At 63.7% G+C, this 57,671-nt stretch carries 53 protein-coding genes and 1 other RNA gene (2 of these 54 only partly in view); 29 read left to right on the top strand and 25 right to left on the bottom strand.

Features of this window, described 5'->3' with window-relative positions; translation table 11 throughout:
* From PCE31107_RS12475 to PCE31107_RS12420, 14 genes are all read left to right on the top strand, one after another.
* Positions 1-677, top strand: partial view of a restriction endonuclease gene (locus PCE31107_RS12475; protein WP_174966645.1) — the final stretch only. Its footprint begins 946 nt before the window's first position; the window shows 677 of its 1,623 coding nt (coding positions 947-1,623); the start codon falls outside the window, past its left edge; the stop codon is at positions 675-677.
* A 109-nt stretch (positions 678-786) separates the two neighbouring features.
* Positions 787-1,431, top strand: a complete 645-nt coding sequence (locus PCE31107_RS12470; RefSeq protein WP_150608745.1) for an FMN-binding negative transcriptional regulator — start codon at positions 787-789, stop codon at positions 1,429-1,431.
* 118 nt (positions 1,432-1,549) lie between these two features.
* On the top strand, positions 1,550-1,708 hold the full coding sequence (locus PCE31107_RS23365; protein ID WP_165385255.1) for a hypothetical protein: 159 nt from the start codon (positions 1,550-1,552) through the stop codon (positions 1,706-1,708).
* 51 nt (positions 1,709-1,759) lie between these two features.
* A complete protein-coding gene (locus tag PCE31107_RS12465; protein WP_246181815.1) occupies positions 1,760-2,692 on the top strand; it encodes a DNA/RNA non-specific endonuclease in 933 nt (310 codons plus the stop codon).
* A gap of 106 nt (positions 2,693-2,798) precedes the next feature.
* Positions 2,799-3,080, top strand: a complete 282-nt coding sequence (locus PCE31107_RS12460) for a hypothetical protein (protein ID WP_150608743.1) — start codon at positions 2,799-2,801, stop codon at positions 3,078-3,080.
* 1,221 nt (positions 3,081-4,301) lie between these two features.
* The gene (locus PCE31107_RS23360) at positions 4,302-4,469 is read left to right on the top strand and encodes a hypothetical protein (RefSeq protein ID WP_165385256.1); all 168 of its coding nucleotides are present in this window, start codon (positions 4,302-4,304) and stop codon (positions 4,467-4,469) included.
* Positions 4,454-4,834 (top strand): hypothetical protein, encoded by a 381-nt coding sequence (locus tag PCE31107_RS23355; RefSeq protein WP_165385257.1) that lies wholly within the window; start codon positions 4,454-4,456, stop codon positions 4,832-4,834. Before PCE31107_RS23360 ends, PCE31107_RS23355 begins: the two co-directional genes overlap by 16 nt.
* Positions 4,835-5,075: 241 nt before the next feature.
* On the top strand, positions 5,076-6,536 hold the full coding sequence (locus tag PCE31107_RS12450; protein WP_150608741.1) for a M20 family metallopeptidase: 1,461 nt from the start codon (positions 5,076-5,078) through the stop codon (positions 6,534-6,536).
* Positions 6,537-6,798: 262 nt separating this feature from the next.
* Positions 6,799-7,641, top strand: coding sequence for a helix-turn-helix domain-containing protein (locus PCE31107_RS12445; protein ID WP_246181814.1), 843 nt, complete (start codon positions 6,799-6,801; stop codon positions 7,639-7,641).
* Positions 7,642-7,819: 178 nt separating this feature from the next.
* On the top strand, positions 7,820-9,475 hold the full coding sequence (locus PCE31107_RS12440; protein ID WP_150608737.1) for a hypothetical protein: 1,656 nt from the start codon (positions 7,820-7,822) through the stop codon (positions 9,473-9,475).
* Between the two features lie 324 nt (positions 9,476-9,799).
* Positions 9,800-10,522 (top strand): gluconate 2-dehydrogenase subunit 3 family protein, encoded by a 723-nt coding sequence (locus PCE31107_RS12435; RefSeq protein WP_150608735.1) that lies wholly within the window; start codon positions 9,800-9,802, stop codon positions 10,520-10,522.
* Between the two features lie 3 nt (positions 10,523-10,525).
* Positions 10,526-12,301, top strand: a complete 1,776-nt coding sequence (locus tag PCE31107_RS12430) for a GMC family oxidoreductase (protein WP_130025477.1) — start codon at positions 10,526-10,528, stop codon at positions 12,299-12,301.
* A gap of 11 nt (positions 12,302-12,312) precedes the next feature.
* Positions 12,313-13,716: a c-type cytochrome gene (locus PCE31107_RS12425; RefSeq protein WP_425494726.1), complete on the top strand. Its 1,404-nt coding sequence runs from the start codon at positions 12,313-12,315 to the stop codon at positions 13,714-13,716.
* 177 nt (positions 13,717-13,893) lie between these two features.
* Positions 13,894-14,997, top strand: a complete 1,104-nt coding sequence (locus tag PCE31107_RS12420) for a linear amide C-N hydrolase (protein ID WP_150608806.1) — start codon at positions 13,894-13,896, stop codon at positions 14,995-14,997.
* A gap of 127 nt (positions 14,998-15,124) precedes the next feature.
* Here PCE31107_RS12420 and PCE31107_RS12415 read toward each other — a convergent pair whose 3' ends face one another.
* From PCE31107_RS12415 to PCE31107_RS12385, 7 genes are all read right to left on the bottom strand, one after another.
* Positions 15,125-16,153 (bottom strand): transketolase family protein, encoded by a 1,029-nt coding sequence (locus PCE31107_RS12415; RefSeq protein ID WP_425494725.1) that lies wholly within the window; start codon positions 16,151-16,153, stop codon positions 15,125-15,127.
* Positions 16,150-17,007 (bottom strand): transketolase, encoded by an 858-nt coding sequence (locus PCE31107_RS12410; protein ID WP_150608733.1) that lies wholly within the window; start codon positions 17,005-17,007, stop codon positions 16,150-16,152. The genes PCE31107_RS12415 and PCE31107_RS12410 overlap by 4 nt, the downstream gene beginning before the upstream one ends.
* A gap of 117 nt (positions 17,008-17,124) precedes the next feature.
* The gene (locus PCE31107_RS12405; protein WP_150608731.1) at positions 17,125-18,987 is read right to left on the bottom strand and encodes a TRAP transporter large permease; all 1,863 of its coding nucleotides are present in this window, start codon (positions 18,985-18,987) and stop codon (positions 17,125-17,127) included.
* A 58-nt stretch (positions 18,988-19,045) separates the two neighbouring features.
* Positions 19,046-20,065, bottom strand: a complete 1,020-nt coding sequence (locus PCE31107_RS12400) for a TRAP transporter substrate-binding protein (protein ID WP_130025479.1) — start codon at positions 20,063-20,065, stop codon at positions 19,046-19,048.
* A 55-nt stretch (positions 20,066-20,120) separates the two neighbouring features.
* Positions 20,121-22,463 carry a molybdopterin-dependent oxidoreductase gene (locus PCE31107_RS12395; RefSeq protein WP_150608729.1) on the bottom strand — a complete coding sequence of 781 codons (2,343 nt, stop codon included), beginning with the start codon at positions 22,461-22,463 and terminating at the stop codon, positions 20,121-20,123.
* The gene (locus tag PCE31107_RS12390) at positions 22,460-23,362 is read right to left on the bottom strand and encodes a PCC domain-containing protein (RefSeq protein ID WP_150608727.1); all 903 of its coding nucleotides are present in this window, start codon (positions 23,360-23,362) and stop codon (positions 22,460-22,462) included. The genes PCE31107_RS12395 and PCE31107_RS12390 overlap by 4 nt, the downstream gene beginning before the upstream one ends.
* 71 nt (positions 23,363-23,433) lie before the next feature.
* Positions 23,434-24,327 (bottom strand): IclR family transcriptional regulator, encoded by an 894-nt coding sequence (locus PCE31107_RS12385; RefSeq protein WP_150608725.1) that lies wholly within the window; start codon positions 24,325-24,327, stop codon positions 23,434-23,436.
* Between the two features lie 253 nt (positions 24,328-24,580).
* On the opposite strand from PCE31107_RS12385, the gene PCE31107_RS12380 reads away from it, so the two are divergent.
* The 5 genes from PCE31107_RS12380 (at position 24,581) to PCE31107_RS12360 (ending at position 29,333) form a co-directional block, all read left to right on the top strand.
* Positions 24,581-25,402, top strand: a complete 822-nt coding sequence (locus PCE31107_RS12380; protein WP_246181813.1) for an SDR family NAD(P)-dependent oxidoreductase — start codon at positions 24,581-24,583, stop codon at positions 25,400-25,402.
* 114 nt (positions 25,403-25,516) lie between these two features.
* The gene (locus tag PCE31107_RS12375; RefSeq protein ID WP_174966644.1) at positions 25,517-26,275 is read left to right on the top strand and encodes an SDR family NAD(P)-dependent oxidoreductase; all 759 of its coding nucleotides are present in this window, start codon (positions 25,517-25,519) and stop codon (positions 26,273-26,275) included.
* 34 nt (positions 26,276-26,309) lie between these two features.
* Positions 26,310-27,479 carry an acetyl-CoA acetyltransferase gene (locus PCE31107_RS12370; RefSeq protein WP_150608721.1) on the top strand — a complete coding sequence of 390 codons (1,170 nt, stop codon included), beginning with the start codon at positions 26,310-26,312 and terminating at the stop codon, positions 27,477-27,479.
* Positions 27,476-29,098 carry an acyl-CoA synthetase gene (locus tag PCE31107_RS12365; protein ID WP_150608719.1) on the top strand — a complete coding sequence of 541 codons (1,623 nt, stop codon included), beginning with the start codon at positions 27,476-27,478 and terminating at the stop codon, positions 29,096-29,098. The genes PCE31107_RS12370 and PCE31107_RS12365 overlap by 4 nt, the downstream gene beginning before the upstream one ends.
* 4 nt (positions 29,099-29,102) lie before the next feature.
* Entirely contained in the window at positions 29,103-29,333 is a 231-nt protein-coding gene (locus tag PCE31107_RS12360) for a hypothetical protein (protein ID WP_150608717.1), read from the top strand.
* 390 nt (positions 29,334-29,723) lie between these two features.
* On the opposite strand, the gene PCE31107_RS12355 is transcribed toward PCE31107_RS12360, so the two are convergent.
* The 9 genes from PCE31107_RS12355 to PCE31107_RS12315 all read right to left on the bottom strand — a co-directional run bounded on the left by PCE31107_RS12355 (position 29,724) and on the right by PCE31107_RS12315 (position 40,430).
* Positions 29,724-30,065, bottom strand: a complete 342-nt coding sequence (locus PCE31107_RS12355; RefSeq protein ID WP_150608715.1) for a hypothetical protein — start codon at positions 30,063-30,065, stop codon at positions 29,724-29,726.
* Between the two features lie 99 nt (positions 30,066-30,164).
* On the bottom strand, positions 30,165-30,845 hold the full coding sequence (locus PCE31107_RS12350) for an AbiU2 domain-containing protein (protein WP_150608713.1): 681 nt from the start codon (positions 30,843-30,845) through the stop codon (positions 30,165-30,167).
* Between the two features lie 3 nt (positions 30,846-30,848).
* A complete protein-coding gene (locus PCE31107_RS12345; protein ID WP_217425199.1) occupies positions 30,849-31,376 on the bottom strand; it encodes a helix-turn-helix domain-containing protein in 528 nt (175 codons plus the stop codon).
* A 389-nt stretch (positions 31,377-31,765) separates the two neighbouring features.
* Positions 31,766-32,124: a transfer-messenger RNA gene (gene ssrA / locus PCE31107_RS12340) on the bottom strand.
* 30 nt (positions 32,125-32,154) lie between these two features.
* The gene (locus PCE31107_RS12335; protein WP_150608711.1) at positions 32,155-36,159 is read right to left on the bottom strand and encodes a DUF748 domain-containing protein; all 4,005 of its coding nucleotides are present in this window, start codon (positions 36,157-36,159) and stop codon (positions 32,155-32,157) included.
* Positions 36,160-36,270: 111 nt separating this feature from the next.
* Positions 36,271-36,966, bottom strand: a complete 696-nt coding sequence (locus tag PCE31107_RS12330; protein WP_174966643.1) for an HAD-IA family hydrolase — start codon at positions 36,964-36,966, stop codon at positions 36,271-36,273.
* A gap of 31 nt (positions 36,967-36,997) precedes the next feature.
* Positions 36,998-37,696 (bottom strand): bifunctional 2-polyprenyl-6-hydroxyphenol methylase/3-demethylubiquinol 3-O-methyltransferase UbiG, encoded by a 699-nt coding sequence (ubiG, locus tag PCE31107_RS12325; RefSeq protein ID WP_150608707.1) that lies wholly within the window; start codon positions 37,694-37,696, stop codon positions 36,998-37,000.
* A 205-nt stretch (positions 37,697-37,901) separates the two neighbouring features.
* Positions 37,902-39,038, bottom strand: a complete 1,137-nt coding sequence (gene ald / locus PCE31107_RS12320) for an alanine dehydrogenase (protein ID WP_150608705.1) — start codon at positions 39,036-39,038, stop codon at positions 37,902-37,904.
* Between the two features lie 105 nt (positions 39,039-39,143).
* Entirely contained in the window at positions 39,144-40,430 is a 1,287-nt protein-coding gene (locus tag PCE31107_RS12315; protein ID WP_150608703.1) for a D-amino acid dehydrogenase, read from the bottom strand.
* 104 nt (positions 40,431-40,534) lie between these two features.
* Here PCE31107_RS12315 and PCE31107_RS12310 point away from each other — a divergent pair, with 104 nt between their 5' ends.
* Positions 40,535-41,023: an Lrp/AsnC ligand binding domain-containing protein gene (locus tag PCE31107_RS12310; protein ID WP_017234859.1), complete on the top strand. Its 489-nt coding sequence runs from the start codon at positions 40,535-40,537 to the stop codon at positions 41,021-41,023.
* A 60-nt stretch (positions 41,024-41,083) separates the two neighbouring features.
* On the opposite strand, the gene PCE31107_RS12305 is transcribed toward PCE31107_RS12310, so the two are convergent.
* From PCE31107_RS12305 to PCE31107_RS12285, 5 genes are all read right to left on the bottom strand, one after another.
* Positions 41,084-42,238, bottom strand: coding sequence for a PA0069 family radical SAM protein (locus PCE31107_RS12305; RefSeq protein ID WP_130025496.1), 1,155 nt, complete (start codon positions 42,236-42,238; stop codon positions 41,084-41,086).
* A 187-nt stretch (positions 42,239-42,425) separates the two neighbouring features.
* Entirely contained in the window at positions 42,426-43,361 is a 936-nt protein-coding gene (locus PCE31107_RS12300) for a Rossmann-like and DUF2520 domain-containing protein (RefSeq protein WP_150608701.1), read from the bottom strand.
* 9 nt (positions 43,362-43,370) lie between these two features.
* Complete coding sequence (locus tag PCE31107_RS12295; protein ID WP_130025498.1) at positions 43,371-43,820, bottom strand: TM2 domain-containing protein; 450 nt, start codon at positions 43,818-43,820, stop codon at positions 43,371-43,373.
* A 9-nt stretch (positions 43,821-43,829) separates the two neighbouring features.
* Positions 43,830-44,630 (bottom strand): META and DUF4377 domain-containing protein, encoded by an 801-nt coding sequence (locus tag PCE31107_RS12290; protein WP_174966642.1) that lies wholly within the window; start codon positions 44,628-44,630, stop codon positions 43,830-43,832.
* Between the two features lie 196 nt (positions 44,631-44,826).
* Positions 44,827-46,032 carry a PQQ-dependent sugar dehydrogenase gene (locus tag PCE31107_RS12285; RefSeq protein WP_246181812.1) on the bottom strand — a complete coding sequence of 402 codons (1,206 nt, stop codon included), beginning with the start codon at positions 46,030-46,032 and terminating at the stop codon, positions 44,827-44,829.
* Between the two features lie 199 nt (positions 46,033-46,231).
* Here PCE31107_RS12285 and rpsP point away from each other — a divergent pair, with 199 nt between their 5' ends.
* The 6 genes from rpsP (at position 46,232) to PCE31107_RS12255 (ending at position 50,577) form a co-directional block, all read left to right on the top strand.
* Positions 46,232-46,483, top strand: a complete 252-nt coding sequence (gene rpsP, locus PCE31107_RS12280) for a 30S ribosomal protein S16 (RefSeq protein WP_017234865.1) — start codon at positions 46,232-46,234, stop codon at positions 46,481-46,483.
* Positions 46,484-46,612: 129 nt separating this feature from the next.
* Complete coding sequence (rimM, locus tag PCE31107_RS12275) at positions 46,613-47,263, top strand: ribosome maturation factor RimM (RefSeq protein WP_232424674.1); 651 nt, start codon at positions 46,613-46,615, stop codon at positions 47,261-47,263.
* Positions 47,264-47,323: 60 nt separating this feature from the next.
* Complete coding sequence (gene trmD / locus PCE31107_RS12270; protein WP_130025500.1) at positions 47,324-48,094, top strand: tRNA (guanosine(37)-N1)-methyltransferase TrmD; 771 nt, start codon at positions 47,324-47,326, stop codon at positions 48,092-48,094.
* A gap of 103 nt (positions 48,095-48,197) precedes the next feature.
* Positions 48,198-48,584 carry a 50S ribosomal protein L19 gene (gene rplS / locus PCE31107_RS12265; RefSeq protein WP_130025501.1) on the top strand — a complete coding sequence of 129 codons (387 nt, stop codon included), beginning with the start codon at positions 48,198-48,200 and terminating at the stop codon, positions 48,582-48,584.
* 232 nt (positions 48,585-48,816) lie between these two features.
* Positions 48,817-49,503: a CoA pyrophosphatase gene (locus tag PCE31107_RS12260; protein ID WP_026132134.1), complete on the top strand. Its 687-nt coding sequence runs from the start codon at positions 48,817-48,819 to the stop codon at positions 49,501-49,503.
* A gap of 135 nt (positions 49,504-49,638) precedes the next feature.
* On the top strand, positions 49,639-50,577 hold the full coding sequence (locus PCE31107_RS12255; RefSeq protein WP_130027782.1) for a CobD/CbiB family protein: 939 nt from the start codon (positions 49,639-49,641) through the stop codon (positions 50,575-50,577).
* Positions 50,578-50,668: 91 nt separating this feature from the next.
* Here the strand turns inward: PCE31107_RS12255 and rsgA are convergent, their stop codons facing one another.
* Together rsgA and PCE31107_RS12245 are read right to left on the bottom strand one after the other, a co-directional pair.
* Positions 50,669-51,610, bottom strand: coding sequence for a ribosome small subunit-dependent GTPase A (rsgA, locus tag PCE31107_RS12250; protein ID WP_150608697.1), 942 nt, complete (start codon positions 51,608-51,610; stop codon positions 50,669-50,671).
* On the bottom strand, positions 51,607-52,854 hold the full coding sequence (locus PCE31107_RS12245) for a M48 family metallopeptidase (protein WP_130025503.1): 1,248 nt from the start codon (positions 52,852-52,854) through the stop codon (positions 51,607-51,609). Before PCE31107_RS12245 ends, rsgA begins: the two co-directional genes overlap by 4 nt.
* A gap of 103 nt (positions 52,855-52,957) precedes the next feature.
* Between PCE31107_RS12245 and orn the strand changes: the two genes are divergently transcribed.
* Entirely contained in the window at positions 52,958-53,596 is a 639-nt protein-coding gene (gene orn, locus PCE31107_RS12240) for an oligoribonuclease (protein WP_150608695.1), read from the top strand.
* A gap of 96 nt (positions 53,597-53,692) precedes the next feature.
* On the opposite strand, the gene mog is transcribed toward orn, so the two are convergent.
* Together mog and yjgA are read right to left on the bottom strand one after the other, a co-directional pair.
* A complete protein-coding gene (gene mog, locus PCE31107_RS12235; RefSeq protein ID WP_130025504.1) occupies positions 53,693-54,313 on the bottom strand; it encodes a molybdopterin adenylyltransferase in 621 nt (206 codons plus the stop codon).
* Positions 54,313-54,918 carry a ribosome biogenesis factor YjgA gene (gene yjgA, locus PCE31107_RS12230; protein ID WP_130025505.1) on the bottom strand — a complete coding sequence of 202 codons (606 nt, stop codon included), beginning with the start codon at positions 54,916-54,918 and terminating at the stop codon, positions 54,313-54,315. Before yjgA ends, mog begins: the two co-directional genes overlap by 1 nt.
* A 115-nt stretch (positions 54,919-55,033) precedes the next feature.
* Between yjgA and pmbA the strand changes: the two genes are divergently transcribed.
* Positions 55,034-56,392 carry a metalloprotease PmbA gene (gene pmbA / locus PCE31107_RS12225; protein WP_150608693.1) on the top strand — a complete coding sequence of 453 codons (1,359 nt, stop codon included), beginning with the start codon at positions 55,034-55,036 and terminating at the stop codon, positions 56,390-56,392.
* 218 nt (positions 56,393-56,610) lie between these two features.
* A protein-coding gene (locus PCE31107_RS12220; protein WP_130025507.1) for an ABC transporter substrate-binding protein crosses the window boundary here: on the top strand, positions 56,611-57,671 show its 5' portion. Its footprint extends 91 nt past the window's final position; only the first 1,061 of its 1,152 coding nucleotides appear in the window; its start codon is at positions 56,611-56,613; its stop codon lies beyond the right edge, outside the window.

The following is a 57,671-nucleotide window of genomic DNA, read 5'->3' as shown; positions in this document are numbered from 1 at the left end:
TGAACGCCATCGTCTTCAATGCGTATGCCAGCGATGGCGATACGCGCGTGTGTCTGGCGAGCGTCCATGTGGCGCGCGCCGACTTCGCGGCGCTCACATTGGCCGAGGGCGATCCGGCGGAACATTTGGCGGCGCTGGGGGCGCGCGTATCAGCGAGCCCTGAGGTGCTGGAGGCGGTCGCACCGGTGGCCGGTGTCGACATGACGAAGGTCGTCACGGACGCCGACGTCGCCGTCGACCGCCGCTTCAATCTGATGACACTCACCGACAAGGACTTCACGCAGGTGATGTTCCACCTGCTGCGCTCGCACGGTTTCGAAGGGCCGCCGCTTCTGCCCGGCGAGCAGGCGGGCATGCTGACCTGCCGCGCGTGGGATCCGCATCCGATTTTCGGGGGCGACGTTGTCGTGCACGTCTATCGCGAAATGCACCACGGCGCACGTCTGGAGATCGCCGCCGCGCGCACCATGCTCGCCGAGATGCAGAAGATTGGCGCCGCCCGTGGCATGTTGATTACCACGGGGGCGTTCGACGATGGGGTGGAAGAGTTCGCACGCGATCGTCGCATCGAGCTGCTCGCCGGGCATCATCTGGTCTTCCTGCTCAAGGAGAACGCGGGCGTCGATGCCAGCGTTGGGGTGCCCGAGGCACTCGCCCCCGCCGCCGCGCCGCTCTGACCGTATAGTGGCACCAAAAAAATGATCGTTTTTGGGTCTTTGCCAAGGGCCATGGGAGGGCGTAGGCTCGGCGTCATTCCCTTCCCGCTGCTTTTGTCCGGAGTCGTCGATGTACCAGCCCGTCGCCTTTGCCGAGGATCGCCCTGAAATCCTGCACGACCTCATTCGCACCCATCCGCTTGGCCTGCTCGTTAGCGCCGGTTCGCAGGGGCTGATCGCCGATTCGATTCCGTTTCTGATGTATCCGGAAGAAGGCGAGTTCGGCCTCTTGCGTGGGCATCTGGCGCGGGCCAATCCGCATGCTGCCGCGCTGCGTGGTGTGGACGATTGCCTTGTGGCGTTTTCCGGCCCGCAAGGGTACATCACCCCCTCGTGGTATGCCGCCAAGGTGGAGCACGGCAAAGTCGTGCCGACCTGGAACTACGCGGCGGTGCATGTATGGGGCAAACCTCAAGTGATCGACGATGCCTCGTGGTTGCGTCGCCTCGTCGGCGATCTCACGCAGTCGCAGGAGCAGGGGCGTGCCGCGCCGTGGGCGGTGGAAGACGCGCCGGCCGATTACATCGACGGCATGCTGCGCGCCATCGTCGGCGTGGAAATTCCGATTCGCCGCATCGAAGGCAAATTCAAGATGTCGCAGAATCGCGCGATGCCCGACCGTGTTGGCGTGGTGGATGGCCTGCGCGCCGAAGGCGCATTGAGCGAGCCGTTGGCCGCGCTCGTCGCGCTGCGAGGCGAGGTGTCCGTGGGCTGATGGCGACGAACGTCCAGCCCGCGGCGCGGTAACGCTACGAAACAATTCTCGGGCGCGCCGGACCGGTTGTGTCGGGGCGTCCCCGCATACAATGCGGCAACCCAACTCGGATGCCGCAATGAAGACGCTGCTCCTCGTGCTCGCGCTGGTGCTCTGTGTGCTGTTCCTGGCACAGGCGTGGCTGCCGAGTGCGCGCGCGGACGAGTGCGACAACCTCGGCCCCGCCCAGACCCTGCAATGCGCCGCTTACGGTGTGGGCAGTGTCGTCCCTGAATAGCGGTTCATCCGCTACAATCGCACCCCCTCACGTCTTACCGTAAGCAGTGCGATGAAGCAGTTTCGATGGACGGTCACCGCGGTGCGCGCAAGCCGCTTGCGCGCGATGGCCGGGCAGTTGGCCGCCTCTCTGGCCACCCTTACCCGAGTCGGGGTCGTGACGTGCGTCATGACCTTTTCGGGCCATGCAATCGCCGCCGCTTCCGCTTGCGGGGAGCATTACTGGGCCGCTACCGCGCCCGACATTACCCAGTCCGCCATGAATCGCGACGCGCGCGAAGTGTGCTTCAGCGCGTTCGGTGTCATGCATTCGGGGGTGACACGTACCCCGCTCTGGTCGGCCGAGCACCTGAGCGCGGCGGGCTTGCGTGACGCGCGCCAGATTTCGCGCGTCAACAATTTCCATGCCGAATCTCGCCTTCCCGCCGATGAGCGGGCCGAGCTTCGCGATTACGTGCGTTCGGGATACGACCGGGGGCACATGGCGCCGTCGGCCGACATGCCGGATGCGCAAGCGCAGTCGGAAAGCTTTTCGCTGTCGAACATGGTGCCGCAGAACAGCGAGAACAATCGATATCTGTGGGCGGGCATCGAGTCGAGCGTGCGCAAGCTTGCGCAGGATCGCGGCGAGTTGTTCGTCATTACGGGCCCGCTGTTCAAGGGCAAGTCGATCACGCAGGTCGGCGATCGGGTGATGGTGCCCACGCAGCTCTACAAGATTGTCTACGACCCGAAACGCAAGCAGGCCGGTGCCTACCTGGTGGCGAACGAGGCCACGAGCGACTATTCGGTGGTGAGCGTGGCGGAACTCGAGACGCTCGCCGGCATCGACTTTTTCCCCGGCATGCCGTTGGACGTCAAGCGCACGGCCATGCGCCTGCCCGCACCCAAGGCGGCTGGCGGCAAGCGCAAGCGCGATCCGAGCGTGCCGTCGTATCGGGAGGTGCAGACGGTGCTCGATTTCTTGCGTACGATCATTCGCTAAGCACGACGCCGATCGCCACAGGCGTTGTCCTTGCCCCGCCACTGACGATGGCCACCCCGTCGGCCGATCTCAACTGACTGACTATCCCTCGATTCAGGAGTCCCGAATGTCCACTTCGTCTTCTGCCAATGCCGCGTTCGTCCCGTTCGCCAATGATGCCGACGCGCTCACGCTGGGTGAGCTGAACGTCGAAAACCATACGGACCACGTCGCGCTCTTCGGCAATCTGGAGATTCGCCGTGATGCCGAAGGGCTGCGTCAGGCGCAGACGCTCAAGGCGGTGCTCGACGCCGTGGTCGCGACGCTCTCCCGCGCCGATCTGCCGGCCCAGGCGGGCGCGCCGGGGGGCACGACGGCGCGACAGGTGAGAAATCCATTCGAATCGTGACCCTGGCGGGGAGGAGGCCCATTTCCTTCCCCCGGATTTACCCCAGCTTTGTCGCTTATTCGAACAATCGATGTTGCGCTGCACGATGTCGCGCGCCGGACACGCCTACGCCGCTTCGAACACCCGGGTCGTCCGGCCGGCCACCGCTGTCACACCTGCGACATGACTGGCCCCGTCGCACCGGTTGAAATCCATAATTCCAAGATCCATGCGGGTTGCGCGACAACTTGTCGCACCTGCGACATTCTGTCGCATTGACACCCTCTGTCATAAATCTCTCGTTGCGTCGGAGGGGCAGGATTCAACCTCACTCGCTCCTGTCTCGGAATCCATCGAAATCAAGGGGTTGGCTTGCGGCGACGCAGCACGGATGGGGGGTTTACGGCGACTCGGCGAAGCGCATACTAACCCTGCGTCTCGTCGATTCCGACAGTGTGAATCGATGACGGGCAAGGCTAAGAACACTAAACAACGCGAGGTAACTTATGCACATCCGTTGGAAAAAAGTGTATTCGAGTGGTTGGGGAACGATTCATCACGATGCACCCCGTTCCCATCGCAGCGCGAGCGAGCGCGAGCAGCTCTTTCAACGCCTTTTGACAATCGCGATCGCCTGTAGCGTCGGCGGATTCGTGCTCTTGTCGGTCGGTGCGGCCTTCCTGGGACGCTAAAGTCACCCATCTTCCTTTTCGTGCGCGGCACCGCCTCCGGCGGACGGCCGCGCCGCGTTGCTTCGGCTAACGCTTTTCCTCCACGACTTCCAAGCCAATGCCGCCTCCCGAGCTTATGCTACGGAGGTTTCGGCACGTTCGCCGCGCCGCTTCAATCACCCGATGCAACAGCACACCCGCGATGTTTTGAAACGTTTTGTTACATGAGCGCGGCGTTTCGGAAAGGCTGGCACGTCTGAATTACTACAAATCGCTGCCATTTCCCTTAAAGATTCGACGCCGCCTGCGATAAAGCGCGTTAAGCACGTTGATATCCATCGTCGATAACGTGGTCTCTCGTGGCGCCGGCGCAGCATTCTGCGGGTTCACGCTATTGCGTTAACGAAAGAATAGTGACATCTTGAAGCGACGGCGCTGTGTCGGAATTTTGGGTAGTCCTGGGTTCCGGATTTGCCCGGATTTATCCGAATTGTCTTGCGTCTCAGAATTTTCGATAAAGAAGAAAAAAGATTATCACGCGGGCCGGTTTGATTGATTTGTGAGGTGCGCCATGGAAATTCGCTGGGAAAAGTTGTACTCGGGCGGATTGGGTCGTTTTTACGACACTTCGGAATCGAGCCGTCGTCGGGCGCGGCGTGCGCAACTGGCATGGTTTGGCGTCGTCATCTCCGTTGGCATTGCCGTCGGGGCCGTCGCCATTGCTTGGCGCTGGCTCTGATGGTCGTCACGGCAGCGCACCGCTTGAGGATGACGGCAGCGGTGGTGTGGCTCGCGCTCGCGGCGAGCGCGTCGGTTCACGCCCAAACGTCATCCGCGACGCCCGCGCCGTCCGAACCGCTCGATGCTGCCGGGAACCCCTGCGGGGCGCTACGTGCACTGCCTGCCGACGTCACGCAATACCGGTACGAGGCATCGAACGGGTGCGACCGTCCGGTCTCGTTCTTTTGGCGGTGCAGCGCTGCGGACACCGAGCATTCGCTGGGCATCCCCGGCAAGGGGACGCAATCGACCTCGTGTTTGAAGGCGGCAGGGGCCGCCGGAGAGATCGTGTTTCGTTTTGGCCCGCCAGGCACCGGCAACTGAGCACCCACCGCGCCCGTCTTCCCGTTTGCATGGCGCAAGTATCTTGAGCATGCTGGCGCGGCGCCCAAGGCGGCCGCGCGCTGTCTTGACGGCCAGTCGCCACTGCCGCCGGGAATGGCTATGATGTCGTCATACGGCCCGCCGGCGTACCCGACGCGTGCCCTGGCAGGATCCTCGAGCCACGCCTGATCCGCTCGGTCCGGTCCGCCACATCAAACAAGCCCTCCCTAAGGACGCCCCCATGAACGACATCGTCACCCCGACTCAGCCGTCGCTCGACACCGCTGCCTTGCGCGAATTCGTCGATCGCAAATGGAATGAAGACATCCTGCACGCGCTGACCGACTACATTGCCGTGCCGGCCAAAAGCCCGGGCTTCGACGCCGACTGGGCACGCAATGGATACATCGATCGCGTCGTGCGCGACGCCGCGCAATGGGCCGAACGCCAGCCGGTGAAGGGGCTGAAGCTCGAAGTGATTCGCCTTGACGGACGCACGCCGGTTATCTTCTTCGAGGCCCCCGCTACGCGCTCGGGCAGCGACGAAACCATCGTGCTCTACGGCCACCTCGACAAGCAACCGGAGTTCGATGGATGGCGTCGCGATCTTGGCCCGTGGACGCCCAAGTTTGAAGACGGCAAGCTCTATGGCCGAGGCGGGGCGGACGACGGTTACGCCATCTATGCCAGCGTGACGGCGCTCGCGGCCCTTGATGCCCAGGGCGTGGCGCGCCCGCGCTGCGTCGGTCTCATCGAGACGTGCGAGGAGTCGGGCAGTTACGACCTGCTGCCTTACGTCGACGCGCTGCGTGAGCGACTGGGCCGTGTCGGACTGGTCGTCTGCCTGGATTCGGGCGCAGGCAACTACGATCAGTTGTGGCTCACGACATCGCTGCGCGGCCTGATCTCCGGCAGTCTCGAAGTGCAAGTGCTCGACGAGGGCATTCATTCGGGCGGCTATGGCGGAATTGCGCCGTCGAGTTTTCGCATCATGCGTCAATTGTTCGAACGTCTGGAAGACGCGGGCAGCGGCAACGTGCTGCCGCAGGGCTTTCATACGCCGATTCCGTTGCAGCGCCTGAAGGAGGCGGAAGCGACGGCGCGCATTCTTGGCGACGATGTCTGGAAGAAGATGCCGTGGGCCTGCGGTCAGGACGGCCTGTCGGTACTGCCGACCACGACCGATCCGAAGGAGGCGCTGCTCAATTCGACGTGGCGCCCGTCGCTGTCGGTCACCGGGGCGGCGGGACTGCCGGCGCTGTCGGATGCAGGCAACGTGCTGCGTCCGCGCACGGCCTTCAAGCTGTCGCTGCGTCTGCCGCCGCTCGTCGACGCCGCGCAGGCGGTGGCCGAACTCAAATCGCTGCTGGAACTCGATCCGCCCTACAACGCCAGGGTGACGTTCAAGCCGGACGCCGGCGCGGCCTCCGGCTGGAATGCGCCCGATGTTGCGCCGTGGCTCACGTCGGCACTGAACACGGCGTCGCAACGGCACTACGGGGAAGACGTGGCGTACATCGGGCAGGGCGGCACCATTCCGTTGATGAATACACTGCAGGCGGGTTTCCCGTCGGCGCAGTTCATGGTGTGCGGCGTGCTCGGACCGAAGTCGAACGCGCATGGCCCGAACGAATTCCTGCACGTACCTTACGCGAAGAAGTTGACGGCCGCGGTGGCCGAGGTCATCGCGCTCGCGCCGTAGACGGCGCTCGCGTTGTCACGACGCAGCCGGCCGGGCAAGCGCGCGGCGGCCTCGTCCCCCGGGTCGAGCGCGTTGCCGACGGGGGGGCAAGCCGCATCGAGGCATGCGAGCACCCGGTATAATCGCCGCTCTGCGATGTGGGCGCGGCGCGATCCGCCGCGCGGCGCACGGGCATCCGAAAGGGGACGATTTGAATCGCGTTGCGACGACATCCCGCGCGCCGAGGGGCGCGCGTTTCAATTTCCGAGCTATCGGCGAACGTTTGCGCGCCTACCGGATCGCTGCGGAGTTGCGTAGCGAGGATGTGGCGGAGCAGCTCGATATCTCACGCGCGGCGATCTACAAGCTCGAGCGCGGCGAGATCGTCAAGATCGATACGCTGGAACGGCTCGCGGCGCTGCTGGGCGTGTCGCTGGCGAATCTGCTGGGCGTGGAGGTCGAATATCACGACTCAGCGGTCAGCTACTTCGAGCGTATGCGCCAGTTGGAGCGCCGTTCCGAGCGTATCGTCGCGCATTTCGATCCCATTTCGTTCCTGCTGACGTCCGAAGATTACGACGTCTGGCTGCGCCACATGCTCGACGAGAGCATACCGCCCAAGCTCGCCGACCAGCGCTGGACAAACACGATCGATCGCGTGCTGGCCATCTTGCAGGAGCGCAAGTCGAGCTTCTCGCGCCAGCGGCTGGCGGTGACGAGCCTCATCGGGCTGCGTCAGATCGAGCAGTTTCTGCATCACGGACTCGTCGGACGGCTGGGACTCCCGCCTGGCGTGCAGCTCGAACGGAAGATGGCTGCGCGGCGTGAAGTGGCGCGCATCGTCGAGTTTCTCGTGACCGACACGACGGGCGTGCAGATCGGCATCGTGAGCGACAACATGCCCAACGAGTCGTTCCAGATCTTCGAGGCGCAGGGCGAAGCCTACGTGGCGGTCTCGCCGTTCCGGTTGGGCGAACTACCGAACCTGCGTACCGGCATCGCCACCATCACGACGTCACCCGACGGCGTTGGCATGTATCGCGCCATGATCGATCGTCTCTGGGCGGATGCCGCCAAGGGCAGGGAGGGCGCGGCGTTGCTCGAAGAACTGCTGGCCCGGTTCTGAAGGGGCGGGCGGGCCACGCGTCGACCACCGTCGTTGAGCATGCGCTTTGCGTGCGGGAAAACGACGAACCGGTTCCACAAAACGAAGTCTTCCCACACATTCGACATCACATCGCGGCAAACCACTCTAGTCTCCTTGCGCTTGACGACCATCCGGTCTGTTTACCTTGGAGACGATCATGGGAACCATTTCCGCCGCATCGCGCGGCTCGCCAGTGCAACTCATTTCCATCACCCGGTCGAAGCCGCCCGACGATGGGAACAGCTTCGGCTCGGACTTTCAGCGACTGGGATCGGTCGCCACGTCCGCGCTCAGTCCGACTGGCAAGCCCTGGCAGTCCTATCCCGTGCGGCCGCGAAGCACGCAAGCCAACAGTGGCATTCCGCTGGGGAGTTGGTGCGCGGAGCGCGATCGCGAGGTGCTTCACGCCAAGCGCCTGCGCGCCGACCCGCTGATGCCAAAATTCGTCGGCGAGGGACTTGGGCGCTGGCGCACCCAGTTTACCGACGCCGTCGCCGCCGACGTGACCTTCGAGCGTGAGCGTGCGTCGGCCATGCAGCGGGTCCGTCACGGGACTCCAGCCGAGCCGACCCCTTTCATTCGAACGTTTGCCACTGGCTCGGTGCGCGCGCAACTTGGCGAGATCGCGCGTCTGAGCGATGAGGTGGGCAAGCTGACTGCGACCATCCCGTCGTTGCCCGACGGGAGCGCCAGGAAAATTGCGCTAAGAAATCGCGATGACCTTGCTGCGCTCAGAGATGCGATGGCGCGATTGACCATGAATTCGCATGGCAGGAAGGACGATCTGCTTCGCTCGGAACTGAACGCCCTGATCGCGCTGAACGACATGGCGCGCGAGGCGGAGCGAGAGATGAGCAACGGTGGCGCCGACGTACCGCTGCGCCTGGCTGTACGCGATGGCAACTGGGTTCTCAAGCCTGCCGCGTCGACCTCCTGGTTCGCCAGGAACAAGACGCGGGCGGCCAATGATTCGGCTCGGCTGGCACTCCTCCTTGGCTACCCGGCCGACCAGCCTGTCACGCTCAAGATGATTCGCAGTCGGGGGTTCGGCGCGCACGAGTACACGACCGTGCTCAACGATGCCAGATCCAGCGGCCGCGACGCCGCGCGTTCCTGGCTCGCCGTCAGGGCGCTGGACATCGACAGTTGGAAGGCCGCCACCCGTGCTGTGTACGATGGCCTGTCACCGTCCGACACGTGTCGCGCGCCGGCGGACACACCGGCGCCTGCGCACGACGACAGCCTGCTTGGCGACGAAGTCGACTCAGGCGTGGACCCACGGAGTCCGAGTCGTGAGCGGTCGCGTCGGACCACGGCCAATCCGATCGATGCCACCCGGCTTTCCGATCTCGTTCGCCCCTCGCTGGCCGAGCCTTCCGCCGAGTTGGTGCTCGACGATTCTGAGGATTCCGACGATTCCGAGACATCGGAGATGGACGCGCGCGGTTACGCCCGCCTCGTGAGGTCAGACACCCCGTCGGACGTGCCCCACTTTGTCGCGCCGGACGGCAGCGAATACGCGCGCGTCACGCGAGCCGAACGCTCGCCGGCATCGACCAGCGCGACGTCGCAACCCTCGCGGCGCGAAATTTTTGCGCAGGCGTTCTGCAACGCGCATCCGGGCAGGCAGCATAGCTTGGGGGCAATGTTTGCTCGATCGATGGTGTCCTCGCCGTTGCCGAGCGAACAGGCCGCAGGCGGACACGGCCCCGTCGGCAGCGCTCGAGCCGTCGCGACGCCGTCGCCACTGCCACCGCCGCCGCCATTGTCGCCACCGCCGCCGTTGTCGGCACTGCCGCCCATTCCTGAGTAATCCACCGCTGCATTAGGCAGGTCAGGCCGCTACCGGAACACGGAGCGGCCTTTTTCATGCGAAAGCCGCGCGAAAGATTTTATGTGGCAAAACGCTTCGTGCGCGCGTAATAGTAAATACTTTAATTATTCACAAGCCTTTTTAATCAACGGTTTGCGAGGTTTAAGCAACACTTGGGTTTTGCCGCGTGGGGGGCTTGTCAGTAGAATGGTCGCGTTAAAAAAACGCTACGCGAAGCGAATAGCCTGTCAGGTTTTCTTCACGCATGGCGATCCATTGCTTGACTGTCATGCGTGATTCGTCCCCCACAAAACGGAGAACCCCATGTCACAGGACAAGGAACCGCGCCGGCGCTTTTTGCGCCAGGTGCTGGCGATCGTGCCCGCCACGACCCTCGCCACCGGTGCGACGTTGAGTCAGTCCGCCTGCAGCAGCGACAAGCCCGTCGCCCCCGCCGCGTCCACCGCGCCCTACGAGCCCAAGTACTTCACCGCCGACGAATGGCGTTTTGTGAATGCCGCCGTCGACCGCCTGATTCCCGCCGACGACCTCGGCCCGGGAGCGCTTCAGGCCGACGTGCCACAGTTCATCGACCGTCAGATGGAAACGCCCTTCGGGCACGGCAAGCTCTGGTATATGCAGGGGCCGTTTCATACCGATCAGCCTCCCGAGATGGGCTACCAGTTGAGTCTCGTGCCGCGCGACATCTATCGTCACGGCATTGCGGCGTGCGACGCTTACTGCAAAAAGCAGTACAAGAAGGCATTTGCCGATCTCGATCACGCCACGCAGGAGACGGTGCTCGGTGATCTCGAGCACGCGAAGGTCGAGTTCGATAGCGTGCCGGCGCGCACGTTCTTCTCCTATCTGCTCGCCAATACGAAGGAAGGTTTCTTCTCGGATCCGATCCACGGCGGCAACAAGGACATGGTGGGCTGGAAGATGGTGGGGTTCCCCGGCGCGCGCGCCGACTTCCTCGACTGGGCGGATCAGCCGAACGTCAAGTACCCGTATGGGCCCGTGTCGATTTCCGGAAAGCGGGGCTAATTCATGGCCATCAAGAAAGACAAGGTCGACGCCGTCATCGTGGGCTTCGGCTGGACCGGGGCCATCCTCGGCCAGGAACTCACCGATGCCGGGCTCAACGTCGTGGCGCTCGAGCGCGGTGCGATGCGCGATACGCCCACCGACGCGCAGTACCCCAAAGTCATTGACGAACTCGAATACTCGGTGCGGGGCAAGCTCTTCCAGGAGTTGGCCCGCGAGACCGTTACGATTCGTCATACGCCGGACGATCTCGCGGTGCCTTACCGCCAGAACGGCTCGTTTCTGCTGGGTAATGGCGTGGGCGGCGCGGGCTTTCACTGGAACGGCATGCACTACCGCATCCTGCCGGAAGAACTGAAGCTTCGCAGTCATTATGAAGAGCGCTACGGCAAGAAGTTCATCCCCGACGGCATGACGATTCAGGACTTCGGCGTGAGCTATGAGGAACTGGAGCCGCACTTCGATTTCGCCGAGAAAGTGTTCGGAACGTCGGGCAAGGCCGGCAACCTGAACGGCACGATCGTGCCTGGCGGTAATCCGCGCGAGGGCGCGCGGTCGAGCGAATTCCCCACGCCGCCACTACAGACCACCTATGGCGCGACGCTCTTCGAGAAGGCGGCCCGCGAAGTCGGCTTCAATCCGTATCCGGCCCCCGCCGCGAATACCTCTCAGCCCTATACGAATCCGTACGGTGTGCGTCTCGGGCCATGCAACTTCTGTGGCTTCTGCGAAAACTACGGCTGTTACATGTACTCGAAGGCGTCGCCGCAGACGACCATTCTGCCGGTGTTGCTCAAGAAACCCAATTTCGAACTGCGCACGCATGCTTACGTCGTCAAGGTCAATCTCGACAGCGACGGCAAGAAGGCCACGGGCGTGACGTACATCGACGCACAGGGCCGAGAAGTCGAGCAACCGGCCGATCTTGTCATCATGGCCGCGTACCAGATGCACAACGTGCGCCTGCTGCTGCTCTCCGGCATCGGCAAGCCCTACGATCCGAAGACGGGCGAAGGCGTTGTCGGCAAAAACTATGCGTACCAGATGAACGGCGCCGTGAATGTGCTGCTGCCCAAGGGCACGCAGTTGAATCCATTCATCGGCACGGGCGCGGGCGGCGTGTCGATGGACGATCTGAACGGCGACCAGTTCGACCACGGGCCGCTGGGCTTTATCGGCGGCGCGAGCATCCGTCACGTGCGCACGGGCGGGCGTCCGATCAAGATGACGCCGAGCGTGCCGGGCACACCGTCGTGGGGCAGCAAGTGGAAAGCGGGTGTGACGGACGCGTATCAACGTTACATGACGATCGGCATTTCCGGCTCGGTCATGTCGTATCGCGACGCGTGTCTCGATCTCGATCCGACCTACAAGGACGCCTACGGTGTACCGTTGCTGCGCATGACGTTCGACTGGCATGACAACGAGTACGCCATGCTGGGCTATATGGGCGACCGCATGGAAGCGGTCGGCCGCGCGATGAATCCGGAGAAGGTGTTCCGCGCGATCCGCAAGAAGGGCACGCACTACGACACCCGGATCTACCAGAGCACGCATACGACCGGCGGCGCGATCATGGGCACGAACCCGTCGAACAGCGTGGTCAACAAGTACCTGCAAAGCTGGGACGTGTCCAACGTGTTCGTGATGGGCGCGTCGGCGTTCCCGCAGAACATGGGTTACAACCCCACGGGCGTGGTGGCGGCGCTGGCGTACTGGTCTGCGAAGGCGATTCGCGAACAGTACCTCAAGAACGCCGGCCCGCTGGTCCAGGCCTGAGGAGCGCAACCATGATCCGCAAAACGATGATGAAACGCTCCGCGATCACACTTGCCGCCGGGACCCTCGCGCTCGCGGCCTTTGCCGTGTGGGCGCAGAATGCGGCGGCGCCGGCCTCGGCACCGGCCGCACCAGCCGTGTCGCCGACGCCGATGGCACCCGCCACGGCGGCCGCCGGCAGCCAGGCGCCCGCCGCGAACGACCCGCAGGCGCAACTCGTGAAGCAGGGCGAATACCTCGCGCGCGCGGCCGATTGTGCCGCGTGCCACACGGCGCCCAAGGGGCTACCGTTCGCCGGCGGCCTGCCGATCGCCTCGCCGATCGGCACGATCTACTCGACGAACATCACGCCGGACAAGGACACCGGCATCGGCAGCTACAGCCTCGAGGACTTCGACAAGGCGGTGCGTCACGGTATCGCGAAAAATGGCGCGACGTTGTATCCGGCCATGCCGTACACGTCGTACGCGAAGGTGCGTCCGGCCGATGTCAAGGCGCTGTACGCCTACTTCATGAACGGCGTGAAGCCCGTCGCGCAGACCAACAAGTCGACCGATATCCCGTGGCCGATGTCGATGCGCTGGCCGCTGTCGATCTGGCGCAACATGTTCGCGCCCGCGGTCGTTGGCGACACCGCCTCGACCGATAACGATCCGATCTCGCGCGGACGCTATCTTGTCGAAGGCCTGGCCCATTGCAGCGCCTGCCACACACCGCGCGGCTTTGCGTTCCAGGAGAAGGCGCTCACCGACGACAGCACCGCATTCCTGTCGGGCGGTGTGGTCGACAACTTCCTCGCAAAGAATCTGCGGGGCGATGTCACCGACGGTCTGGGCAACTGGAGCGAAGGCGATATCACGGCGTTCCTGAAGGGCGGACGTAACGACCACTCCGCGGCGTTCGGCGGGATGACGGACGTGGTGCAGCACAGCACCCAGCACATGAACGACGACGACCTCATGGCGATTGCCAAGTACCTGAAGACGCTCAAGCCGGTCGATCCGAACGCCAAGGCGCTCGCCTATGACGACACCGTGGCCAAGGCATTGCGGACGGGCGCAGGCAAGGGCAACGGTGCGCTCACGTTCCTCGACAACTGCGCGGCGTGCCATCGCAGCACCGGCAAGGGTTACACGCAGACGTTCCCGACGCTCGCCCTCAGCTCGACGGTGAACTCGGCCGATCCGACCTCGCTCATCCACATCGTGTTGCGCGGCGCGGAAATGCCGTGGACGAAGTCGGCGCCCACGCATTACGCGATGCCGGGCTTCGACGACCGGCTGACCGATCAGGACGTGGCCGACGTGCTGACGTTCGTGCGCTCGAGCTGGGGCAACAAGGCGCCGGCGGTGACGGCCACCCAGGTGGCCAAGGTGCGCAAGGAGGTTGGCGCGGCGGCGCAGCCGCAGCGCTGAGCCGGCAAATCGTAGGGCCGGTGACCGGCCCCAGGGGGGAAGTCGAAGCCTCGCCAGGCAGCATCGCTGGCGGGGCTTCGTTGTTCGCGATCGGGCGGGGGAGGGAGCGGATTCCATCGTTATACTGACGGTTCTTGCGCAACCGTCTCTCCAACGTGAGGTATCGCCATGCCCCGAATGTTCGCCAAGACCTTGCCGTGTCTCGTCGCCGCCGCAACGCTCGCCCTGTCCCCGCTGTCGGCACTGGCCTGTACCCGTGTGGTGTATCTCGGCGCGAACGACGACGTCATTACCGCGCGCTCGATGGACTGGAGGGTCGACGTCGCCACCAATCTCTATGTGTTGCCGCGCGGCATGACGCGCTCGGGCGAGGCGGGGCCCAACTCGCTTCGCTGGACGGCGAAGTACGGCAGCGTGGTGGCCACGGGCTACGACGTGTCGACGACCGACGGCGTCAACGAGAAGGGGCTGTCGGCGCAATTGCTCTGGTTGGTGGAGTCGCAGTATCCGACGTTCGACAAGGGGTCGAAGCCGGGGCTGACGATCGCGGCCTGGGCGCAGTACGTGCTGGATAACTTCGCGACGGTCGCACAAGCCGTGGCGGCGCTGGAGAAGACGCCGTTCACGATCGTGACGGACAACGTGCCCGGCGAGGATCGGATCGCGACGCTGCATCTGTCGATGTCCGACAAGTCGGGCGACAGTGCGATCGTCGAGTACATCAACGGCCGGCAGGTGATTCACCACGGTCGCCAGTATCAGGTGATGACCAATTCGCCGACGTTTGACGAGCAGCTTGCGTTGAACAGTTACTGGAAGCAGATCGGCGGAACGACGTTCCTTCCGGGGACGAATCGCTCGTCGGATCGCTTTGCGCGAGCGTCGTTCTACATCAATGCGATTCCAAAGACCGAATCGCCGGTCGAGGCGTTGGCGAGCGTGTTCAGTGTCATTCGCAATGCGTCGGTGCCGTTCGGCATCACGACGCCGGGCGAGCCGAATATTTCATCGACGCGTTGGCGCACGGTCGTCGATCACAAGCGCATGCTTTACTTCTTTGAATCGGCGCTCACGCCCAACACGTTTTGGGTGGATCTGAACAAGGTCGATTTCGCGGCCGGGGCGCCCGTGAAGCGGCTCGATCTCGGCAAGGATCAGCGCAATACCTTCAGCGGTGAGGTCTCGGCCGATTTCAAGGTGGCGCCGCCGTTCCCGTTTCTGGGATTGCGCGACGTTCCCGTGCCTGCGTCGAAAGACCGGTCAGGAAGCACCGGCCTGTGAACGGCACGTGGCAGCCCTGACGCCGTCAACCGTCCCCGATAGCAGACATGCCCGGCATGCGCCGGGCATGTAAGGCGGGTGGCGCATCCGTCATCGCGCTTGCCGGCCCCGCCTCATTTCGCCCACGTCACGCTAACCAATGCTTGATCGATGCGATGATCGCATTGCGCGAAATGCCATAGCGATCCTGCAGCACCGGGAGGGAGCCCGCGTCCAGGAACTGGTCAGGCAGACCGATGTGGCGAAAGCGCGTCGATACCTCGGCGCGCATGAGCGCGCTTGCTACCGCTTCGCCCAGACCACCGACCACCGTGTGGTTCTCCGCAACGACCACCAGACGCCCGCCGCGCGCGGCTTCGCGCACGATGGTCGCCTCATCGAGCGGCTTGATCGTCGGCACGTGCAGCACCGCCACGTCAACGCGATCCGACGCCAGTGCCTTGGCGGCGTCGAGGGCGCGCATGGTCATGAAGCCGGTCGAGATGATCAGGACATCGTTGCCATCGCGTATTGGCTTGGCCTTGCCGAGTTCGAATTTGTAGTCGTACTCGTCGAGCACCAGCGGAACGTTGCCGCGCAGCACACGCATATACACCGGACCGGGGTGGTCGGCGATGGCCGGCACGATCTGCTCGATGTCCAGGGCGTCGCACGGATCGATGACGGTCAGGTTGGGCATCGCGCGAAAGATCGCAATGTCATCCGTGGCCTGGTGGCTGGGGCCGTAGCCCGTGGTCAGACCTGGCAGGCCGCCAATGATTTTGACGTTGGCATCCTGCTCGGCGATGCCCTGCGAGATGAAGTCGTAGCATCGGCGCGCGGCGAACGTCGCGTAGGTCGACGCGAAGGGAATGAAGCCCTCCTTGGCCAGTCCGCCCGCGGCGGTCGCCATCAACTGCTCGGCCATGCCCATCTGGTAGAACCGCTCCGGATAGGCCTGCGCGAAGATGTGCATGTCCGTGTATTTCGCGAGATCGGCACTCATGCCGACAATCTCGGGACGCGCATCGGCCAGCGCCACGAGCGCCTTGCCGAACGGTGTGGCGCGTGTGCGGTGTCCCTCATCGACCGACGACGCGATGATGGCGGGCGTGGCGGGCATGGCGTTCCGACTGGTTTGGGTTGTCGTCGGTTGATCGGCTACGGACGTGTTCATGCGGCGCTCCCTTGCGCGTTGAGCGCGCTGAATGCTCGTTGCCACTCGGGCGGGTCGAGGCGGATGAAGTGATTCTTTTCGCGGGCTTCCAGGAAATCGACGCCTTTGCCCATCTTGGTGTCGCAGATGATGATGCGCGGCACGGGCTGGTCGTGCGACCGGGCATTGTCGAAGGCTTGCAGCACGGCGGCCAGGTCGTTGCCATTCACGCGTTGTGTGTAGAAGCCGAACGCCTCGAACTTCTGCACCAGCGGCTCGGTCGGCATGATGAGCGTTGACGGGCCGTCGGCTTGCACGCCGTTGACGTCGACGACGGCAATGATGTTGTCGAGCTTGAACGCCGAGGCCGATGTGGCGGCTTCCCAGGTCGGTCCTTCGGCAAGCTCGCCATCACCCATCAGCGTGTAGACGAACGACGTCGACTGTTTGCGTTTGAGGCCAAGTCCCATGCCGACGGCCATCGGCAGGCCAAGACCGATCGAGCCGCCCGACATCTCCGCGCCCGGCGTGTACGACATCATGCCCGACATCGGCAGTCGGCTGTCGTCGCAACCATAGGTGACGAGTTCCTCCCTCGGGAAGTAGCCGGCCTCGGCGAGCACGGCGTAATGCGCGATGGCGTAGTGGCCGACTGACAGCAGGAAGCGATCGCGTGCCTCCCATTCCGGCTCGTGCGGCCGCACGTTCATCGCATGCAGATAGGCGACGGCCAGCACGTCGGCGATTCCCAAGGCTTGCGCGACATAGCCCTGGCCCTGAACCTCGGCCATGGTGATGGCGTTGTGGCGGATGCGATGCGCGCGCTGCGCAAGCGTACTCAGGGTATCGGTGGGGGGGGATGCAACGCTGCTCATAAAGTCTCCTGTGCAAAGTGGACGTATTCCGGCGCGCGTTGGGCCACGCGCTGCATGGCAGCGCGCGCTGCGTTGGCCGATCGTTGGCCGATCCGGATTTCGGGGAAGTGGGGAAAATCAGGTCAGGAAGCCCGTCGAGAGCCAGGGCACGGCGGCGACCAACACCAGGCCGACGGCGAGCGCGACGATATAGCCGACGATGGGCCGCATGCCCTCGTCGGGATGAACCTTGCTGATGACGCAGGCGGAGTAGTAGCCGACGCCGAACGGCGGCGCGAACAGGCCGATGCCCATGGAGAGCACGACCACCATCGCATAGTGCACTTCGTTGATGCCCACGCTCTGCGCGACCGGGAACAGCAGTGGGCCGAACAACACGATGGCGGGAATACCCTCCAGTACGCTGCCCAGAACGATGAACGCCAGGATGGAGATCGCCATGAAGCCGACCGGACCGCCCGGAACGTCGCGCATCGCTGCGGCGAGCATCGTCGAGAAGCCTGACTGCGTGAGCGACCACGCCATGCCGGTCGCCGCACCGATAATCAAGAGGATCGCTCCCGTCAGCGAGGCCGTCTCGACCAGCATCGGATAGACTCGCTTGGGGTCGAAGCGGCGATAGATCAGTATCCCAATCGCGGCCGAATAGACGATGCCGATGGTCGACACTTCCGTCGCCGTGGCAATCCCCTCGATCACCGCGACACGGATCACGAAAGGCAGCGCGAGCGCGGGCAGCGCGATGGCGAAACTCTTCGCGATCTCCCGGCCTGAGGCGCGCGCGCCGCTGCCCACCTTCTCGTTGCGATAGCGCCACCACACCAGTGTGCACAGCGTGACGCCGAGGATCGCGCCGGGCAGCAGGCCGCCGGTGAACAGGGCCGCAATCGATACGCCGGTCACCGAGCCGATGGTGATCAGCACGAGACTCGGCGGAATCGTCTCGGTTTGCGCGCCGGTGGCGGCGAGCAGCGCGACGAGGTCGCCGGGTTTGGCGCCTCGGCGTTGCATCTCCGGGAACAACACCGGCGCGACCGCGGCCATGTCGGCTGCCTTCGAACCGGAGATGCCGGAGACGAGGTACATCGCGCCGATCAGCACATACTGCAGGCCGCCGCGCACGTGGCCGAGCAGACTGCCGAGGAACGCCACCATCGAGCGCGCCATGCCCGTCATCTCCATGAGCAGGCCGAGGAACACGAACAGCGGCACCGCGAGCAGGATCAAGTGGCTCATGCCTTCGTCCATCCGACCCGCCAGAATCACGACCGGCGTGGTCGTGCCGAGCGACAGGTAGCCGAAGGTGGCGAGCGCGAACGAGAAGGCGATCGGCACGCCGGTGAGCACCATCAGCGCAACGAAGCCGACGAAGAAGATCAGCAGGTTCAGGTTTCCAAGCCCACGCAGCACGGGTTGCGCGAGCAGCAGCGCGCCGACGATCGCGCCGATCGTTACCGCGGCAGTGACGACCATGCGCAAGTTGCCGTGACGGGCTAGCCGCAGCAACGCGGTCAGCACCATCAGCGCGCAGCCCACCGGAATCGCGGCGGCCCGCCACGAGTCGGCAATTTCGAGCGCCGGCGTCGTGATGAAGGCCTGATCTGCCGCGAAGTCGTAAGCGCTCGGCATGAACAGCAGCAGGAACGCGAGCGGCGTGGCGATCGCCAGCACGTCGAGGAACGCGCGCCGGCCGGCGTTCATGCGCCCGACCAGGGCGGTCATGCGCATGTGTTCGCCGCGCTGCAAGGCAATCACGGAGCCGAGCATCGCCAGCCAGATGAACAGGATCGAGGCCAGCTCATCCGACCATACCAGCGGGCTGTGGAATACGGCGCGGCTGACGACCCCGGCGAACAGCGTGACGATCTCGGCCAGCACGAGCAGTGCGGCCGGCAGCTCGACACACTTCGCCAAGGTGGATTGCAGCGCGGCGATCAGCCCCCCCTGGGCAGGGGCTGCCGGCAGTATGCCTTTGTTCATGCGAGTCTCCAGCCTGGCGCGGTTCATACGCTGTCTCCTTCGAAAGGCCTGTGGGGGCTCAGAGCGTGCGGCCCGCACTCTTTTGCAGCAGTGCCCAGGCCTGCTCGCCGAACTTGCCTTGCCATTCCTTGTAGAAGCCGGCGGTCTGGAGCTTGTTCTGGAAGGCCGCGGCGTCGACCGAGTTGAAGGCAATGCCTTTCGCGGTGAGGTCCTTTTCGAGGGAGTCGTTGAGCGCGGCAACATCGGTGCGCTGCTTGAGCGCGGCGGCCGTGATCTGGTCTTCGATCACCTTGCGGACTTCCGCCGGCAGCTTGCCCCACGACGCGCGGTTCGACAGGAACCAGAAGCCGTCCCACATGTGATTGGTCTTTGCCACGTACTTCTGCACTTCGTAGAGCTTGGCCGAATTGATCGTGACCAGCGGGTTTTCCTGTCCGTCGGCGATCTTCGTCTGCAGCGCCGAATAGACTTCCGCGAAGTTGATGGTGAGCGGTGCCGCGCCGAAGCCCTGGAACATCGAGGTCCACATCGGCGACGGGGGGACGCGAATCTTGAAACTCTTCAGGTCGTCGGGCGTCTTGATCAATCGCGTCGACGAACTGATCTGACGGAAGCCGTTGTCGAAGATTCGCGGGAACGGGTGCAGACCACCGCGCTCGATCTGCGCGCGCACATAGTCGCCCAGCTCGCCATCCATCGCGCTCCACACATGGTCGTAGCCCTTGAACGCGAAGCCCACGCCACTGATCGCGGCCTTGGGCACGAGCGTCGAGAGGATCATCGGCGACAGCGTGAAGAAGTCGAGCGCGCCGGCGCGCAACTGCGACAGCATGTCGGTGTCGCCGCCGAGCTGGTTGTTCGGGAACACGCGCAGGTCGACCTTGCCGCCCGTCTCCTTGCGGATGGCCTCGGCAGCCTCAGTGATGCGTACCGTCAGCGGGTGGGTGATCGGCGCGTTGTTGGCGTATTTCAGCGTGAAGTCGGCCGCGTAGACGCGCGTGTGCTTGAGGATCGCCGGGGCCGCGATCGCCGTACCCAGGGAAAGCTTCAGCATCGAACGGCGGGAAAGGCTCTGCATGATGTGTCTCCTGAAGATTGCTTTTTTGGATTTGGGTGCCTGATGCGACCGGGCGCTAGTGGCGCTCGGTCGGTGCGGCGGTTGCGGCAGTGATTTCGGTCGGGGTTTCGGTCGTGAAGCGGGGTAAATCGAAGGCACTCACCGGCGGCGGGTGGGTGACCGGCGCACTGACCTCGACCAGGCATGACTGCGCGGCGCAGCCCTGCGACAGGCCCGAGGCCGGCAAGTCGGCCGTCAAGACGTTGGGATTGCCATGCTTGTCGCGCCCGGTGTCCGGTTCCGGGTCGTACCAGGCGCCGGTGGACATCCGCACCACGCCGGGCAGAATGTGATCGGTGATGCGCACGCCCGCGAGGCAGCGACCACGCGCGTTGAACACCTCGACGATGTCGCCGTCGTGGATGCCGCGTGCGGCGGCGTCGCGCGGGTGAAGGTAGAGCGGCTCGCGGCCCCTGACTTTGTTGGCGGCGCTGTAAGGGCTGCCGTCGAGCTGGCTGTGGAGTTTATGGCGTGGCTGGTCCGAGAGCAGGTGCAGCGGATAGGTCGTCGCGAGCGGTGCGCCGAGCCATTCGGCGGGTGGCAGCCAACACGCGTGGCCCGGACAGTCAGGAATATCGAACGAGGCGATCGCGCGCGAATACAGCTCGATGCGTCCTGACGGCGTATTCAGCGGCGCAGCGGCGGGATCGGCGCGAAACGCCTCGAGCATCACCACCGGCCGCGCGCGTGAATGGAGATCGACCATACCCACGTCGCGGAAGGTGTCGAAGTCCGGTAACACGATGTCGGCGCGCGCATAGCGCTTGCGCGTCTCCTCGTACATGTGCCTTAGCCACTGGTCGGCGTCGCGGCCCTCGGTAAATTCCGCGAAGACGCCGAGTCGTTGCGCGAGACCCGCGAAGACGGTGAAGTCATCGCGCGATTCGCCGACCGGCTCGTCGATCTTCGCCATCCACATCAGGATCGCTTCCTGTGACGCGTAGCCGAGGTCGTCGCGCTCCAGCGACGTGGAAATCGGCAGCACGATGTCGGCGTATCGCGCGGTTGCAGTCCACGATTGCTCGTGGACGACGATCGTGTCGGGCTTCTGCCAGGCGCGCAGCAGGCGGTTGATGTCCTGGTGGTGGTGGAATGGATTGCCCCCGGCCCAGTAGATCAGGTGCGTGTCGGGATAGCGATAGCGCTCGCCGTTGTAGTCGAACGGCTCGCCGGGTTTGAGCAGCATGTCGGCGATGCGCGCCACGGGAATGAACTCGCTGACCGGATTGCGGCCTTGCGGCAGCGTGGGCCCGCCGAGTTTGTCGTGCGGCGTGCCCAAGGTGTTCACGCAGCCGTAGCCGACGCCGAAGCCACCGCCGGGCAGGCCGATCTGGCCGAGCATCGCCGCGAGGGTGACGACCATCCAGAACGGTTGCTCGCCGTGATGCGCGCGCTGCAATGACCATGCGACGTTGAGCATCGTGCGGCTCGCGTGCATGCGGCGCGCAAGCGCGGTGATCGTGTCGGCTGATACGCCGGTGATCGGTTCCGCCCACGCGGGCGTCTTCGGAATGCCGTCGACATGTCCGAGCAGATACTGCTCGAATTCGTCGTATCCCGTGCAGTGCGAGGCGAGGAACGCGGGGCTGTGCAGGTTTTCGTGACGCAGCACCCAGGCGAGGGCAAGCATCAAGGCGGTATCGGTACCGGGGCGCGATGCGACCCATTCGACCTCGCCGCCGGTGTCGAGATTGTCCGAGACCGGGCCGACGTTGACGAACTTGACGCCGACGTCGTGCATCGCGCGCAGTCCACCAGGAACGCGATGTCGCCCGACGCCGCCCGGTGCCGACTGGGCATTCTTCTGTGGCACGCCGCCGAAGGTCACGAACAGTTCCGTGTGTTCGGCGAGCACGTCCCACGAATGGTGATAGCCGATCAACTCGTTCATGTCGTCGACGACATGCGGCATGATCACGTGCGCTGCGCCGAGGCTGTATGAATCCCGATGGCGGACGTAACCACCGACACAGTTCAGGAAACGATGCACCTGGCTCTGGGCGTGGTGGAACCGGCCCGCGCTCGCCCAGCCATAAGATCCGCCGAAAATCGCCGTATTGCCGTAGGTCTCGCGAACCCGCGCAATTTCCTTCGCGACGAGATCGAGCGCGACGTCCCATGACACTTCGACGAAGGGCTCCTTGCCGCGCAGATGCGTGGCGCTTCCCGGTCCATTCTCTAGCCAGCCGCGCCGCACCGACGGACGGCGAACGCGCAGGGCGCGCAGCGAATCGGCGGTCTGGTAAGTGCCGATCGGCGATGGGGCGCCGTCTTTCGCATACGGGCGCAGACAGGTCTTGCCCGTGTCGTCGACGCCGGCCTCGTAGACGCCCCAGTGCGAGAGCGTGTATCGCGTCATGCCGCAGTCCCGACGGCGAGGGACTCCTCCAGGAACAGTTCGAAGCAGATCAGCACCGGATTGTCGCCACGTACCACGCGACCCTGGTGAATGTTGCCGCGCGGGTCGATCAGCGCGATATCGAGCGTTGCCCGCGGACCGTTCGCGGCCTCGGCAACGACACCGTCGAGCACGAAGATCTCGGTGGCGATGTCGTCGACCGGCGCGGCGTTCTCGAAGCGCGCGCCGACGATGCTGCCGACACTGCCGCGAATCGTTGCCGCGCGCAGACCGTGTTCGCGGCAAACCTGTTCAATGCTCTGCACCAGATCCTCGTTGGGGCGAATGCGCGCGACCACGCATCGGCGGCCGGTAGACGCCGGCACTGGCTTGTGCGCGGCCTCGATGGGCACCGGACGAAACAGCGTGAAATTGGTTTCGGCATCGAAGTCCGCGCGCATCTCGGCGTTGGCGATGCCCCACGCGCGCGCCTCGGTGTCCTGCGCGACGATCACCTGGTCGGAGAAGATATGCCCCCCCTGCCAATGACCGTCGGCAGCGCGCCACATGGCATGGCAGTGGATGAACGGTCCGCCGTCGCGGCGACCGACCGTCGCGCAGGCCAGCTCGATCGTGACGGGTTCGTCGATGCGGTGCTGCTCGCTATAGAACGCCACGTGCTCGTCGTCGGGCGACGCCGCTGGGCGGACATAGCGCATCGAGTGCACTCGCAGGCCTTCGATACGCACGGTCGCTGCGGCCATGCCGGCGGCTTCAAGCGGGCCGAGAATGGCATCGCGCAAGCTTTGGCCGCCGGCCAGGGCGAAGGTAAGCGACAAGGCGTCGCCGACGATGGACTCGATCCGCTGCACAGCCGGGGGGCCGGGCTGCTTCAAATGACGATGGGAGGGCAGATTCAAGGTGTCTCCAGGCGTTTTGTTGGCGCGTGCGAGGGGGCTCGTTGTCGTCGCCGTCTGACGACGGACCTGACTTACTTCGCGCGGCGACCGGCGCGAACTGCCGTCACCGATGCATCGGCGGGGCGGGCGTCTGATCGTTGTTTCAAGCGCGTCTCGATATTGCGTACCTCGGACTGCAGCATGCGAACCAGCTTTTGCTGACGGTCCTCGCCCATGCGGCTCTCGATCGCGCCGATCGAGAGTGCGCCGGCCGGGGTGCCCGATTCGTCGTGGAACACGATGCCCAGGCCCCATGAGCCGGGGTGAACCAAGCCGCGATGCATCGAGTAGCCTCGTTCGCGCGTCTCACGCACCAGCGCCCACAGCCCCTCGGGCGTGATCGACGGGTAATGTTCGCGATAACTCGCCGCGTTCGCGCTCAGCGTTTGCTCGACCTCGTCGTCGTCCAATGCCGCCAATAGCGCGATGGCCCCGGCACCCACGCCGAGCGGGTGGCAGTCCCCGATCGTCAGCACCTGCGCGCGCACCGGATACGCACCCTCCTCACGGTGGATACAAACGGCGTAATCGCCACGGCGCACGGTCAGAAAGGCGGTGTCCTCCGACTGATGCGCGAGCCGCACCACGCTGCCCACGGCGATGCGATGCGCGCCGAAGCGCTCGGCCGCCAGCGTGCCCAGCACGTAGCTTTCGATACCGAGGTGATAGCGCTTGCTCTGCGGATCCTGCTCGATCAGACGGGCTCGCGTGAGCGCGCCGAGCAGGCGGTGTACCGTGGGCTGCTTCAGGCCGCTTTGTGCGACCAGTTCACGCAACGGCATGCCGACCCGGCTCTGCGCCGACACAAGACTGAGCAACGCCATCGCGCGGTCGATGCTTTGCGAGCCATCTCGTTCGATCGGCACCACGGCGGCGGTCGTGTCTTCGCCTTGCAACCGCTTGTTATCGGCGGACGATTGAATCATTTATTAAACTCCACATTGTGGACTATTGATTCTTAATTCGATGTGTGAATTAACACTTGCTTAATTCACATTGTGGACGGCTAATGTGTGTAACCCTGCGAAAATTATAGGGATTAGCGCTCCGTTATGAATCGTGGTTAACGAGCACTATCCACAAATGCGGGTAATCTCCTATCCTTCGTTCAACGTATTCCGTTTTATTTGCAGTCCACATTATGGATTTAAATAAATTAACGAGATCGCGAGGTGGTGTGTGAACGAATCCATGAACGCCACGGCGTCGATGCAAGGCAAGACGGTGATTGTGTTCGGCGCGGGCTGCCGCGGCGATGGCTGGAACAATGGCAAAGCGGCCGCGCTCGCCTATGCGCGTGCTGGCGCAAGTGTGTGTTGCGTCGATCTCGACGGCGATCTGGCCGACGGCACGGCCGATGCAATCAAGCAAGCGGGGGGCACGGCGCTCGCCGTGCGTGCCGATGTCACGGACGCTGCGTCGGTGGCACAAGCGATTGCCGAGACGCTGTCGCGCCTGGGGCGCATCGACGTGCTGCACAACAACGTGGGCGTGACGCACATGGGCGGCCCGGTCGAGCTGGACGAAGCGACCTGGCATCTCGCCATCGAATTGAATCTCGGCTCGGTCTACCGCACGGCCAAGGCCGTCTTGCCGCATATGATCGAGCGCGGCAGCGGCGTGATCATCAACATCTCGTCGCTGGCAGCGCTGGGGTGGACCGGCTATCCCTATTTCGCTTACTCGGCCTCGAAGGCGGCCGTGAATCAGGCCACCGTCAGCATGGCGATGCAGTACGCACGCCATGGCATTCGGGCTAATTGCGTGCTTCCCGGCGCGATTCACACCCCGTTGATCTACACGCAGATCGCGTCGCAGTACAGCAGCGTGGAAGCCATGATCGAGGCACGCAACAAGATGGTACCCATGGGCCGCATGGGCGACCCGTGGGACGTGGCCAACGCGGCCGTCTTTCTCGCTTCGGAGCAAGCTCGATTTATCACGGGCGTGTGTTTGCCCGTCGATGGCGGGCAGAGCTGCTCGATGGTTCCGCTCACGTGACGCACAACGTGGGCGATGCGTGACGTCGCGCGAATGCCCATCAGCGATTCCACAATTTCATCGACCCGTGCGGCGTTCAGCGCGGGCATCTCGAATTCGACACAGGAGCTACACATGCAAGCAGAGTCACGGGTCGCGGTGATCACGGGCGGCGCGGGCGGCATCGGCGCGGCGATCGCCGAACGGCTGGCCGACGATGGGTTCACGGTGATCGTCAGCGATCTGGAACTGGAGGCCGCGCAGGCCGTGGCGTCGGCGATCATGGCGCGCGGGCGTCGCGCAGATGCCATGACGCTCGATGTGGGTAGCGACGATTCGATCGAACAGTTCTTCGCCGCGCTCGACGACCGACATGGCCGGTGCGACGTGCTTGTCAACAACGCCGGTATCGCGAGCCTCAAGCCATTCATCGATTTCCCGCTCGACACGTTCCGCCGCATCATGGAGATCAACGTGACCGGCCCGTTGGCGCTCGCGCAGCACGCGGCGCGCCGCATGCGCGCGCGCCAGTGGGGTCGGATCGTCAACATCGCGTCGACGAGCGGCATCCGCGCCGGTGCCGGGCGCACCGGCTACGGCACGTCGAAGACCGCGCTGATGGGGCTCACGCGACAGATCGCGATCGAGCTTGCCCAGTCGGGGATCACGGCGAATGCGATCGCGCCGGGGCCGGTCGAGACGCCGCTCACCCGGCATCACTCGGCGCAGGCGCGCGAGACCTATCTGCGCCAGGTGCCGATGAAGCGCTACGGCCAGCCGAGCGAGATTGCCGCGGCAGTCGCGTTCTTCGCGTCGGAGGGGGCGAGTTTCGTGACCGGCCAGACGCTCGCGGTCGATGGCGGCTTCGTTGCCGCGGGCATCCTCGACGAATGACGCTGGCCTGCACCGAGCTTAAGGAAGAGACAAGATGAATACGCAACCCATGCTGGTTGGTTGGGCGCACTCGCGCTTCGGCAAGCTTGATGCGCCTGACGTGGAAACGCTGATGCGGGACGTGATTGGCGACGCGTTGGCGCACGCGGGCGTCGTGGCCGAAGACATCGACGCGGTGATGGTTGGGGTCTACAACAACGGCCTCACGCCGCAGGGCTTCGAGGGCGCCCTCGCTTCGCTCGCGCAACCGGGCCTGCGCTTCGCACCCGCGATGCATGTGGAGAACGCCTGCGCGACAGGATCTGCAGCGCTTCATGCGGCGATGGATTTCATTGCGGCAGGGCGTGGCAAGCTCGCGTTGGTGATCGGGGCCGAGAAGATGACCGCCGTGCCGGGGCGGGCCATTCCCGACATCCTGATGAGCGGGTCTTATCGTCGCGAGGAAAGCAACCCCGACGGTTTCGCCGGCATTTTCGGACGGATCGCGCAGACATACTTCGAGCGCCATGGCGACCACAGCGACGCGTTGGCGATGATCGCGGCCAAGAACCATGCGAACGGCGTGCGCAATCCCTATGCGCACTTGCGCAAGGATCTGGGTTTCGCGTTTTGCAATACGCCGTCGGAACAGAATCCGTTCGTCGCCGGACCGCTGCGCCGCACCGATTGCTCGCTCGTCTCCGATGGCGCCGCAGCGATGGTGATCGCCGCGCCCGAGGTCGCGATGACGATGCAACGTGCCATTCGATTTCGCGCACGCGTGCAGGTCAACGATTTCCTGCCGCTCGCGAAGCGCGATCCGATCGCGTTCGAAGGCGCGCGTCGCGCGTGGGGCAAGGCGCTCGGCAGCTCAGGGGTGACGCTGGGGGATCTGAGTCTTGTCGAGACGCACGACTGCTTCACGATCGCCGAGATGATCGAGTACGAGGCGATGGGGCTTGCCGAGCCCGGTGAGGGTTGGCGGGTGATCGAGGAGGGGGTGACGTTGCGCGACGGGCGCTTGCCGGTCAACCCGTCGGGCGGGCTCAAGTCGCGCGGCCACCCGTTGGGTGCGACGGGGGTCTCGCAACATGTGATGGCGGCGATGCAGCTCACGGGGGAGGCGGGCGACATGCAGATCGCTGACGCCACGCTCGCGGGCGTCTTCAACATGGGGGGCGCCGCAGTGGCCAATTACGTCTCGATCATGGAGCGCGCCAAATGAGCTTCATCCACATGACGCCGAGCTCGGCACGAGTGATGAACCTTGCGTATTTCGCGACGCGCAACGCGCGTCGTTTTCCGAATCATTCGGCGATCGTTTTCGGCGAACAGCAATGGACGTGGCAAGCCTTCGACGAACGCGTTTCGGCGCTCGCGGCGGGCTTACGCGCGGTCGGTGTGGGCGCCGGCGATACCGTGCTTGCCCACTCGCGCAACAGCAACGAGATGATCGAGGCGATGGTCGCCGTGTTTCGTCTGGGCGCGGTATGGGTGCCGACCAACTTCCGGCTCGCGCCGGGCGAGGTGGTCACCATGGCACGTGTGGCGGAACCGACGGTATTTCTGTGCCAGACGGATTACCCGGAACATGCTGCGGCGGTTGTCGCAGAGCGTCCGGGCTGCAACATCGTCTGGTTTACTGGTGAGAATGCGGTGCCGGACGAATCGCCGCACGTGAGTGCGCTGATCGATCGCCACCTGTCGGCCCCGATGGCCAACGCGGTGGTCGAGCGCGACACGCCGTGCTGGCTGTTTTTTACGTCGGGCACCACCGGGAGTCCAAAGGGGGCGGTGCTCACGCACGGACAACTGGCGTTCGTCATCAACAACCACCTGTGTGATCTCATGCCCGGCCTGACGCACGAGGATGGCTCGCTGGTGGTCGCGCCGATTTCGCACGGCGCGGGCATGCATCAGCTCAACGTGATGGCGCGTGGCGGCACGACGGTGATGATGCCGGCCCAGAAGCTCGATCCGGCGCAAGCGTTCGCGCTGATCGAGCGGTATCGGTTGACCAATATGTTCACGGTGCCGACCATTCTCAAGATGCTGGTCGAGCACCCGGCTGTCGACGCGTACGACCACGCGAGTCTGCGCTACGTGATCTACGCGGGCGCGTCGATGTACGAGCAGGATCAGAAGCGCGCGCTGGCCAAGCTGGGACCTGTGCTGGTGCAGTATTACGGCCTGGGGGAAGTCACGGGCAACATTACCGTATTGCCGACGCACGACCACAACGACGAGACCATCGCGTTGCGACCGCGGACGTGTGGGGTCGAGCGCAGCGGCATGCAAGTGACGATTCAGGACGATGCGGGCAACGAACTTGGGCCGGGCGAGACGGGAGAGGTCTGCGTCATCGGTCCGGCGGTTTTCGCTGGCTATTACCGCAACCCCGAAGCCAATGCCAAGTCGTTCCGCGATGGCTGGTTTCGCACGGGCGACATCGGGCATATGGATGAGAACGGTTATGTGTATCTGACCGGTCGGGCGTCGGATATGTACATCTCGGGCGGCTCCAATGTGTATCCGCGCGAGATCGAGGAATTGATACTGACTCACGGTGCGATCAACGAGGTCGCGGTGGTCGGCGTGCCGGATGCGCAGTGGGGCGAGGTCGGTGTGGCCGTCTGCGTTTTGCATGCCGGGGAGCGGCTGGACGAATCGGCGCTGCAGGATTGGCTCAAGACCCGTATCGCCAAGTACAAGGTTCCCAAGCGAATGGTCTTTTGGGACGCGCTGCCGAAGTCGGGCTACGGCAAGGTGCCGAAGCGGATGGTGCTCGACGAGTTGAAGCGGCGCGATGAGGCCTCTCAGGAGGTGGAGATGCGGTCGGATTGAGGGGATGGGGCGGTCGCGCGAGGTCGGCCTGCTCCCGCCTGATATCGCGTCTCCGATTGTCATCCGCCGCAACCGCATCGCGATACTTCGATACGAAAGCCTCAAGGCGCAGTACCTGTTTGTGTGTCGCAGCAATTGCCGCTTCGAGTTGCTTGTCTGGCAACGCATCGAAATCCGCGTCCTCGTCGCGTACCTCTGCCGCGATATTTGTGATCTCTGCACGATCCGCTGCTAAATCTTGCTCCCACGCGAGGGCCGCTCCCGCTTGGCCGCCCTGAGCCAGTATCCTGCGGCGCGATCCATCAGCGTAGTCCAGAAGCTCGGGCAGCGACCTAAGCGCGTGGTGAGCGCTTCCGAGCTGCTGTCGTAGTTCAAGCCGCAAATCGAGCGACTTCACTTGGCTGCTTTTCCAAAGGGCTAGGCCGCCCGTCACCATTCCGGCGATGCCTGTAAACGAGGTAATGATGTCCATGACCGTGCTCATGTTCGCGCGCCTTCGGGAGTGGGTGAGCATCAGTCTATCGCTTTCGAGCGCGGGTTCGGGCGCGTCCCCCGAGCGTCCTGCGTTCGTGCACGCTAGCGTCAGGAAACGCTCGGAATGCCCGGACGAGGCAGGAGCGCGCAGTTATCCGTTCTTCGCAGGCTTTCCCGCCAGATAGTCCAGGCCTTCGCGTAAGGCTCGCTTCGTGACGGTATCTGCGGCCCTTGCCCACGAATCCGGGTCCGCGCGCTCGCTGGAGGGTGCAAGCGCCTTTTCTGCTGCCGTAATGGCCGCGCCGTACCAATCGACCAGCAAATATCCGATTGCCTGAGTCAACTGCTCGCCCTGCCACCGATCCGGCTCGCGCTGCTCGATATCGAGTTGATCGAGCGCCGCGCTTATGAAGCGTTCTACGAATTGCTTCTTGCCGTAGTTGGGCGTGGCTTGGAATTCGGCTGGACCGGCCAGAGTTTCATAGACACTCACGAGCCGTTTAGCGCGTAAACGGCGACCAGCAGCGCGAGGAAGGTTAGGAGGCCGTCGATCGTCATGCGGTGATGGAATCTCGCATTGGCGGCTTTCTCGTCACCCGGCAAGTTTGCGCAGGAGACTCTCCAAATCTTGGCGAATGTATTCTTCTTCGCGTAGTTTGTGGTCGACCAAATTGGTCCGTCTGCCGTTGTTGAAAAGCTGCTCGACGACCTCGGCAACCTGATACAAGACTTCGATGATTGCCTCAACCTCCCCGATATTTGTCTTCGCAAAGAGAGCGTCCTTGCCGCCGATCGTTGCCATATCCTTGTGAGCGATCAGCTTGTGCCGGATCGGCTGGTAGTTGGTCTTGTACACCGCCTCACACGGCGTGATTGCAGCCGCGAGAGTTTGGAAATCGGCAGTGACCGGCTCGTAAACACCGGGCAGGTACCCATCCAAGTAGTCCGGCCTAACACCATGGTTGCTGGCAAGTCGTCGTGCTTCAAACGCTGGCTTGCTGAATTGATCAATGGCCGCCTCACATTTGCTGATGAACGTGCGGGCAGTAAGCGAGCGCTTGTCACGATCAAAAAGTCGTCCAAACGCCGAAAAGAACGTGATCTGCAGCGAGTGCGCGATTAGGTTCCAAGAAAGCGCATTGCGTTGTAGCGCCTGAAACAATGTGGGGTTGTGCGCGGCTAGGCTGTTAATACTTTTCCAGGCATAGAAGCTGGATGCGGTCACGTTGACTTCGCCGCGATATTCCTTCAGCAGTTCTTCAATCGCGTTCATGGGTCAGGCCAACTCGCGCAGGTAGGCACCGGTCACCCGAAGGTTGCCCTGCCGATCGAAATTCTTGGGATCGGCGAGCGCGGCGCGCACGCCGTCGAGGATGCTGCCGCGAAACTTATCGAAGGTCTTCAGATAGACGGCGTCGTCTTCGGCGCCGGTATGCCGGCCGAGATCTTCGATCGCCTCGCGGGTGAGGAACACCGTCCATTCCTTGCCTTGCCATTCGATCGTTAATGGCAATCCGTCCCACTTGGTCATCGTCGTCGGCCGGCGAACCAGGTTCGGGCGGTTTGCGATCAGCCGTACCCCTGGACCGGCGTCCACGGTGCCGGGCAAGAATTCGATGCCAGCGTTCTCCAGCGTGCGGCGGACCGCAGCGGCCGTGCCGCTGTCGGCTGCGCGCTTCTGGCTTTCGAGGTCGCGGACCGACGTGAGCGCCACGCCGGTCGCCTTGGCAAGCTCGTCCTGTGACCAGTCGAGTAGTGCTCGGCCGGCGCGGATCTGCGCTGGGATGACGATCATCTGCTGCATGGCTTCCCCCGGGATCGGTTGGAATATGCTGCTAGTTTGTAGGCTAAATAAGCCTATCGCAAGACAGGTCTAAAACGCTAACCAGACCGTCTTCGCCTCGGGGCGGTTTCCTTCTCCTGCCAATGCTGAAAATCAACCGCTTGATTAGTCCGCGCGTAACTCGTTGATTCACAAGGAGACGCACGGCGGCCCTTGCGGACTTCGGGCGTTTCGCACAGAGCGATGCCGGAGAGAAGAAGGGCCAGGAGAGAGTGGAAAGCGGCCATGAACGGACCACTGGGCCAACTGGCGAAGTCCGCAGGCGTTCGCGGGAATCTGCGCAAACACGCGGGAACCAGCGCGATCAGACGAGAAAAAGCCCCAACTGAGAACAGTTGGGGCTTCAATATTGGTGGAGCCGGCGGGGATCGAACCCGCGTCCGCAAGTACTCTACGATCAGTTCTACATACTTAGTTCAGTCATTTGATTTAACCGTTTTGTCGCGGACGAACACGCTACGCAACAGCGATCCACTTGATTTTAGGCTCCGGCGCCGTGGCACCACCGAAGATTATCTGACGTGAATAACCTCGCTTGGTATTGCTACCCTAACCCGTCAGAGAGCTAGTGCGAGGCAGGCGCCCTTAGGCAGCCAGTGCGTACGAGTTATCGTTTGCAGTTACTAATTTTCCCATTGATTAACGAGGTGACGGGTCCTCGGTATGCCCTGATTCGCTTCGCTACCCACGTCGAAACCATGTCGGCCCCAGTGGTAACGCTAATTATGACACAAATGGCCTACTTAAGTTCAAAGTCCACCCGTGTCGTCGCCCCCTTGTCCTTGATGCCGTCCGCGTTGAGCTTCGGCGCTACCACGAACATCCGATCCGACGCGATCTTGCCGTCCAGCCACGACCGTACGCGCTGCGCCCGCCGATCCGCCAGCGCCCGCAGATCGTCATCGCCCACCTTGACGTTCGTCTCCATGAGCTTTTCCATCTCGTCGTCCGGCAGCGATTTCGCAAACCCGATCATGTTGCGCGGCTTGGCAAAGTCCGCAGCCTTGTATGCGGCCGTCAAGTACTTGCTGCGCTCCTCCGGACTGACCTTCACGGTGTCCACGTCGATGCTCTCTCCCTTGCCGACCATCGCCTTGACCTTCTGCGCCTTGATCGCACGCTCCACCGCCACCTTGCGCAGACCGTCGGTATCCTTCGCCGGATCGACCCGACCCTCGATATCCAGCTTCAACGCCGTACGATCCGTCAGCGCCTTGACCAGCGTCTCCAGCCGCTTCTCGCTCTCCGGCGTCAGACGCGCGCTGCCTGGCGCGAACTCCACGTAGCCCAGCTCCTGGTCGCCGCCGCCAAACGCCGATGCCAGCAAACTGAACGGCGCCGTCGCCGCCTTGACGATCAGGTTCACGAACGCCCGGAAAATCACCCCGCCAAGGCTGAACTGCGGATCGTCGAGCGAGCCGGAGATCGGGATGTCCACATCGATTTCGCCGCGCGAATTTTTCAGCAGCGATACCGCCAGACGCACCGGAAGATTGGTCGCCGTCGGACTGTCCACGTGATCCCCGAACGTCAACTGGTCGATGAAGATGTGATTGTTCGCCGTCAGCTTCGCCTGATCGAGCAGGTAGTGCACATCGACCGTGAGCTTGCCCTTCTCGATGGGGTAGCCCGCGTACTTCGTGGAGTACGGCGTGAGATTGGTCAGCTCGATACCGTCGGCCTTGGCACTCAGATCCACGAACGCCATCGGCGCAAGCGGATTGATCTTGCCGTTGATGCCGATCGGTGAATTCCGGTTGACCTTGCCTTGTAGCGAGACTGCAGCGGGCTCGGTCGTCGCCGTGCCGAATGCGCCGATTTGCCCACCGATATCCGTCAGGTTCGCTGTGTAGTTCGGCTTGACGAAGTTGTCCGTGAAGTTGATGTTTCCGCCTTGCAGCGTGATACGCCCGATGTGGACGTCCGCAGGCAGCGCCTTGCCGGCGCCGTAGCCCGGGCCGCGCTGTGCCGTCGTCTCGCCAGGCTTCTGCGCTGGCGTCTCGACGCCCGTCGGTTGTCCCGCTTCCACGGCGGACGCCGCCGCATCGAGCGGTGGCTTGGCCGTCGATCCACCGAGCGGCACGCCTTCATTCGCACGCGTCAGCGAACGCGGTGCCGCTTCCTTGTTGCCGACCACATCGGCCAGATTCAAGCGCCCGTTCGCGTTGATGATCAAACGCGCGTAAAAGCGCGACAACGCAATGCTGCCCAACTGGACGTTAGGCTTGCCGCTGCCCACCGCCAGATTGATCTGCTGCACCGCCAGCGCATTCCAGCGCATGAAGTCATCCGTCGTGACCTTGTCGAGCAGACGTACGTTGCCCAATGTGGCATCGCCGCGATAGGTTGCCTGCGGGGTGTCGCCCTTCATCGCGAACGTGGCCCGCCCGTTGCTGGAGAGCAGCGCGCTCGCGATGCTCGCGTTCAATTGGTCACTCATGTACGAATCGAACGCCGCCAGATCGAGCTGCTGCGTCTTGATCTGAAGATCGGCCGCGAGCGGTTGCGGCGTGACATGACCCGTGGCGTTAAGCGCCCCTTTCTTATTGAGCGTGCCGCTGATGTCCACCTGCAACGGCTTGCTCATGTCCTGCGACGCGCCTTGCACTTTGACGTTGAGCGGTGCGAACGTCGCGTTGATCGGACGGCCTTTGACGTCGCGGTCTTCAAACCCGAGGCTGGCGTTTTCCAACGCCACCTTGCCGACAGTCCATTGCCAGCCACCGGCGCCCGCCTGCGCGTTCGATGAAGTCGCCGAGGCGGACGTTCGCCGGCCGCGCTCCGTGCCCACGCGCGCTTTGATGCCTTTGCCTTTGCGTTGGTTTGCCGCGGCTTTCGGCTGGCCGTCGCCGGTCAGGGCAAGCAGGTTGATCTTGCCGTCCTTGTCGCGACGCGCCGACACCTGCAGTCCGTTGACGGTGACCTCGTCGATCGCCGCTTGCCGCGCGCCCAGATCGAAGTGTGAGAGTTTCACTTCAGCCTTGGCCAGTTTGACCGGCGCGTCGCCCTTGAGACCGGTCAGCCATTCGATCTTCTCGAGCGTGGCCGTGGCCGGCGCAATCTGGACGTTGGGCTGCTTGTCGGGGGCAAACGCCGCGCTGAACCTGGCCTGGGCGCCGAGCGTGCCACTCTTCAGATCGCCCGCGAGCGCGCCTTGCGCGAAGGGCAGCAGGGCGGCGAGCGCAATCGACTGGGCCTCGAGTTCGCCGCTCGCGTTGTACGCGGGCAGGCTGAACTGGCCGTGGGCTTTGAGCGAGCCGCCGCTCTGGATACCCAGCGAGGCGTCGTACGTCGCGGGGTCCTTGCCGAGCGTCGAGAACTGCTTCACGCCGATCTGGATATTCTCCAGCGCGAGGCTCGCCGGTTTCGCGCCGCGCTCGTCGGTCAAGCGCACCTTGCTGTTGACGAGCGAGACGTCGCCGACCAGCAGGTCGAGCGGCGCGGGCTCGGCAGCGGCCAACGCTTTCGCCTGGGCCGCTTCGGCCGCCGACGCCGGCGACGCAGGACGTGCCGTCTGCTCGGCCGGCACCTTCGGTGCCGCCTTGGCCGCTTCGCTCGCTTGCGGCGACGCCGCAGCCTGATCCACCGCCTTGCCCACCGCCTTGATGACCTGACGCTGCGGCAGCAGCGCCTTGGCGACGTTGATCGAGCCGTCTTTTTCCAGCGTGACGTGCTGGTCGAGACCGTCAACTCGCACGCTATCGATGTGATAGATATTGCCCAGCGGCTCGACCTTGCCCAGCTTCACGTCGACCTGTTTGACGGCGACGAGCGGCGAGCCATCCGGCTCGTTGACCACGGCGTCGGACAATCCCGCCGTACCCGTGAGCAGCACGTGATTGCCGTCTTTATCGCGGGTGAAATGCAGCTTCAGATCGGTACTGATGGCGCCGCTCTTGATCTGCGCGGGCACGTTGACCGGCGAATACCCGAGGTACTTGGTCAGGTCGAACCGGTCGAGCTTGATGTCGACCGTCGATTCCAGAGAATCGGCGAACGGCTTGGTCTGGCCCGAGATCCGCACCGGTGAGCCGTCGATGGAGGCCTGCAGCAGCGGCTGCACGAAGATGTCGGTGTCGGCCGGCAGGTTCGCGATGAACGGCACGCCGACCTGCAGATGGTCGATAACGTGCTTTTCGTTCTGCACGGCGTCGTCGAAGCGCACCGTACCGTTCTTGATCTGAACATTATTCAGTGCAAAGCGAGCGGGCTTGGATGGCTCGGGCGACGGCGGTCCCGACGTTGCGCGATCGATGATGTCCGAGAAGTTGAAGCGTTGAGGGGCCGTGCGCACGATGTTGAGCACCGGCGTGTCGACGTAAAGCTCGTCGACGACCGGCGCAAGGCGGAACAGCGAACCCCAGGAGGCGTTCACGCGCAGCATGCCCACGTCCACGAATGGCTGCCCCGGCGTTTTGTCGCCGATGTGGACCTGATGCAAATCCAGGCGCAGTGTGTACGGGTTGAAGCTGACGTCGCCCACGCTCACCGGTCGTTCCAGATAGGCCGAGAGCTTTTCGATGGCGTAATGCTTGACCACCGCCGGCACGGTGAAATAACCGATGACGCCGAACACGGCGATCACCCCGGCGGTCCACAGGCTGGTCTTGCGCGCACGGCGGCGCACGTTGGGGTCGCGCCCGAGCGCGCGGGCACGAACGAGACCCTGTTGCAGACGATTGCCGTCGGCGGACGATTCCGGCGAGGCTGAAGGGGGTTTGCGATCGTTCTCTTGCTCGGCCATGCGGTCTCCCGTAAGTCGCCAGTGACGCAGGCGCCGCGCCACTGTTGCGCGGCGAGACAGACCCGGGATCGGCTGCGGTGGCCCTGTCCCGGGAGGTAATGACCCGACCCGTCAGGCCGGCAACATTACCAGCGGGGCGATCGCCCCCGCGTGTTCGACGACAGCGTCCGCCTGCCACTCGGCAGGGGCCAGCGAGTCGCCGCAATAGCCATAGGCCGCCGCGACAGTCGCCATCCCTGCCGCCTTGCCCGCCTGAATGTCGCGCAGGTCGTCGCCGACGTACACGATGCGCCCGGGCGTGATGCCCATGCACTCGGCGGCGTACAGCAGGGGGGCGGGGTGAGGCTTGCTGTGCGGCGTCGTGTCACCCGACACCACGCACGCGGCGCCCTCGGCGAGCCCGAGCAGTTTGACGAGCGGATCGGTCAGACGCGCGGCCTTGTTGGTCACAATGCCCCACGGCATACCACGCGCGGCCAAGGCCTCGAGCAGCGCGGGAATCCCGTCGAACAGGCGACTCTGCACGCACAAGGCAGCTTCGTAATTGGCGAGGAAGGCGTCGCGCAAGGAAGGGAACGCCGCATCCTCAGGGGCGACGCCAAAGGCGCTGCCGATCAGCCCGCGCGCGCCGTGCGACGCTTGCAGGCGCAGCGTCTCGTAGGGGCCCGGTGGCAGACCGCGGTCGGTGCGTACCTTGTTGACGGCGGCGACGAGATCGAGCGCGGTGTCGGCCAGCGTGCCGTCCAGATCGAACAGCACGGCGTGAACGTTGCCGTTGAGCAGTTGCGCATCGGCGGCGAAGGACATGCCGGGGACTCGGGCGGGGGGCTCGAACATATCAGGCATCGCGGGTGCACGCGATCATGTAGTTGACGTCGGTATCGCGGTTGATCGCGTAGCGCTTGCTCAGCGGGTTGTAGGTCATGCCGCGCAGATCCCGCACCGTCAGGCCGCTGGCGCGGACGAACGACGCGAGTTCCGACGGACGGATGAACTTGGCGTAATCGTGCGTGCCGCGCGGCAGCATGCGCAGCACGTATTCGGCGCCGACCACGGCCAGCAGCCAGGCCTTCGGGTTACGGTTGAGCGTCGAGAAGAACACATGACCGCCCGGTTTGACGAGCGTTGCACAGGCCGCCACGACGGATGCCGGCGACGGCACGTGTTCCAGCATCTCCATGCAGGTCACGACGTCGTACGTACCCGCATCGCGCGCGGCGAGCGCCTCGGCGGAGATCTCTTCGTAGTCGATGGACAGGCCGGCTTCGAGGCTGTGCAGATCGGCCACGCCGAGCGCCTTTTTCGACAGATCGATTCCCTTGACGTGTGCGCCCTGGCGCGCCATCGATTCGGAGAGAATGCCGCCGCCGCAGCCAATGTCGAGCACGCGCTTGCCGTGGAGCGGCACATGCTGCTCGATCCAGTCGAGGCGCAGCGGGTTGATTTCGTGCAGCGGCTTGAATTCGCTGTGCGGATCCCACCAACGGTGGGCCAATTCACTGAATTTATTGAGTTCTTGCGGGTCGGCGTTCATCACTTGCTCATGGACAGGGACGGCTTGGGGACGGGCAGAATGCCGCGCGGCAGCACGTGCCCGGGGACCGGCTTGACCGGTGGGCGCCGTCGAGATGAGGCAAGTATAACGAAGGGAGTGTGCCCATGTCCAAAGCGCGAGGCATGGCGCGGCGCCGGGTGTGAAGATCCCCGGCGTCGCGCCATGCCTCGCGTCTACCTCGTTGTGCTTACGCTGCGGCCGGTAGTAAGTCCGCCAGTACGGCATGCGGATCGTGATAGACCAGGCCCAGCGCGTCGGCGACACCACGGTTGGTCACCCTGCCGCGTGCCACATTGAGTCCGGCAAGCAGGTGCGGATCGGCGCGCATCGCGGCGACCGGCCCATGATCGGCCAGTTGCAGAATGAACGGCAGCGTCACGTTGTTGAGCGCGAACGTGGAGGTGCGCGGCACGCCGCCGGGCATGTTGGCGACGCAATAGTGCACGATCCCGTCCACGACGTAGACCGGATCGGCATGCGTCGTCGCGTGTGAGGTCTCGCAACAACCGCCCTGATCGATTGCGACATCGACGATGACAGCGCCCTTGCGCATGAGCCCGAGCATCGCGCGCGTAATGAGTTTCGGCGCCGCCGCGCCCGGAATGAGGACACCGCCGATGACGAGATCGGCGTCGTGCAAATGCGTTTCGATGGCGTGTTGCGTCGAATAGACCGTCTGCACGTGGCCACCGAACTGCGCATTGAGGCGGCGTAACGCGTCGACCGATTTGTCGATCACCGTCACCTGCGCGCCGATGCCCACGGCCACCGTCGCGGCATTGGTGCCAACAACGCCACCGCCCAGGATCACGACTTTGCCGGCTTCCACCCCCGGTACACCGGCGAGGAGCAGACCCAGTCCGCCATGCGTCTTTTCGAGCGCGGTGGCCCCGGCCTGGATCGACATGCGTCCGGCGACCTCGGACATGGGGGCGAGCAGGGGAAGTCCGCCATTCGCAGAGGTCACCGTCTCATAGGCAATGCACGTGGCGCCGCTCTTGAGCAGGTCACGGGTCTGGTCGGGATCGGGGGCGAGATGGAGATACGTGAAGAGTGTGTGATGGGGCTGAAGGCGGGCGCGTTCGACGGCCTGCGGCTCTTTGACCTTCACGATCAGTTCGGCGCGATCGAACACGTCGACCGCCGTTGCGGCAATGCGAGCACCGGCGGCGGCGTAGACCGTGTCGTCCATGCCGATGCCGGCGCCGGCCTGGGTCTCGATCCACACTTCGTGCCCGCGGGCGACGACTTCGCGCACGGCGGCGGGCGTCATGCCGACGCGGTATTCGTGGTTCTTGATCTCCTTGGGTACACCGATTTTCATGATGCGTCTCCTTTTTTGTGATGTGACAGCAAAAAGTGACGACAGCGCATGCCAACGTTTCGGCGGCGCCAATCAAAACGGCACCCGAAGGTGCCGTCTGGAAGCTCAGGCGAAGGCCGGTTGGGCCTGCGCGTCGGGCGCGCGGCTGTAGCGCGCCACCGACAGATCGTCGGCCAGAATCGCGGGCCGCCGTCCCGACATCAGGTCGGCCAGCAACTGCCCGGAGCCGCAGGACATCGTCCAGCCCAGTGTGCCGTGTCCCGTATTCAAGAACAGATTGCGCAGGGCGGTGGCGCCCACGATCGGCGTGCCGTCGGGGGTCATCGGGCGCAGCCCTGTCCAGAACGAGGCGTCGGCCGTGTTGCCGGCGCCTGGATACAGATCGTTCACGACCATTTCCAGCGTGGCGCGGCGAGCCGGATTGAGCGTCTTGTCGTAGCCGACCACTTCGGCCATGCCGCCAACGCGAATGCGGTCGTCGAAGCGGGTGACGGCAATCTTGTAGGTCTCGTCGAGCACGGTCGACACCGGCGCGCGCGATGCGTCGACGATGGGCACCGTAATCGAGTATCCCTTGAGCGGATACACCGGGATGTCGACGAGGCCGCGCAGGAACGGTGTGGTGTACGAGCCGAGGGCGACGACGTAGGCGTCGGCGCGTTGCACCGTGCCTGCGCAGACCACGCCATCGATCTTGTCGCCGGCAACGTTCAAACCGTCGATCGGCATGTCGTAGCGGAATTTCACGCCGAGTCCCTCGGCCATCGCCGCCAGACGCGTGGTGAACAACTGGCAGTCGCCGGTTTCATCGTTGGGCAGGCGCAGGCCGCCCGCGAGCTTGTGAGCAACGGCCGCCAATGCCGGCTCGGCGCTGGCGAGTGCCTGGCGGTCGAGCAACTCGAACGGCACACCGGCCTCTTCAAGCACCGCCATGTCGCGCGCGGCGTTCGCCAGTTGCTCGTCGGTACGGAACAGTTGCAGCGTGCCCGCCTGACGACCTTCGTAAGGAATGCCCGTCTCCGCGCGCAGCGCACGGAAGCAGTCGCGGCTGTACTCGGCGATCCGCACCATGCGTTCCTTGTTGACGGCATAACGCTCGGGCGTGCAATTGCGCAGCATTTGATAGAGCCACTTGAGTTGCGTGAGCGTGCCGTCCGGACGGATGGCGAGCGGGGCGTGCTTCTGGAACAACCACTTGATGGCCTTCATCGGAATGCCCGGCGCTGCCCACGGCGAGGCGTAGCCCGGCGAAATCTGGCCGGCGTTGCCGAAGCTGGTCTCGAGCGCCGGTCCGGCTTGACGATCGAGCACCGTGACGTCGTGCCCGGCCTTCGCCAGGTAATAGGCGCTGGTGACGCCGATGACGCCGCTACCGAGAACGATGACCTTCATTGCGTTGACTCCTGTAAAACCATGGTTATCCAGTAATAATTGGCATAGTATTATCTGATTGGTAGGTTTAGTTAATGTATATATCTGAAATTCAGGAATAAGTAATGAGAGTCCAGCAGCAATCGATCCGAACGCTGGATCGCCTCGATCGGCGCATTCTCGCGCTGCTTCAGCAAGACGGGCGGATGTCGATGAAAGACCTCGCCGAGCAGGTCGGCCTGTCGATTACGCCTTGCATCGAGCGCGTGAAACGCATGGAGCGCGACGGCGTGATCATGGGGTACTACGCCCGGGTGAATCCGGCCGCGCTTGGCGCCGCGTTGCTGGTATTCGTCGAGATCACGCTCGATCACAAGTCCGGCAACATGTTCGATCAGTTTCGGCGGGAAGTGCTGCGCATCCCGGAGGTGATGGAGTGCCATCTCATCTCGGGCGACTTCGACTATCTGATCAAGGCGCGCATTCGAGAGATGTCCGAGTACCGTAAGTTGCTCGGCGACATCCTACTGCAACTGCCAGGGGCCGTGCAGTCGAAGAGCTACGTGGTGATGGAGGAGATCAAGGAGACGCTCACCATCCACGTCGAGGAGTGAGCGGGGGGCAGCGGGAGGGCTTCGATAAACCTAAGTTGCCGTTGCGTTCGGCGTCCCTCTTTAGAAGAGTGGCATCTGCGGGTCGGCCTTGTCCGTCCCGGCTACGGTGGCTTGCGCGGCGGTTTGCCGTCCATTGGCGGCGCTCGAGGTTGCCGGTGCAGGGACCTTGAACTGATCGTTCCGCAACGGCGGTCGCGCCTGATTGAGGCCCAACTTGCGGGCGGCCAGATGAAAGCGCTGACGGATCAACTCCGCATGCAAACCGGTGCCGCGCATGCGCGTGCCGAACTCGGAACTGTTGTGCTTGCCGTCGCGCACCTGCTCGATCAGGCTCATGACGTGGCGTGCTCTGAGCGGGTAATGCGCTTCGAGCCACGTCACGAAAACATCGTGAACTTCGCGCGGCAGTCGCAGCATCACATAGCCCGCGTACGTTGCGCCGGCTTGCGCCGCCGTCGTCAATACCCGTTCGATATCGAAATCGGTGAGCGCCGGCACGATGGGCGCCACGATCACCCCGGTGGGGATACCCGCGTCCGTCAGCTTGCGGATGGCCTCGATGCGACGTGCCGGGGTGTTGGCGCGCGGCTCCATCTTGCGGGCGATTTCCGCATCGAGCGTTCCCACTGAGATGAATACGCGGGCCAGACCGCGCTGCGCCATTCGCGACAGGATGTCGATGTCGCGCGTGACCAGCGCGGATTTCGTGGTGATGCCGACGGGATGGCCGAAACGCTCGAGCACTTCCAGCACGCTGCGGGTGATGCCGTATTCACGTTCGATGGGCTGGTACGGGTCGGTGTTTGCGCCGAGTGCGAGCAGGGCGGGCTGATAGCCGCGCTTGCGCAACTCGGCGTCGAGGCGCTCGGCGGCGTTGTGTTTCGCGTAAAGGCGGGTTTCGAAGTCGAGCCCCGGCGAGAGGCCGAGATAGGCGTGCGTGGGACGCGCAAAACAATAGGCGCAGCCATGCTCGCATCCCCGATATGGGTTGATCGAACGGTCGAAGGGAATGTCCGTCGATTGATTGCGCGAGATGATCGTTCGCGCATTTTCCAGCGCGACTTGCGTGACGAACTTGACCTCGCATTCTTGGGCAGCATCCGATTCATGTCGGGTCTCATCGCTTTCGCGCCGGAATTCGGAAAAGCGCGATTCGAGATTCGCGGTAGCGCCTCGGCCCTTACGCGACGGGGGCGGCGCGAATGAGGAAGCCATGACTTGTCTCCTTGATGGCAGTCCGGGGCGCGAAGGCAGGGCGTTCGCGAGGAATGCTTGTCATTATACTGTGTTTTTGTACAGTATCCGAGGGGCAGGCATGACACAGAACGGACTGGCGGGCGAGGCGGGGTGGCGCGGGTGGGGAGCGTCGAGCGGTTGGATGGGCTGGAGGCGCTGGATGCCCTTATGCGGCGCTTTCCGGGGCGGACGGCGGCAAATATGGCGCGATGGCGCGTGCGATGGCGTCGAGTGCGGCGCCGTCCGCGTTCGGGCGTTGATGGGCGAGGTGAATCGCCCGGAGCGTCAGCAGCGAATACAGCGTCGCGTGATTGCCGCCCAGCGAGGCGAGCGCTTCGGTGTGGCGGGTGACGATGCCTGCGTCGCCCCGCGACACCGGGCCGGAGAGCGCACCGGCGAGTCCGCGCTCGCGGGCGGCGGTGAGGGTGCCCATGACCAGCGGCCACATGGCGTCTTGGGCGTCGGCTTCCGGCATGCCGATCGCTTGCCAGAGCTGGGTAGCTTCATCAAGCAGGCACAGCAGAAAACTGGCGGCGTAATTGGCGCCGGCGTGATATCGCATCCGTTCGCCCGCCGGGATCGACAGGGCGCGGCACCCCATCGCGCTCGCGAGCGCGTGGAGCACAGCGTTCAGCGGGGCGTCGGCTTCGATGGTAACGGCGCTGCCCGGCAGGCGCATCGCGTCGTCATCGAGACCGGCAAAAAGAAACAGTGGGTGGAAGCCGCCAATTTGCGCACCGTGTTGGGTGGCGGCCGCGAGCAGACCGACTTCCGAGGCGCCGCTGCAATGCACCAGTGCCTGCCCGGCGCTCGGCGACAGATGCGCGGCGCACGAGGCGATGGCGTCGTCGGGAACGCTCAGGAAGACAAGGTCGGCATGGGCGAAGACCGCGTTCATGTCGTTCGGCCGGTGGATTGGCAGGGGCTTACACGCCGGCAGGGCGACCGCGACGCGTTGCGCTGCATCGAGGCGTCGGCTTGCGATCGCCGTCACCTCATACCCCGCGCGTGCCGCCGCGAGCGCGAGGGCGCATGCAACGCGACCGGCGCCGATGAAGCCGAGTGTCGGTCGAGGGGGCGTGGTGGCGGAGCGTGGGGTCATGCTGATGCGTTACTGCGACAGGCGATTCGGCGTGTCGTGCGTTTCGAAATAGGTCTGGAACGCCACGGCGAGGCCAACCATCATCAACATCGCACCCACGAACAGCGACACGCTTACGATGATGACGGCGATCCACCCCGAGCGCGATTTGCGCTGGGCGCTGGCGTTGAACTGGGCATCCCAGCGCTCGTCGGGCCGAAGTCCGTAGACAATCGCCGCCAGGAATGCGGAAAACAGCGAGATGGCGCCGAGAATCGTCAGGCCCCATCCGGCGGGAGACTGCAGCTCACTCGTGACCAGCAGCCCCCAACCCGCTACACCGCAGGCCGATCCCACGACATGGGCCCACCCGAAGCGGTCGCGCAGACCATACAGGTAGAAACGATGCAGCCCCAGCGTGCCGAACAGCATTGCCAGGCCCGCGGTCAGGGTCTTGGATTTATAGGCGACTGCATTCATTGGGATGGGTTATCGGGCTGGCGTTTCGCGAATGACTTCGACCAGCGTCCAGCGCATGCTCGACGCATCGGCGGGCGGATTGACGACGGGTTCGCCGTGGATTTTCACGCGATATTCTACGCCGGGCTTCCACGAGAAGCCATCGATGTGGGCATACCAGAGTTCCCACGGCGCTTTCCCGGAATCGTCGGCGTTGCGCACGCGCAGGCACTTTCGCGGCGCGACGCCCACGCAATCCGCCATTTGCGAATCGACATCGACAATACGGTCTTCTGTCTTGGTGGTGCTGGCGACCGGACGATCCAGCAACGTCTGAGAGGCGTAGGTCAGCGTCTCACCATTCGGGGTGCGCAAAATCAACTGTGTGTCGCGGCGTTCGAAACGGGTGACGCGGGGAAGCGTCTTCAGGTAGCGGTCTTCGAAGGCCATCGAGTCCGGGCAAGCCATGCGCGTGGCGGCCGGCGCCTGAAGGCTGACCTGGCCCTTGGCCGGCCCCACCGAGTACTGGCCGAAGATCCGGTTACATCCGCCCGAGCCAGAGAACGCCCCCTTGTCGTTAAAGGTCAGGTTGATGGCGCGGCTTTCCGGCAGACTTGGCAAGTCGTCGACACCTTCCCATCGCATCAGTTGCCAGGTGCCGAGGATGTCGGCCGGGGCGGTGGCGGCGGCCGGCGCGCCGGGCGACGCCTGCGATGGACCGGCGCCGCCCGACGGGGCGGCGCAGCCGGCCAACATGGCCGCCGGCACGAGGAGCGTTGCCATATAGATGGCGAACGAGGCGGGCAGGAAAGAGCGTCGGCGTTGGGTCATGATCATGTCTTGGTGGAATTGCCGGGCGTGCCGGGAGGGCACGATCAGCGAAAGTGTCGCGGCACACGCAGGCGGCGGACGCCGTGTGCAGCCCTGAGTCCATGAAAGGTTGACCGAATGCCGGTCAGTGCAGTTCCTTGCATCGTCATTGCGGTGAGATTCCCGAGTCGATGTCAGTCGTCGTCGTGCGGCCGCGTCACGGTTTCCGATAAGTAATACGGTAGATCGCGCCGGCCTCATCGTCACTGATCAACAGTGAGCCGTCGGGTAACGTAAGGAGGTCGACAGGGCGGCCCCAGACCGACTCGTCGTCTCCCAGCCAGCCTTGCGCGAAGATTTCCTGCCTGGCGACGTTGCCCTTGGCGTCGAGCACGACGCGTACGACCCGGTAGCCGACCTTGCGGCTCCGGTTCCAGGAGCCGTGCTCTGCGATGAACAGACTGCCGCGATAGTCCTTGGGGAACTGTTTGCCGGTGTAAAAGCGCACGCCGAGCGCGGCCACATGGGCGCCAAGCTTTGCCACGGGGGGCGTGAAGTCCGCACAGCGTTTCTCTCGCCCGTATTCCGGATCCGCGATGTTGCCGGCATGGCAGTAAGGGAATCCGAAGTGTTCGCCGAGGCGTGTGAGGCGGTTCAGCTCGTCGTCCGGCACGTCGTCGCCGAGTTGATCGCGACCGTTATCGGTGAACCAGAGCGTGCGTGTCCTGGGTTGCCAGTCGAAGCCTACGGTGTTGCGCACGCCACGGGCGACGACCTGCCAGTCGGTGCCGTCCGGCTTCATGCTGCCGATCATCGCGAAACGATCGCCGTCGCGCTTGCAGACATTGCACGGTGCGCCCACGCCGACATACAGGCGCTGATCGGGGCCGAATGCGATGTACCGCCAGCCGTGGTGACTTTCGCCAGGAAGCTTGTCGTAGACGACGATCGGTTTGCCGGGATTGTCGAGCCGGCTTTCGATATTGTCGAGCTTGACGATGCGCGAGACGGCCGAGATATAGAGTGCGCCGTTGCGTAATGCGACGCCGACGGGCATGTTCAGCCCCGTGGCGACGGTCTGGACCCTGGCCGCATAGGCGCGCGACGGATCGAGTGTGATGGCATAGACAACGCCTTGTGCGCGGCTGCCGACGAATAAGGTGCCTTTCGGGCCAAGCGTCATGCCGCGGGCGCCGGGCACCCGGTCGGAGAGGACTTCGACGTGGAAGCCGGGCGGCAGGACGAGACGTTCGATGGGAAGGGCGTCGCGCGCCGTGGCAAGGCATGGGGCCAGCGCCAGCGCAGCGCCGAAAAACAAACCGACCCGACGCACATACCTCACAAGATGGATGACTCGCAATGCGACCCGCACAGGCCATTGCGGCCGAGCGGGGCGTTGCCATCCACCGGTCAATCGTTGCATGCTGGACTCGCTTCACGCACAGAATGCGTGCATTGTAGACCAGTGCCCGCCGGAGCCAACGCGACGGTCTTGTCCCCCAATCCGGGCGCGGCTTGGCGGGGCGCCGCCGGTGTCCGGGGAAGTGTTTGTTTTGACGAGGGTTTTGCGCTATAATGTCGCGTTTTCTGTCCGAACACTTCTGGATTCACAAGGATTTATTATGGTCGTTATCCGCCTGGCTCGCGGCGGCGCGAAGAAGCGCCCGTTTTACAACATCGTTGCAACCGACTCGCGTAACCGTCGCGATGGCCGCTTCATCGAGCGTATTGGCTTCTACAACCCGGTCGCTGCCGAAGGCACGGAAGGTCTGCGTATTGCTCAAGACCGTCTGACGTACTGGCAAGGCGTTGGCGCACAACTGTCGCCGACCGTGGCTCGTCTGATCAAGCAAGGCGCCAAGGCTGCTGCCTAAGCGCTTCGGCTAGTCAAGCTATCAGCATTGCCGTCGGTTTGCCGATGGCATGAGAATTGAACGGCGGTGCCTGCTCCCGAGCGATCTGGAGCGGTCATCGCCGTGTGTTCGTCACAACGTTGGATTGGCATGGTTCGTTCCGCTCGACCCGCACGTGAGCGGGTACCGCTGAAAATCGGTGCTGAGGCGCGCCGCGCCGCCGGCATGCGTGCCGAGCAGGTGCTCGCCCCGGTGACCGAAGTGCCCGACGATCTCGTCGAGCTGGGTTACATTGGCGACGCCTACGGGATTCGCGGCTGGATCAAGGTGCAGCCGCATACGGGCGAGGGCGAAGGTCTCTTGTCCGCCGATTGTTGGTATTTTCGTCGTCCCGGTGAGTCGGCCTACACCAAGGCCAATGTGCTGCACAGTCGAGGACATTCCGGTACCGTGGTCGCGCAATTGCGCGGCAGCGAAAACCGGTCGGCTGCCGAGGCACTCAAGGGCCTTCAGGTCTGGGTGCCGCGCAGTGCGTTTCCGACCGCCGGTGAAGACGAGTTTTACTGGGTGGACCTCATAGGTGCCCAGGTAACGAATCTGCAGGACGAATCGCTTGGCAAGGTCGTCGGGTTGCTCGACAACGGCGTGCACACCGTGTTGCGTGTCGCTTACGAGGCGCCTGCCGTCGACGACAAGTCGGCGAAGACCGCTGAGCGTCTGATCCCGTTCGTCGCCAAATATGTGCAATCCGTCGATATCGAGGCGGGGCGCATTGTGGTCGACTGGGGTCTCGACTACTGAGATACCGATTGATCGCCCGGCCGCTGTGGTGTCCGGGCACCTCTGGACGGAACCGGTTTGATGCAGTTTGACGTCGTGACGCTCTTTCCCGAGATGTTTCGGGCACTGACCGACTGGGGCGTCACCAGCCGGGCGCTCAAGCAGTCGCGCTACGGTCTGCGGTTTTGGAATCCTCGCGATTTCACGCATAACAACTACCGCACGATCGATGATCGGCCGTACGGCGGCGGCCCGGGCATGGTGATGCTCGCCAAGCCGCTCGACGACGCCATCGAGGCAGCAAAGGCTGCGCAGGCGCAAGCCGGCGTACCGCGCGGCCGGGTGTTGCTGATGTCACCGCAAGGCAAGCCACTGACACATCGTCGTGTCGTGGAACTGCGCGAACAGGAGCAGGGATTGATTCTGCTCTGCGGGCGCTACGAAGCCATCGATCAGCGTTTGATCGATCGCGTCGTGGACGAAGAGGTCAGTGTCGGTGATTTCGTGCTGTCAGGCGGAGAGTTGCCCGCCATGGCACTGATGGACTCGCTGATCCGGCTGCTGCCGGGGGCACTGAACGACGAGCAGTCGGCCGAGCAGGACAGTTTCGTCAATGGCCTGCTCGATTGTCCGCACTACACGCGACCCGAAGAGTACGAAGGGGTGCGTGTGCCCGACGTGCTGTTGGGCGGGCATCATGCAGAGATTGAAAAATGGCGACGCCGCGAGGCGTTGACCAATACCTGGCGCAAACGCCCCGATCTGATCGAGAGCGCACGCGCCAACGGATTGCTCAGTCGTGCCGATGAGGCATGGCTGGCAAGCCTGCGGGTCGATACGTCGGCCAAGTAGGTAGCGGGTGTCGTCATGGGGACGGCATTCGGTTTGCACCCATCCTCTGTCGGGGCCGGCATGCCGGTATATAACGCCGATACGATGGCACAAGGAGTGGTAAATGAATCTGATCGCCAAGATCGAGCAGGAAGAAATCGCGCGTCTGACCGCGAACAAGACGATTCCCGAATTCGCCCCGGGCGACACCGTGATCGTCAACGTGAACGTGGTCGAAGGTACGCGCAAGCGCGTTCAGGCATACGAAGGCGTCGTCATCGCCAAGCGTAACCGTGGCCTGAATTCGGCATTCATCGTCCGCAAGATTTCGTCGGGTGAAGGCGTTGAGCGTACGTTCCAGACGTACTCGCCGCTGATCGCCAGCATCGAAGTCAAGCGTCGTGGTGACGTTCGTCGCGCCAAGCTGTACTACCTGCGTGAGCGTTCGGGCAAGTCGGCACGTATCAAGGAAAAGCTCTCGTTCAAGAGCAAGACCGCTGCTGCCCAGTAAGTCGGACGCCGCTACGCCTGGCGACCTCGTGGCCGGGCGCAGCCAAAGCCGTATGGAAAAGCACCCTTCGGGGTGCTTTTTTCGTTGTGCTGTCTTTCATCGACGCCGATGTTGCGGCGTGTCCTCGTCATCGAACGCCACGAATTGCCGTGCCATTGGCATTTTGTTTGCGTGTACGTGTTCAGGGCTTCCTCGCTAAAATAGTGAAGTTCTCCACCCAGCAAAGGTCTACGTGGCGCCACCTCTGATCCTGCATCCTGAAGCGTTACCCATCGTCTCGACGGGCGAGGGGGAGCCTGCGGTGCCGGCGGAGCGGCTAACGCCCGCCGCGTTGCGTGACCGGCTCGCGAGCCCGCCGATCTGGACGCCGGAGGCCGGCGCGATCGAACTCGCGCCGCCTGCGCAATTTACGCCGCGCGCGGCGGCCGTGCTCGTGCCGTTGGTGATGCGCGCGCATGGCACGACTGTGCTGCTGACGCAGCGAACCCAACATCTGAGCACGCACGCCGGGCAAGTGAGCTTTCCTGGCGGTAGCCGCGAGCCCGACGATCTGTCGCCGATCGCCACAGCCTTGCGTGAGTCGCGTGAAGAAATAGGTCTCGATTCGGGAGCGGTGGAAGTGATCGGACGCCTGCCCGACTACGTCACCGGAACCGGCTTTCGTGTTGCACCGGTCGTGGGCCTGGTCAAGCCGCCGTTCGATCTCATCGCCGACGCCGGTGAAGTCGACGAGATTTTCGAGGTGCCGCTGGATTTCCTGATGGACCCTGCACATCATCAGATCCGCGTCTTCCACTATCAGGTGGGCGAACGCCGGTTTTACGCGATGCCCTATCCGAAGCCCGCGGGAGGTGAATACTTCATTTGGGGTGCAACGGCCGGCATGCTACGTAATTTCTATCAGCTCCTGCGGGCCTGACGCGAGAGACCGATCGTTTTCGCGAGTTGTCTGCCTATAGCGTGAAGTGAGTGCGTCGTGCAGGCGCCTGGGGCGGGCATTTGCGAGAAGCTGTGCTATCGTTACACCATTCCGTCTGGTGATCTGAACGCACGCATGACATTCTTTTCGGTACTCCTCGCGCTGATCCTCGAGCAGATGCGTGCCCTCTCCACGCAAAACCCGATCTACAACCTGATTCGCTCCCACGCGACCCATACGTCGCAATCGTTCGATGCCGGGCTACCCCGTCATGGCGTGCTTGCGTGGCTGGTCGTAGTGCTGCCGTTTGTGCTGGCGGTCGGCGTCATCTACTACCTGCTCATGCGGGTCAACATTTTCCTGGGCTTCGCGTGGAACGTGCTCGTCGTCTACCTGACGATGGGATTCCGGCAGTTCAGTCACTACTTCACGGACATTCACGTTGCGCTGAACAACGATAACGTGAACGAAGCACGAGAAATCCTGCATCAGTGGATTGGCATCGACACGGTCGACATGCCGGTGGACGAGATCGTGCGTCACACACTGTTGCACGCGGTCATTGCCTCGCATCGCCACGTTTTTGGCGTGTTTTTCTGGTTCCTGATGCCGGTCGGTCCGGCGGGGGCGGTGTTGTACCGTCTCGCCGAATATCTGTCGCGTCGCTGGACGGAACCCGCACCCGATCGCAGCCCGGCGTTCGGGGCCTTCGCGCGCAAGGTTTTCTATGTCATCGACTGGGTGCCGGCTCGTTTGACCGCCATCGGTTTCGCCATCGTCGGCAACTTCGAAGACGCTATTTATGCCTGGCGCCACTATGCCAAGCAGTGGCCGAACGAGAACGAAGGCATTCTGCTGGCCGCGGGTAGCGGCGCACTCGGCGCGCGGTTGACTGGCCCGCTGGCCGAGGTCTCGAGCGTCGATGCGCTGAACCAGGGCGACGACGCCGTCCTGCCTGTCGGCAGCGAATGCACGCCGCGCACGCTTCAGGCAGCCGTCGGCCTGGTCTGGCGCGCGGTTCTGCTTTGGATGCTCCTGTTGCTGCTGCTGACCCTCGCCGTGTGGCTGGGCTGACGCTCAAGCAAGATCCCGCAAAAAACCCCGCAGAAGCGGGGTTTTTTTATGGCCGACTCGCGCTGGCTTCTCTCTACCGCCAACTGAGGCGTCAATAGGGAATCTCTTGCTCCGACTCGTGAACGAGCTGGGCATAGAGCGTATGGCGCTGTTGCGAGATGCTTCCGTCGGACACGGCCGCGAGAATCGCGCAACCGGGTTCTTTCAGGTGATGGCAATTGTAGAAACGACAGCCGGTGAGCCGCGCACGGAACTCGGGGAAGGCGCGCTCCAGTGCGCCTTCCTTGAGGTGATGCAGACCGAATTCCTGAAAGCCCGGCGAATCGATGAGCAGTCCGCCTTCGGGCAGGTGAAAGATTCGCGTGAAGGTCGTCGTATGCTTGCCCGAGTTCAACACCGTGGAGATCTCGCGTGTCGCGGCGTCGGCATCGGGGACGAGCAGGTTCACGAGGCTGGACTTGCCCATGCCCGACTGCCCGAGCAGCAACGACGCTTGATGTGCCAAGCGAGGCAGCAAAAGCGCCTTCGCCCCTTCCGGGTCCGCCCGCACGGAAAGCTCCAGCACGTCGTATCCGAGCGCGCGATAGGGCGCCAGGCGCTCGCGCGCAGCGGGCAAGGCCGCGGTGACATCGGTCTTGTTGAGCACGATCAGCGGTCGCAGTGCATTGGCTTCCGAGGCGACCAGTGCTCGGCCCAGCAAATCCTCACTGAAGTACGGCTCGGTGCCCAACATGATGACCAACTGGTCGATGTTGGCGGCGAAGAGCTTGCTCTTGAACTGGTCTGAGCGGTAAAGCAGGTTGCGGCGCGGCAGGATCTCTTCAATCACGCCCTGATCGCCGGTGCGCGCCCAGGCGACTTCGTCGCCGACCGCAATTTCACTCTTCTTGCCGCGCGGAAAGCACAGCACCGTTTCGCCATCGTCGGCTTCCACGACGTAGTGACGACCGTGCGCCGCCGTGACTCGGCCGTGACGGCGTTCCTGCGCGGTTGTTTCGGCCGGCGCGGCTTTTCCCTTGAGGCTGCGCTTCATGCGTGCCCCAGCAAACGGTCGATGCGCTGGGAGGCGGGCGGATGCGAATAGTAGAACGCGGTGTAGACGGGGTCGGGCGTGAGCGTCGACGCATTGTCCTGGTAAAGCTTGACGAGGGCGTTGACCAGATCGCTGGCTTGCGTCTGGCTGGCGGCGAAGGCGTCGGCTTCGAACTCGTGCTTGCGAGATGTCAGGCTGCCGAGCGGGCTGGCGAAAAAGCCGAACACTGGAAGCACGAGGAAGAACAGCACCAGCGCCAACGCGTTGTTGCTGCCGGTCAGCGACGGCATCACGCCGAGATCGGTGTAGAACCATGTGCGGCCGATCAGCCAACCGAGCAGGGCAAGGAATGCCAGCGACAGCACGAAGGCGACGATCAGGCGCTTCGTGATATGGCGACGCTTGAAGTGACCCAACTCGTGGGCCAGCACGGCTTCGATTTCGGCGGGTGAGAGCCGCTCGATGAGCGTATCGAAAAACACAATGCGCTTGGTGCGGCCGAAGCCGCTGAAATAGGCATTGCCGTGTGCCGAACGCTTCGAGCCATCCATCACGAACAAACCGCGCGCCGCGAAGCCGCAGCGCTGCATCAGCCCCTCGATGCGCTGCGCCAGCGACACGTCCGAGAGCGGTTCGAACTTATTGAACATCGGGGCGATGACGTGCGGGAAGATGAACTGCACGAACAGATTGAAGCCGACCCAGACCACCCACGTGTACAGCCACCACAACGGTCCTGCGCGCTCCATGAGCCACAGCACGGCGAACAGCAACGGCAGTCCGAGCAAGACGCCGATGGCGGTGGCCTTGATCATATCGGCAATGAACAGCCCGAGCGACATGCGGTTGAAGCCGAAACGCTGTTCGATCACGAACTGCCGCACGTAAGTAAAGGGCAGATCGACGAGGCCGGAAATCAACAGCACGGCGGCGATCAATGCGATCTGGCCCAGATAGCCTTCGCCGAGCCACTCGGTCACGCCGATATGCAGCAGGTTCAACCCGCCGAGCAGCGTGAAAGCGACGAGCAGTACCGCCTGGGCAAAGATCTCGGCCATGCCCAGACGGGTGCGGGCGACCGTGTAATCGGCGGCCCGCTGATGGTCGGTCAGTGTGATCGTGCTGGCAAATCGCTCGGGAACGGCCGCCCGATGGGTGACCACATGGCGGATCTGACGAGCGGCCAGCCAAAGCTTGGTCATGACCATCGCCAGCAGGAAGATCACGAAGAGGTAAGTGAGCATGCGCTTAAGGAGAATCCGAAGTATGCGAGAATTATAAGTTCTTTCGACCGGCGGGGCGCCCTTGCCGGTCGCCTACCGACGCGTTTTCCAGAGTCTTCCGACCATGTCTGTCATTCCATCCCAACATCCCACGTCTGCCGATGCCGAGACGACGCTTGCGCGCGCCGAGTTCAATCTGGTCTGGCTCGATATGGAAATGACCGGCCTGCAGCCCGACAGCGACCGAATCATCGAGGTGGCGGTGATCGTCACGGACTCCGCGCTGACGCGCCGCATCGAGGGGCCGGTGTTCGCGATCCATCAATCGGACGCCGTGCTCGACGCAATGGACGACTGGAACAAGTCGACACATGGGCGCTCGGGGCTGATCGAACGCGTGAAGGCATCGGCGGTGGACGAGGCGTCTGCCGAAGCGCAACTGATCGAGTTCCTCTCGCAGTACGTGCCACCCAACAAGTCGCCGATGTGCGGCAATTCGATCTGTCAGGATCGCCGTTTCATGGCGCGTTACATGCCCAGGCTCGAAGCGTTCTTTCATTACCGGAACCTGGACGTCAGCACGCTCAAGGAGCTTTGCCGTCGCTGGGAACCCGCGGTCTACAAGGGCTTCAACAAGCGGGCCGCCCACACGGCGATGGCCGACATTCATGAGTCGATCGACGAACTGGTGTACTACCGCGAGCATTTCCTGAAGACGACCGTACCCGGCGCCCCCGAGGCGGCCGCACCCACTTCGGCCTGATCTTCACCACAGACACTTCACAACGCCAGCCACATCGCTGGCGTTGTGCTTTGGATGGCCGAGTGGCATGGCCCGGAACGTCCTGTCGTCAGTCCATCAGGCGGGTTTCGGTGCGCGAATGGCGCTCTTGGGACGGAAGGCCTTGCAGACGGCGTCGTCGGTCTCGATGTAAGGTCCGCCGATCAGGTCGATGCAGTACGGCACGGCGGCAAAAATGCCGGGCACGATCGACTTTCCGTCCATATCGCGCAACCCTTCGAGCGTTTCCTTGATCGACTTGGGCTGCCCGGGCAGGTTGATGATGAGCGCGGCACGCGCCGGCGTCTCGCGGATCACGGCGACCTGACGCGACAGGATGGCCGTCGGTACGAAGCGCAGGCTGATCTGACGCATCTGCTCTCCGAAGCCGGGCATCTCCTTCGTACCCGCCCGCAATGTGGCCTCCGGCGTGACGTCGCGTCGCGCAGGGCCTGTGCCGCCCGTGGTGAGCACCAGATCGCACTGCATCGTGTCGACCAGGTCGATCAGCGTGGCGGTAATGCCGTCGGCATCATCGGGAATCAGGCGAGTTTCGGCCACCCAGGGGGACCGGAGCGCGGCGCCAAGCCAGGCCTGGAGCGCCGGAATGCCCTGGTCGTCATAGGTACCCTGACTCGCTCGATCGCTGATCGAGACGAGGCCTACGCGAAGTTCGTCCGGGTGGGAGCGGGCGACCATCACTCTTCCTCGCGGGTTGGGAATTCCGGCAGTTCGTTCTCGGCGTCGTCTGAAGTTTCGGCGTGGGACGATCCGGTGCCCAGCAGATCCTTGAGCGCCTGGAATAGCTCGCGGAAGGCTTTGGGCGGCTTTTGCGCGGCCTGCTCACGGCGGGCGTTGCGAATCAGTGTGCGCAGTTGCTGGGCATCGGCTTGCGGGTGCTGGGCGAGCAGTTCGGTGAGCGCCTCGTCCTTGGCCAGCAGGCGCTCGCGCCAGCGCTCGAGCGCATGCAGCTTGGCCGTTTCCGCCTTCGAGACGCCTTTGATGACGTCGAGGGCGCGGCGAATCGCTTCGACTTCCGACTCGTGCAGCGTGCGCATTTGCTTGCCCACGTACTGCATCTGGCGACGGCGGCCTTCATGTGCGGTGATCTTGCGGCAGTCCTTGACGGCGCGTTCGAGATTCTCGGGCATCGGCACGCGGGCGAGCGCGTCCTTGGCCAGATTGACCAGTTCTTCGCCAAGATCCTGCAAGGCATGCGACTCGCGCTTGCGTTGGGATTTGCTCGGGCCTTCGTCGGGAAGCTCGGCGTGGGCGATTTGGTTAAAGCGTTGATTGTGCGTCATGGGCGCTATTGTAGCGCGGCGCGCGGCGTCCAAATAGTTGCCGTGCCGACGCACGGCGGCGGGGAAGTCGCGCTAAGATGGCGGTTCCTATTCAGCCACTGACCGAATCGCGCCGATGTCCCAAGCGACCCAGCATTTCACGCATACCCAAGATCAACTCAAGGAAATTGTCAGCGACGTACTGCAATACGCTCGTTCGCTCGGCGCCACCGATGCCGCGGCTGAGATCTCCGAGGGCGACGGCTTGTCGGTCTCGGTGCGTCGCGGCAAGGTCGAGACCATCGAGCGCAATCGCGACAAGATGGTGGGTGTGACGGTATTCATCGGTCAGCGCCGCGGCAATGCCAGCACGTCCGACTTCTCGCGCAAGGCGCTGCACGACACGGTCGATGCGGCCTATAACATTGCCCGCTTTACGGCCGAAGACGACTGCGCCGGGCTTGCCGAGTCCGAACTGCTGGAGATGCATCCGCAGGACCTGTCGTTGTTTCACCCGTGGGGCATTTCGGCCGACGACGCGGTCGAATTGGCGCGTCGCGCCGAGACGGCGGCATTCGAGGTGAGTCCGCTCATCCGGAATTCCGAAGGCGCCGGCGTGTCGGCCCAGCACTCGCAATTCATGCTGGGGACGACTCGCGGCTTCCTGTCGGGATATCCGTATTCGCGACACTACCTGTCGGTCTCGCCGATTGCCGGATCGGGCCGCCATATGCAGCGCGACGATTGGTATTCGTCCAAGCGCGCCGCCGAAGACCTGGCCTCGCCCGAAACGGTCGGCCGCTACGCCGCCGAGCGCGCGCTGGCCCGCCTGCACGCGCGCAAGCTGTCCACGCGCAAGTGCGCCGTGCTGTTCGAGGCACCGCTCGCCGCCGGTCTGCTGGGGGCGTTCGTGCAGGGTGTGAGCGGTGGCGCGCTGTATCGCAAGGCCACGTTCCTCGTTGATACCCTCGGCAAGCCGGTGTTTGCCGATCATGTCGGCATTTACGAAGATCCGCACGTGCCGCGCGCCATGGGCAGCGCCCCGTACGACGAAGAAGGCGTGAGGACGCGTGCCCGAGACGTGGTGAGCGATGGCGTGGTGCAGGGTTACTTCCTGTCGACCTATTCGGCCCGAAAGCTCGGTATGCAGACGACCGGCAACGCGGGCGGCTCGCACAACCTGCGCATGTACAGCAAGCTCACCGCGCCGACGGACGACTTCCGAGCGATGCTGCGCAAGCTCGGCACCGGTCTGCTCGTGACCGAACTGATGGGGCAGGGCGTGAACTATGTGACGGGCGATTATTCGCGCGGCGCCTCGGGCTTCTGGGTGGAGAACGGCGAAATTCAGTATCCGGTCGAGGAGATCACGCTGGCCGGCAACCTGAACGACATGTTCCGCCAGATCGTGGCGATCGGGGCCGACGCCCTCGTGCGCGGTACCAAGGAGGTCGGGTCAATCCTGATTGAACAAATGACCATCGCCGGTCATTGATGCTGCGAATCGCCGTTGCGACGCCATAAACGCGTTGCATTTGTGCGCCGCAACGGGGCAAAACCCCATTTGCCGTGTCCGGTACAGGTAGTTTGCGTTATGCTTAGGGGTTTTCTTAAGCCGTGGCTTAAGAACAGACGCGGTAGTTAGGGTAATGGGCGCGCTCATAAGGCGCGCCTTCTCATAACTAGAGACCAGGAATTGGAGGAAAAAGACTCATGAAAAGCACCATGACCAAGTTGCTGAGCGCGCTTGTCGCGACCGGAATGGTGGCTGCGGCTCACGCAGCCGATCTGAAGATCGGCGTGGCCGAGGCACTGTCGGGCGGTGCGGCGCAATATGGCGCCGCCATCAAGAACGGTTTCCAGCTCGCGGCTGACGAAATCAACGCCGCCGGCGGCATCAACGGCAACAAGCTCGTACTGCAGGTCGAAGACGAGCAGGGCAAGAAAGAAGAGGCGATCAACGTCTTCAAGAAGCTGATCTTCCAGGACAAGGTGCTGATGGTTTTCGGCCCGACGTTGTCGAACTCGGCGCAGGCGGCCGATCCGATCGCGCAAGCGGCCAAGACCGTGGCGTTCGGCACGTCGAATACGGCTGACGGCATTACGTCCATCGGCGACTACATCTTCCGCAACTCCGTGACGGAAGCCGACGTGCTGCCCGAGACCATCAAGGTCGCGACCAAGCACACGGGCATCAAGAAAGTCGCGGTGCTGTATGGCAACGACGACGTGTTCACCAAGAGCGGCTACGACAACTTCAAGAAGGCGCTGGCCGATCTGAAGATCCCGGTCACGACGACCGAGACGTTTGCCAAGGGTGACGTGGACTTCAAGGCACAGCTCACGAAGATCAAGGCGAGCAACCCGGACGCCATCGTGCTGTCGGCCCTGATCGCCGAAGGCGCGCCGATCATGGTGCAGGCCCGTCAGTTGGGCATCAACGTGCCGTTCATCGGCGGCAACGGCATGAACTCGGTCAAGGTGTTCGATCTGGCCAAGGGCAGCTCGGACGGCTTGTGGGTGGGTAGCCCGTGGTCGATCGAGAACAGCACGCCGGCCAACACGAAGTTCATCGCCGCCTACAAGGCGAAGTACAACGTGTCTCCGGACCAGTTCGCGGCGCAAGCCTATGACGCGATGTATATCGCGGCGGGCGCAATCAAGAGCGTGAAGATCTCGGGCAACCTGGATGCCGACCGCAAGGCGCTGCGCGACGCGCTGCCGAAGGTCACGCACGACGGCGCCACGGGCAAGTTTGCGTTCCGTCAGGCCAT

The organism is Pandoraea cepalis, assembly GCF_902459625.1.
In the GTDB taxonomy this organism is placed as follows: Bacteria; Pseudomonadota; Gammaproteobacteria; order Burkholderiales; family Burkholderiaceae; genus Pandoraea; species Pandoraea cepalis.
The sequence above is the reverse complement of the archived record's forward strand: the minus strand, read 5'-3'. Positions and strand labels throughout refer to the sequence as shown.

Coding starts and splice junctions, on each gene's coding strand:
- PCE31107_RS12470 (WP_150608745.1), top strand. CDS start 787: ATGTACCAGCCCGTCGCCTTTGCCGAGGATCGCCCTGAAATCCTGCAC.
- PCE31107_RS23365 (WP_165385255.1), top strand. CDS start 1,550: ATGAAGACGCTGCTCCTCGTGCTCGCGCTGGTGCTCTGTGTGCTGTTC.
- PCE31107_RS12465 (WP_246181815.1), top strand. CDS start 1,760: ATGAAGCAGTTTCGATGGACGGTCACCGCGGTGCGCGCAAGCCGCTTG.
- PCE31107_RS12460 (WP_150608743.1), top strand. CDS start 2,799: ATGTCCACTTCGTCTTCTGCCAATGCCGCGTTCGTCCCGTTCGCCAAT.
- PCE31107_RS23360 (WP_165385256.1), top strand. CDS start 4,302: ATGGAAATTCGCTGGGAAAAGTTGTACTCGGGCGGATTGGGTCGTTTT.
- PCE31107_RS12450 (WP_150608741.1), top strand. CDS start 5,076: ATGAACGACATCGTCACCCCGACTCAGCCGTCGCTCGACACCGCTGCC.
- PCE31107_RS12440 (WP_150608737.1), top strand. CDS start 7,820: ATGGGAACCATTTCCGCCGCATCGCGCGGCTCGCCAGTGCAACTCATT.
- PCE31107_RS12435 (WP_150608735.1), top strand. CDS start 9,800: ATGTCACAGGACAAGGAACCGCGCCGGCGCTTTTTGCGCCAGGTGCTG.
- PCE31107_RS12430 (WP_130025477.1), top strand. CDS start 10,526: ATGGCCATCAAGAAAGACAAGGTCGACGCCGTCATCGTGGGCTTCGGC.
- PCE31107_RS12425 (WP_425494726.1), top strand. CDS start 12,313: ATGATCCGCAAAACGATGATGAAACGCTCCGCGATCACACTTGCCGCC.
- PCE31107_RS12420 (WP_150608806.1), top strand. CDS start 13,894: ATGTTCGCCAAGACCTTGCCGTGTCTCGTCGCCGCCGCAACGCTCGCC.
- PCE31107_RS12415 (WP_425494725.1), bottom strand. CDS start 16,153: ATGAACACGTCCGTAGCCGATCAACCGACGACAACCCAAACCAGTCGG.
- PCE31107_RS12410 (WP_150608733.1), bottom strand. CDS start 17,007: ATGAGCAGCGTTGCATCCCCCCCCACCGATACCCTGAGTACGCTTGCG.
- PCE31107_RS12405 (WP_150608731.1), bottom strand. CDS start 18,987: ATGAACAAAGGCATACTGCCGGCAGCCCCTGCCCAGGGGGGGCTGATC.
- PCE31107_RS12400 (WP_130025479.1), bottom strand. CDS start 20,065: ATGCAGAGCCTTTCCCGCCGTTCGATGCTGAAGCTTTCCCTGGGTACG.
- PCE31107_RS12395 (WP_150608729.1), bottom strand. CDS start 22,463: ATGACGCGATACACGCTCTCGCACTGGGGCGTCTACGAGGCCGGCGTC.
- PCE31107_RS12385 (WP_150608725.1), bottom strand. CDS start 24,327: ATGATTCAATCGTCCGCCGATAACAAGCGGTTGCAAGGCGAAGACACG.
- PCE31107_RS12375 (WP_174966644.1), top strand. CDS start 25,517: ATGCAAGCAGAGTCACGGGTCGCGGTGATCACGGGCGGCGCGGGCGGC.
- PCE31107_RS12370 (WP_150608721.1), top strand. CDS start 26,310: ATGAATACGCAACCCATGCTGGTTGGTTGGGCGCACTCGCGCTTCGGC.
- PCE31107_RS12365 (WP_150608719.1), top strand. CDS start 27,476: ATGAGCTTCATCCACATGACGCCGAGCTCGGCACGAGTGATGAACCTT.
- PCE31107_RS12360 (WP_150608717.1), top strand. CDS start 29,103: ATGGGGCGGTCGCGCGAGGTCGGCCTGCTCCCGCCTGATATCGCGTCT.
- PCE31107_RS12350 (WP_150608713.1), bottom strand. CDS start 30,845: ATGAACGCGATTGAAGAACTGCTGAAGGAATATCGCGGCGAAGTCAAC.
- PCE31107_RS12345 (WP_217425199.1), bottom strand. CDS start 31,376: ATGCAGCAGATGATCGTCATCCCAGCGCAGATCCGCGCCGGCCGAGCA.
- PCE31107_RS12335 (WP_150608711.1), bottom strand. CDS start 36,159: ATGGCCGAGCAAGAGAACGATCGCAAACCCCCTTCAGCCTCGCCGGAA.
- PCE31107_RS12330 (WP_174966643.1), bottom strand. CDS start 36,966: ATGTCCTTCGCCGCCGATGCGCAACTGCTCAACGGCAACGTTCACGCC.
- ald (WP_150608705.1), bottom strand. CDS start 39,038: ATGAAAATCGGTGTACCCAAGGAGATCAAGAACCACGAATACCGCGTC.
- PCE31107_RS12315 (WP_150608703.1), bottom strand. CDS start 40,430: ATGAAGGTCATCGTTCTCGGTAGCGGCGTCATCGGCGTCACCAGCGCC.
- PCE31107_RS12310 (WP_017234859.1), top strand. CDS start 40,535: ATGAGAGTCCAGCAGCAATCGATCCGAACGCTGGATCGCCTCGATCGG.
- PCE31107_RS12305 (WP_130025496.1), bottom strand. CDS start 42,238: ATGGCTTCCTCATTCGCGCCGCCCCCGTCGCGTAAGGGCCGAGGCGCT.
- PCE31107_RS12300 (WP_150608701.1), bottom strand. CDS start 43,361: ATGACCCCACGCTCCGCCACCACGCCCCCTCGACCGACACTCGGCTTC.
- PCE31107_RS12295 (WP_130025498.1), bottom strand. CDS start 43,820: ATGAATGCAGTCGCCTATAAATCCAAGACCCTGACCGCGGGCCTGGCA.
- PCE31107_RS12290 (WP_174966642.1), bottom strand. CDS start 44,630: ATGACCCAACGCCGACGCTCTTTCCTGCCCGCCTCGTTCGCCATCTAT.
- PCE31107_RS12285 (WP_246181812.1), bottom strand. CDS start 46,032: ATGCAACGATTGACCGGTGGATGGCAACGCCCCGCTCGGCCGCAATGG.
- rpsP (WP_017234865.1), top strand. CDS start 46,232: ATGGTCGTTATCCGCCTGGCTCGCGGCGGCGCGAAGAAGCGCCCGTTT.
- rimM (WP_232424674.1), top strand. CDS start 46,613: ATGGTTCGTTCCGCTCGACCCGCACGTGAGCGGGTACCGCTGAAAATC.
- trmD (WP_130025500.1), top strand. CDS start 47,324: ATGCAGTTTGACGTCGTGACGCTCTTTCCCGAGATGTTTCGGGCACTG.
- rplS (WP_130025501.1), top strand. CDS start 48,198: ATGAATCTGATCGCCAAGATCGAGCAGGAAGAAATCGCGCGTCTGACC.
- PCE31107_RS12255 (WP_130027782.1), top strand. CDS start 49,639: ATGACATTCTTTTCGGTACTCCTCGCGCTGATCCTCGAGCAGATGCGT.
- rsgA (WP_150608697.1), bottom strand. CDS start 51,610: ATGAAGCGCAGCCTCAAGGGAAAAGCCGCGCCGGCCGAAACAACCGCG.
- PCE31107_RS12245 (WP_130025503.1), bottom strand. CDS start 52,854: ATGCTCACTTACCTCTTCGTGATCTTCCTGCTGGCGATGGTCATGACC.
- orn (WP_150608695.1), top strand. CDS start 52,958: ATGTCTGTCATTCCATCCCAACATCCCACGTCTGCCGATGCCGAGACG.
- mog (WP_130025504.1), bottom strand. CDS start 54,313: ATGGTCGCCCGCTCCCACCCGGACGAACTTCGCGTAGGCCTCGTCTCG.
- yjgA (WP_130025505.1), bottom strand. CDS start 54,918: ATGACGCACAATCAACGCTTTAACCAAATCGCCCACGCCGAGCTTCCC.
- pmbA (WP_150608693.1), top strand. CDS start 55,034: ATGTCCCAAGCGACCCAGCATTTCACGCATACCCAAGATCAACTCAAG.